The sequence below is a fragment of the Acidovorax sp. LjRoot117 genome, assembly GCF_964252695.1.
In the GTDB taxonomy this organism is placed as follows: Bacteria; Pseudomonadota; Gammaproteobacteria; order Burkholderiales; family Burkholderiaceae_C; genus Acidovorax.
In genome coordinates, this window is sequence record NZ_CAXUPO020000005.1 from 1 (window position 1) to 56,174 (window position 56,174).

Sequence of the window (56,174 nt, forward strand, 5' to 3'; positions counted from 1 at the left end):
ACTCGAGTATGTTATGTAATCACAGCCACCAGTGAAGTAGCAATACCGCGAGGCAAAGCTCCAACTGCGTTATGGATGCTCACCGCATAGCATCCAGCATTGGAGAAAGAGTATGCAGCATGCGACGCTAGAGGGCCATCAGCAGGTATAGATTAGGCGGATTTCTCGACGTCGCAGTACGTTTCATTGACCGTGTGTTGGGTCAACCAGTCGATGATGCGCGCTGCCGCGTCGGCTCTGCATGCGGGGGCGCCATCCGTGAGAAAGGCGTGTCCTTCATTGGGGTAGAGGACCAGTTCGCCTGCGTTGTCCCCAGCAGGGCGAGTGGTCTTTACCGGTGCCATGGGTGATCTGAAAGACTTCGGAGTCTTCCAGTCCATACATCCACAACTTGGACTGGTAGTCATTTTTCTTGCGGTCCACCGACTGAACCGCGCAGACTGCGCGTTGAAGGCGCGCCGTGCAGTGCAGTTCCGTGATCTTCATGTGAAGGTAGAGATCATCCACCTGGAAGGGCGTGCGTGCAGGAGCGGATGCTGGGGAGGTGGTCGCCTGAGTGGCTTGTGTTGCCATGGCATTGCAGTGGAAGTTTGACCCAAAAAGGTAAGCCTGCAGGCTGATCCGGTCTGTAGGACGCTGTCCGAAGGAACACAGATGGGTGCAGAACGTCTGCTTGCCACCGTGGCTGCTGGTTACCCCGCCCCGGCGCGCTCCTACAGCACCCGCACAGAGCGCCTCAACAACACAGCCTGTGGAAGTTTCGACACTTGGTGAACACCGTTCCCCCGCGAATGTTGTTCAACTTTCGCATCCACTAGGAAAAACACATGGCAGGGAAAAACCAGCCACCTAATTACAACCAGTACGGCATGAAGGATGCAGATGCCACGGTGGTGGACGTCTACGCGACCGCCCGGGCGGCGAGCAGCCCTGATCGATCCCATGGACCAAGTCACAGCATCCGGGCACCTAGTAGCCACGATCAAGCAGAGGACGGACCCGAAGCCTGCTTCGAGAACCGGTCAAAAACTGCGGGGCGAGGTAGTGACCAGAACGGGATAGCACAACAGCTGAAGCAGTAGCTTTAACTGTACTTTTTAGAGGCGTGAATTCCTACAAAATTGCCCACCGCAGATCCTGAAAGTTGGGGATTTCCCTACGAAAGGACTCTGCAATGCAACCCACAACCACTGGAGAAAACCGCACCGGCGCTACGGTCGCTGAAGACGGAGTTCGGGCCATGCTCGAGGCCAATGAACGCTGGGCGCCCGCCCAGCCTCTGGACAAGACCCTGAGCGACGCGGACCGAGGCAGTTACATCATCGAGTCCGACTCGTTGGGCTCGATTCCACCGCCCGTCACCATCCACGGGATGCGCAAGACGGGCTTCGACAAGCTGATCGGTGAGCGCCCTGATGTACTAATGGACAAGATCGGCGAGCGCATCGCTTTCGAGCGCACCGGCACGCGGCTGTACGACGCACTCATCCTGAAGTACCAAGTACTGACGCAAGAGGAAGCCGACATGCCCGTACTGACCACGCCGCTCGATCAGGATGGGCAAGACACGGCATCTACCTTGCAGCTCATCCGTAAGCAGGAGCATGAGCATTTTCTGATGCTCAGCGAAGCGATGCGATCGCTGGGGGGAGACCCCACAGCGCAGACTCCGTGCGCCGACGTGGCCGCGACTGCATCAATGGGTCTCATGCAGGTCGTCACGGACCCGAGAACCACGTTCGCGCAGTCGCTCAACGCCATCCTCATTGCAGAGCTAGCCGACAACGCCGGCTGGGAGCTGTTGATCTCCTTGGCGCAAGACGCGGGCGAGAGCGATCTCGTCCAGCAGTTCGAGCGCGCCTTGGAAGAGGAAGAAGAGCACCTCGTTATTGTCAAGAGCTGGGTCGCGGCCTTGACCGCCGTCAGCACGCCCACCGTCGCCGCATAGTTCACAAGGAGATACCGATGACCATCAACCTGCTGCAAGACAAGGGCGTTCCGCTGGATCGCCAGGGAATGGCGTGGAAAGACATGGTGGGCAAACCCATCAGCAAGCTGGATGACGACGCCTTCACCCGAGTGCGTGCCATTCTCATGAATGGGCTGGAGTTGGATTCTCTGCGCACCAAACAGGTGGCTTTGCGAATGAATGCCGACGCTCGCGTGCAGCTCGCCCAGCTGATGCGGGTGGAGCAGCACCAGGCCACCACCATCAACTGGCTGATTGGTGCCGATCACTCTCCCCTGGAGACCACCATCGGCTACGAACAGACTGCGATCGAGGTGACGGCCTCCATTGCCCAGTTGGAGTCTGATCCCTACCTGGCGCAGGGCTACCGCTACGCTCTGTTGGAAGATTTTGACCACCTGTACCGGTACAGCGCGCTGTTGGACCGCCTGGAAGGCAAGGACGCCAACAACATCACCCAGGGCTATACCGACATCGTGCCAGCCCGGCCCACATGGGAGCACCACCGAGCCCCGGAACATGATTTGCTTGAGCCCTACGGCCCCAACGCCGGACTGAGCACCAAGCTGCACGCGCTGACCCTCACAGGAGGCGAGTACCAGACGCACGACTACTACATGAACATCGGCCCGCTCTTCGCCGACCCTCTGGCGCGCCAGCTCTATGCAGAAATCGCGTCTGTAGAGTCGCAACACATCACCCACTATGGCTCAATGCTCAACCCGAACGAGACCCCGCTGGAAAAGCTGGTGATCTCCGAAGCCTGCGAGGTATGGAACTACGCCGGGTGTGCGGCGCAAGAGACCAACCCTCGCATCCGTGCGCTGTGGGAGCGTTTTCTGGAGTACGAGCTGGGCCATCTGCAAGTGGCTTTAAAACTGTTCAAGGACGTAGAGCGGCGAGATCCCGCCGAGATCCTGGGCGACGGACTGCTGCCGCGGTTCATCGATTTCAAGAGTCAGCGCGGGTTTGTCCGCCGTGTGGTCGAGAACGAGACATCGATGCGCAAGCTCGGCACCCAGTTCGTGGATGAGGCCGACGAAGGTGCTTCGTCGCTGCGGTACCGCCTGCAGGTCAATGCCACAGGGTCGCCATCACGCAATGCATCCACCACCTGGACTTGGACACCGGGGACTGAACTCGCGCGCGGGCTGGAGCCTGTCAAGCGGGCTGCTTGAAGGACGGGCCCACCCCGACTGACTGCTAGACCGAAGCAGTGGCAAGAGCTGAACAGTACGCCGTTGCTGCATTTGTTGGGCTGCACTGTCATGCTGAGTGGGTTGGCTTGCATTCAATTTTGCTGATGCGCGCACGTGGGAATCAGGATTCAGTGGGCTCGCCGCTAACATTGATGTTTGCCCGCTGGCCTGATCTTGCCTGAGTTAATGCTCAGGTAGTAACCGGCCATCGCAGAAGCGCTGACGATACCGATGCGAAAGGACGACCAAGTATGGCAACGCAGCACAGCTTCTTTCACCAGGCCAAACAGCCCCATCTTCGGCCCAGCCCGAAGGTTATCTTGCTAGTGGACTTCATTAATCCTATGCAGTTTCCGGGGGCCGAAAAGTTGGTGGCCGCAGCACTGCAGGCCGCGCAAGCCACGGCGCGGTTGAAGAAGCGCTTGGATGCCAAGGGCGTAACCGCAATCTACGCCAACGACAACTACGGCATATGGCGCTCGGAATTCAAGGACCTTCTTAGCGCCTGCAAGGCTTTGCCAGGGGCTCGCGGTGAGATAGCTACGTTGCTTGAGCCCGGGAACAACGATCTCACCATCCTCAAGCCACTGCATTCTGCGTTCCACGCGACCCCGTTGGACCACTTGCTCAAACAGCTCAAGGTGCGTGAATTGATCGTCACAGGGCTAGCTGCCGATATGTGCGTGCACCTAACAGCGATGGATGCGTACATGCGTGGGTACGAGGTTTGGGTGCCGCGCGACTGTACAGCTGCGGAGAATGAGGAGTACAAAGAAGCAGCGCTGCGTCAAATGTCCCAGGTGCTCAAATGTTCTGTGAGGAAATCGCAGTCATAAACGCTGGTGGGAAGTTTCGACCATTGGAGCTTGGCGAACCATCCAATTTTTTGCCGCCTGAACTCAGTGCGCAATGTCGATGTTGTCTGACTTACGAAGGGTCAAGCCGATGGGACCATTCCTTTTTTTCTACCGAAAGGACTTCGTCATGGCCGTCAAAACAGTAGCTGAACTTTTTGTCCACGAACTTTCCGATACCTACAGCGCTGAAAAGCAGATGACTAAATCACTGCCCAGGATGGCCCGCGCGGCCGCCGATCAGCACCTTGCCCAAGCCTTCCTCGATCACTTGGAAGAAACACGCGGGCAGGTCGAGCGGATCGACGAAGTGGTGGAACTGCTCAACCTGAAGCTCAAGCGCATTAAGTGCGCTGCGATGGAAGGCCTCGTAGAAGAGGGTAAGGACCTGATCGACGAAATCGACAAAGGTCCTGTGCTCGATGTAGCCTTGATTGGAGCTGCTCAGAAAGTCGAACACTACGAGATTGCAAGCTACAACACGCTCATTACATTGGCAAAGAAGCTGGGGTATTCCCCAGCAGTACCTCTGCTGGAGGCTTCTCTCGCTGAGGAGAAAGCTACTGACGAGAAACTGAGCCAGCTTGGCCAAGCTGCAGCAATTGAAGATGCTGCCGCGGCGGGCAAAGCGTAAACGCATCACCTTTCGACAATAGGGAGGGGGCAGCACAGCGGTCCCCCCGTTTGCACAGATACCGTGCCAGAAGACACTACTTCTCAACTGGCGAACCTGATTCCTGAAGGATGCTGATTTGTCCGTCGGCTTCAAGAAATGCGAACCTCATATCGGTTAGGTCACAGTCTGCTTCGCGTAGGGCCCTTTCGACGTCACATAAGGGCACGTGGTGACGCTTGATCACATCTTCGAATACCTTACCGTCACGCCCTATCAAGACAGCCCGTCCTTCGACAAGTACCTGCATCCGATGGTTACGCGCTGTGATGAACGCTACAAATAGATTTAGGCCTATCAAAGTTGCAGCAGAGACCAACCCGCCAGTAAGACTCTTCTCTTCGCCATTTAATCCGTTGGAGACGGCCTCACTGAGCAGCATGACGATGAGTAAGTCAAACGGCGTAAACTGACCTACCGTCCGGTGACCAGATACTCGCATCAGAACTAAAAGCACGATATACACAAGTGTCGCACGCACAGGTATTTCCCACCATGTGCCACTCAGTTCAAACATGGATAGCTCCTGAAATGCGAGGCGTGGTCGAGGCCAATCAAGGTGTCAGAACAACCTTACGGCAATGGTCTTCGCGCTTTTCGAAGATTTCGTAGCCACGCGCCGCGTCTTCGAGTTTCATGCGGTGGGAGATGATTACCTCGGGCTTCATCCGACCATTGGCGATGTGTTCTAGCAACTCGGGCATGTGCTTTTGAGCGTGCGTCTGTCCCATTTTGAAAGTCAGACCCTTCTCGAAGGCGTCGCCGAACAAAAAGCCGTGGATGAAGCCTGCGTACACGCCTGGCACGCTGACAACCCCACCACGGCGTGTTGCTGCAATGCACTGGCGCAGTGCCTTGCCGCTGGAGCCTTCGAGCTTGATGGCCGTGAGTGCGGTTTCAAGGGCGCTGCCCTTGGCCTCGAAGCCCACGGCCTCGATGGTTGCGTCCACGCCATGACCTCCAGTAGCGGTGAGAATGATCTCGGCCGGGTCTTCGTCTTTGTCGAAGTTGATGGGAATCACCCCATAGGTCTCGCGCGCAAATTCCAGTCGGTAACTATTATGGTCAACCATGAAGATCTGCTCGGCCCCGAGGAAGCGTGCGGACAGGGCGCTCATCAGTCCTACGGGGCCTGCGCCGAAGATGGCTACCGTCGAGCCAGGCCCGATCTGCGCATTCACGGCGGCCTGGTAGCCCGTGGGCAGAATGTCCGAGAGGAAGAGCACCTGCTCGTCGCTTAAAACATTCGGGATCTTGAGCGGCCCAACATTTGCGCGTGGCACGCGCACATACTCGGCTTGTCCGCCCGAATAGCCGCCATAAAGGTGGCTATAGCCGAACATGCCTGCGCCCGACGTGGCATTTTTCTTATTCAGGATAGCGCCACGCCCGGGATTTGTGGTTTCGCAAGCAGCGAACAATGTCTTGTCGCAGTAGAAACATGAACCGCAGGCGATCACGAAGGGAACCACCACCCGGTCGCCCGGACGCAGGTCGGTCACGCTGTTGCCCACCTCCTCGACGATGCCCATGAATTCGTGACCCAGTATGTCGCCGTCCTTCATGCCCGGAATCTTGCCCCGGTAAATATGCAAATCTGAACCGCAGATCGCGGTTGCAGTCACGCGCAGTAGAAGATCGTCACTGGCGGTCATGACTGGATCAGGGACGCTCTCGACGCGCACGTCCTTGGCGCCTTGGTAGGTGAGGGCTCGCATGGGACTCCTTAGTGGGTTAGCGATGTTCCATGGCCAGCCATGGAGCAAAAACCACTCTGCACCCAAGCGTTAACGTCGTACGTAGGACTTTGCACCATCCGCATTGGGCTTATAGCTGACGGGAAGGTGCAGAACCGAGATTCAACAATATCGCTTTCAGGAGATGTCTATGTCTACTCGCCCTCTTGCAGTGATCACTGGTGCCTCGTCCGGCATTGGCTATCACTTGGCGCGCCAATGCGCTGAAAATGGCTTTGATTTAGTGATTGCAGCCGACCAACCGCTCGACAAAGCAGCCAGCGACCTGCGTATGCTGGGCGCTCAGGTAGCTGTGGTGCAGGCAGAGCTTGCCAGCCGACAGGGGGTTGACGCGCTGGTGGAGGCTATCGCCGGCCGCAACGTCGATGCACTGCTGGCCAATGCCGGACATGGACTGGGCAAGGGGTTCTTGGAACAAGATTTCGCCGATGTGCAGCATGTGATCGATACAAACATCACCGGCACCCTCTATCTACTTCACAGGATCGTGCCCCCCATGCGGCAACGGGGTAGAGGACGCATCCTCATCACCGGATCCATTGCAGGCTTCATGCCAGGCAGCTTCCAGGCCGTTTACAACGCTACCAAAGCTTTCATCGACTCATTTGCCGCGGCACTGCGCAACGAGCTCAAGGACTCGGGCGTCAGTGTGACGTGCCTGATGCCCGGTGCGACAGACACAGAGTTTTTCGCACGTGCCGGCATGCTGGACACCCAGGTAGGCGCCGACGATGGTAAAGCCGACCCGGCGGACGTAGCTAAAGTTGGCTTTACGGCCATGATGGACGGTGAAGCAGATGTCGTGCACGGCTTCAAAAACAAGCTGCAGTCCATTATGGCCAAGGTCACGCCCTCTCAAGTGCTGGCCGAGCAACACCGCAAGATGGCCGAGCCGGGTTCAGCACTAAAGAACTGAGGGGCAGACACTTATGAAGGCGCAAGTTCGGGTCGATGGAGATGGCACCGACGCACTAGGATCAATGCCATCGACCAGCAGCCCCTCATATGCTGATCGGTCGGCACTGCAAACAGCGTTCGACCACTTCGCTTCGCGCGTCACACGCTGGGCTGGGTCGCCAGGGATCTTCTGCGTAGCGCTTATCACCGTGGTGCTGTGGGCAGCTGCCGGTCCCATCTTCCACTTCTCGGAGAATTGGCAGCTCGTGATCAACACCGGGACAACCATCGTCACGTTCTTGATGGTGTTCCTGATCCAGCAGAGCCAGAACAAGGATAGCGTGGCCATCCACTTGAAACTCAACGAGCTCCTGGCCGCCAACCGCGAGGCGAGCAACCGCATGATTGGGATCGAAGAGTTGGATGAGCAGGATCTCCGCGACGTGGCCAGCTTTTATGTGCGCCTGGCTGAGCGGGCCAAGGTCGCAGGCTCCAACAAGGAGGTGCACTCCATCGACGAAGAGGGCATGCCTGCCTCGCAGTCCGACAGGGCGCAGGGAGGATCTCACAAGCTGCTAAAGCACTGACTAGGACATGGCGCGCCATGGCAGAGTCGCGTAGATGCACGTGGCGGTGCGTGCGCTTCGACTATGTTCATCATTCAATAGTAACTGCCAGGCGATGCCTTTTCAGCAAATCAAATCTGCCGGGGCGCTAGCAATTCTTCAATCGCTGCCAGCACCTTTAGCGGCTCAAGTGGCTTCGACAGGTGGCAATGGAAACCTGAAGACAGCGAACGCTCTCGGTCTTCCGCGCGCGCGAATGCCGTCATCGCTATGGCGGGAACCAGTCCGCTGCGCTCTGGTGGCTGATTTCGCAACCAGCGCAAAAGCTCGTACCCGTTCATGCCTGGCATGCCGATGTCTGAGCACACGACGTCTGGGTGGTGCGCTTCGATTAAATCCATCGCTTCGTAGGCGTCATGCGCGGTGTAGACCTGCGCGCCGCATTCTTCGATCACGCGCCTGAGCAGATCTCGGGTGTCAGGATCGTCATCTACCACCAGCACAGATCGCCCGGCCAACCGAGGCGCGGCGTGCTCCGCAGGGCCCCCGCCGGCGGATAGCGAGGGATCCTCGGATGTGCTGGCATACAGGGGTAAGCTTACTCGGAACGAGGCGCCAGTCCCCGCTCCCAGGCTTTGCGCTGCTACGGTGCCTCCATGAAGTTCGACGATGTGCTGCACGATGGACAAACCTAAGCCGAGCCCGCTGTGCGTGCGGGTGATCGATCCATCGGCTTGGCGAAACCGCTTGAAGACATGCGGAAGAAACTCCGCGTTGATACCGATGCCGTTGTCCGACACGGCGATGACCGCTTCGTTGCCTTCGTGGGACAGCCGCAAATGGATTGAACCGCCACGGGGCGTAAATTTGATGGCATTGGACAAAAGGTTCGTGACGACTTGCTGGAGCCGATCAACGTCGCCGAGTACCGTGCCCACCGGGGCCACATCGGCACCAACCGCTAGCCCGGCGGTGTGCGCATTGGGAAGTATCAGCTCGTATGCCGTCCGAACACAAGTTGCCAAGTCCATGGGTTTCATGTCCATGTGAAGCTTTCCAGAACTGATCCGGCTCATGTCCAGCAGGTCTCCGATCAGGCGCGCTTGCGAGCGTGTGCTGCGCTCGATAACATCGATACCTTTTGCGAGGTCAGAATGGGTTGATCCGTACTTGCGACGCAGAATGTGGACCCAGCCGGTGATGGCTGTTAGAGGTGTTCGCAGCTCATGCGAAAGCGTAGCCAGGAAGTTGTCTTTGAACGAATTGGCACGCTCTGCGTCCTGGCGAGCTGCGCGCTCGCTGTCCAGCAGCAGGGCCTTGTCCCGTTCAGCCCGAATGCGCTCAAGTGATTCCCAGCACCGATCCACCACCGTGCGCACCAGCGAAATTTCGTCCGCATTCCAGTTTCTTGGGGTTGTCTGGTGGACCGCCATGGCGGCAACGAATCTGCCGCTTTTGTGTAGCGGCACGCAGATGACGGCACGAATCTGCGTTAAGCGGTAGGCGACGAGGTCAAGATCTCTTGTGATCGAATGGGTCTCCACATCCTCGTTGACGTACGGCTCGTTCGCGATCATCAAGTCGCCGACCTGCTGGCCGAAGTCCGTGAACTTGTAGCGCCCAACAATGCTAGCCACGCCTTCGTTGTAGTCGCCGATGAGATCGAAGGTGTTTTGATCTTCCAGCACGTGGGCGTATGCACATCGGTTCACTCCAAGGTACTTGCCCAGCATGGACGCGGTGACCTGCATTACCTCCGCAGGGTCACTGAGAACTCGCGTGAGCTGAGCGAGCTCGTCTAGGAAGCGAAACCGCCGCTCGCTCAGCACCTTGGCCGTTGTTTCCGCGAAGGTGACGAGCACGCCTCTGGGAATACCGTCGTCGTCCCGCACGGGGCTGTACGAAAAATTGAAATAGCAGTCTTCAGGAAAGCCATACCGCTCGATCGTGAGCTTGTAATCGTCGAATCCAATGGCTTTACCCTGCAGCACAGCATCCCACATCGGACCGATGGTCGGCCAGATTTCACACCAAGTATCGCGCGCCGAGCCTCCCAGGGCGCCCTCATGCTTGTCGCCCAGGATAGGACGATAGGCATCGTTGTAGAACTGAATAAGCCCAGGCCCCCAAGCCAAGTACATCGGGAGCTTGCACTCAAGCAGCAGTGCCACCGCGTGCCGGAGGCTCTGCGGCCACTGGTCTGGCGGACCAAGAGCATGAGCCTGCCACGCATGGTCTGCTATGCGGCGTGCCATGTCACCCTCGAGCCGGGCTGGTAGAAATGGAGAAGAGGTCGGCATGACGACGGATTTGGCGGATGCTACAAGCATAGAGCGGCCCTATGGGCACGGTGGAGCGCGGACAGGCATTTAGCTCTGCATTCACGCCTTATAAGGCGGGATGCCATTCTGATACAGCGGGATGCCCACCCGCAAGTAACGGAAATGTGATCTGGTAAGTCGCGCCAGTGGCGTCCATCTATGCAGCAGCAGCTATTCGATCCGGCTGGCCTGATGCGTCGGCAACTAGATGTTCTTCAACTAGTCAGTAGACGGCGCCGGCGCGACAGCCTGAGCCTCTGTCCCAAGGAACTGCTCACTGTGTTAGAAGGCGAACACATCCTTAGCGGCATCTCTGGCTACGACGCGGCGGAGATGACCGACGAAAACCCGGCGCGCGTGGAAGCAGTGACCAGGCTGACGTTGACTTAGTTACGCCCCCGCTCAATCTGGCAGGCCCGGCGTGGACGGCTGCGAGCGAGGCGCTGCGCGTTGCGCCGAGCCCGCTCGCATTCTCGCTCGCTCGCGTCGAAGTAAAGAGATGCGCGCCTGAATCCGCAAGGCCGATAAGGCGAAGTCTGCGGCGTTGGGAGCGGTACCTGTGGAAAGTGGCAAACAGCAACGCCGCCAAGGTGGGCCACGAAGGTGTCCAGGGTCGGGGCCGAGACCAAGCCACGCCGTGTCCACCGCGAGACCCAATTCAATAGCCATCAGATACGGCCGAACCTTTTAACGCTCCAGCGCAAATCGGCTCACGAGCAGCACCCCGAGGAATCGGTCGCTGCAGGCACGCTGTGCCGAAGGTCGGTGAGGATGTTGCAGCTTGGCGCAGGTCCACCGGCACAGCCCTCGCTGCAAGCCCGCACATAACTCGACAGGCTTCGGTCCAAACGACGCAACTCCGCCATCTTGGCCCGCAGCAGCCAGGTGCGTCTGGGCAATGGCGCGAGCCTCAACACAGTCTCGCTCGCCGTTGGTGGAGAGTGCGACCAACTCACGGGTCTCATCAATTGAAAAGCCTAGGTCACGGCAGTGCCGGATGAGGATCAGCACGCCCAGCGCCGATTCCAGATAGATACGGTGCCCGCTCTCCCGGCGCATGGGCGGGGGGGTATCAAGCCACCTTCCACATAGTACCGAAGGGCAGATGAGGCAAACCCGATGCGCTTGGCCAATGCACCTATGGTGAGCAGCTCGGCCGATGGCCCTGTTGTGGTTGAGAATTTCTTCATGTGATCCGTTGCATCTTAAGAAACTTGAGATCGTACAGTGGGTTCGCGGGAATAGGCCCGCATTATTTCTGAGCTGTTATGGTTCGCCATGGCCGAAGCCAATAAGCAGTTTTTAGTTATCCGGGGTTTTGCCCAAAGCAGGTGGGCATCATGGAGCTCCGCGTGTCGGAATGGCACGATGGGCACCGCAGGGCTTGCAGGCCCGTCTAAAGGCTTGGGCAAATGAAGGCTTGAAGCGCGCATCACCCATCCCTCACCGAGATTTTATTGCCAGTTCTCCTACACCATCGAATAGCGCCAATGACTAACATGGTTTTTTTGTAGGAGCTATCATGTCCGACGACAAAAACGAAACTGCCAATGATCGCAAGTTGATCAGCCTCTCTGAAGAGTATGAAGTTCGAGATTGGTGCAAGTCTTTGAATTGCACTGAAAATGAGTTGCGCAATGCAGTAAAAGCCGTAGGCAACTCCGCTGAGGCCGTTCGTGCCCACTTAACCGGCAAGTAGGGCGAACGGTCATGGCAACACGCGAGGCACAGTCAAAGCCGGTACGCAAAGCCGCCGCAAAACATTTGCCTTCGCAAGCCGGCGACGCGCTTGACGCATACAAGAAAAAACGCGACTTCACCGTGACACCAGAGCCTGCAGAGGGTGGCGTGCCCGGTGTAGAAGCGCTTCAATTCGTCATTCAAAAACATTGGGCCAGCAGGTTGCACTATGACCTTCGGCTCGAGATCGATGGGACGATGAAAAGTTGGGCTGTACCTAAAGGCCCCAGCTACGACCCTTCCGAAAAACGCATGGCAGTTCAGGTCGAAGACCATCCCATTTCGTACAACACGTTCGAAGGGAAAATTCCCGCGAACCAATATGGAGCTGGCCGCGTGATCATCTGGGACCGTGGATTCTGGATTCCGGTTGGTGACCCTGCGGAAGGTCATCGCAAGGGCAAGCTTAAATTCGAAATTCATGGGCACAAAATGCGAGGTCATTGGACTCTCGTTCGCATACATGGGCGAGGGAGTGACAAGCAGCCGCCTTGGCTACTTATCAAAGAGCACGACGGGAACGAGCGCTCAGCGTCTGATTTCAACTTGGTCGAAGAGATGCCTGATAGCGTTGTAGGGCTCGATCCTGTGCAAGTTCCTCGCCCTCCGGCCGTCGCACTGGCAAGTGCTGAGGTTGTGGCCAAGAGCTTAGACGCAGCGCCCAAAAGCACTTCGCCCTCAATATTGCCGCCGCAGCTGGCAACTTTGGTAGACGGCCCTCCAGCGGACACCAGTGACTGGCTCTGGGAGCTGAAATTTGATGGATACCGCATTCTTGCCAGAATTGAAAAAGGCAAAGCACAACTTTTCACACGCAATGGACATAACTGGACCTTGAAAATGCCCGATCTGGCTAAGGCAATTGGTCAGTTGCCTGTGAAGTCTGCTTGGATCGATGGCGAAGTCATCATCACTGATGCCAACGGAATTCCCGACTTTCAAGCCCTGCAAAACGCTTTCGATGGCAAAGCCACCAAAGACCTGGTTTTTTGGGCATTTGACTTACCATTCTGCAATGGGCGCGACCTCCGCGGTCTTCCGAACATTGAGCGGCGCGAAGTTCTTGAAAGCGTGATCGGCAATGCTGGAAACGATCGTGTACGGTATAGCGAAGCATTTGAAGCTTGTCCTTCCGAGCTAGTTTCCTCAGCGTGCAAACTGGGCTTCGAAGGCGTTATAGGTAAGCGCAAAAGTGGGGTCTACGTTTCCCGGCGAAGCGCAGACTGGATAAAGCTGAAGTGCACTCACCGTCAAGAGTTTGTCATAGGCGGGTTCTCTGATCCGCGAGGCTCCCGCAAAGGCATTGGATCCCTCCTACTAGGGGTGCACACAGGCGATGGTGCCCTTCAGTATGCCGGAAGTGTAGGAACGGGTTTCAGCGAGCGTGTCCTCGCTGATCTGTTTGAGAAACTGAGCGCACTGCAGATCACCAAGTGCCCTTTCGCAAATCCAAAGGCTATCGAAAAGAAGGCCCACTGGGTCGAACCGACATTGCTAGCAGAGGTGGTTTTTGCTGAATGGACGAAGGAGGGCAAAATCCGCCACTCAGTCTTCCACGGCTTGCGCGCCGACAAGCCAGCGAGCAAGATCATTCGGGAAGAGCCTGCGCACTTATCGGGGTCCACACCGATTACGAGTAAAAACAAACTGGCTGCCAATCTGCGTGTCTCAAATCCAGAGCGCGTCATAGATCCAGCTACCGGTACCACGAAAATCGATTTGGTGCGGTATTACGCGACCGTGGCTCCGCTCATTGTTCCCCACCTGCAGGGCCGGCCCGTTTCACTGGTTCGTGCCCCCCAGGGTATCGACGGACAACAATTTTTTCAGAAACACTTGGACAAGGGCGAAATGAAAGGCATCGGTCAGTTGCCATCACGACTGCACGATGGACACCCTCCTCTGCTGGAAGTACAAAAGCCTGAGGGACTACTCACTGCTTCGCAAATGAACGTAATTGAGTTCCATACTTGGAACGCTCGCAAGGATCTCATCCTGAAGCCCGATCGAATGACTTTTGATCTTGATCCAGGAGATGGCGTGACGTGGCCTGAAATGCAAGAGGCTGCGAGTTTGGTACAGGTAATTATCAAGGAATTGGGGTTACACCCATTCCTTAAAACCAGTGGTGGCAAGGGCCTTCATGTCGTTGTACCGATCAAACGTATGCATGACTGGGACACTGTGAAAGGCTTCTCGGAAGCTGTCGTTGCGCATCTTGCCAAGACCATACCGCAGCGCTTTGTGGCAAAGATGGGGCCTCGCAATCGTGTTGGGAGAATCTTTGTCGACTATCTGCGAAATGGCTTTGGTGCGACCACCGCCAGTGCGTGGACTGCAAGAGCAAGGCCAGGCATGGGAATATCAGTACCAATCAAGTGGGATGAGCTCGAAAAGATCACTAGCGGATCTCACTGGAGCGTTAAAACTGTTGGCCAACGGTTGAGGCAAGGGAACGCGCCTTGGAGCGGCTATGACAAGTCATCGGTAACTCTCAACCGGGCAATGAAAGCCCTAGGCTACGAACGGTCAGACCGCTGAGTTTCGCAGGCGCTGAAGAACTTGCATACCTTCCCAATCGCTCAATGTCGGCCCATTGAAAACTCACACGATATCCAGTTTGCTTGTTTCTGCGAATGCCAGTTTGATCAAGATGCGCCGGAAATCAGTGAGCAAGTCACGCCACAAGATTGTGAAGTGTTGAGTTCCATCCAGAAGCACCCCCACGGTGGGTCAGGTTTGCTTGGAAATCGACACACTCAGCTTTGGCGCCTTTGAATCCCCGCATAAGTGCTTGCTTTGGAACGTATTGGCTGCACCAGCCCTCAGGGGCTGAAAAGCAGCGTTTGCTGTCCTCCGAACTTCCTGTCGAATGAGTAATATCAGCCATAAGCAGCCGTTGACGCTTGGGCGCGCGCTTCCGATATTTCGATCCTTGCGATCAAAGTTCACTACGTGTTTCTAAATGGACCTAGTCACCGAAGTACGGTAGAAACTGTCAGAGAGGTTATTGAAGCCAGTCGAGAATTTGACACAAGGCAGCATACAAGACCACAGGCAGAGTTACAGTAGGTGATACTGAAATGTGAAAAGCCCAACTGCCGGTTATCGGGCAACGGATTTGCACAGAACCCCTGGGGTCTCGCGCTGAAATGGCAGGACATCAACTTCGTATTGCCACTCGCAAGTAGACTAATGGCCCTATCCGCAGCGGGTGTTAAAGAATCGAGTCGGCAAGATCGCGTCCCCAAGGAGCTTTGACATAGATGTACACCGCAGGAGTCCTGAGAATCCCATCGTGTAGGTGTGACGTGCCTCACGAAGGCTGACGATTGAACTGCGGCTACTGGCCGATAGTACGCATTCGTAAAGACTGAGCGAGAGCCCGTAACCAGCCTTTCGCTGTCGTTCAACTGCCACCGTGAATCGCGCCACTGACCGGCAGGATTCATTGCAGCAATCATTTCTGGTCGTCAAGTTGGCCTATCGATGTGTGTCAGATAACCCAAATTTTGGAGAATTCTCCTATTCTTACCCCGTGGCTAACAACCTGAGAAAATCTAACAAACTCACTGCAATAGTGAGGTGCTGGTGATCGCTCTCCGTTGTCTTGAGTTCGCAACTTCCGACTTTTTCGCCAAACCTCAGGGTTGTGCAAGCCATCCGCCCAGCATCCAAACAGTCGAGGAATTTTTTCTCGAATATCAGGTAGTGAGAAGACACAGTTATCGACTGCCAGATGACCACCAAAACGGCCCCATTCGCGGGCCGTTTTTTATTGTTTTTCCAACCCGTCCATAGGACTCACCATGAAGAAAATTCGCACTCCGCAGGAGGGCGCTGGCGCAGCTTTGTCTGCTCGCAGCACCAACACATCCAACCGCAAGCAGCCAACGCCGTTAGAGGGCGTTTTGAGCGGTTTTTCGGCCGCGACCGAGCAGTTCATAGCGGCAAGCCAGTCGGCGGCTACCAAGCGCGCGTATGGCTCTGATCTGAAGCATTTTTTCGCCAACGGCGGGAGTGTTCCAGCCAGCCCAGCCGTTCTGGCCGAATACCTGGCCCGGTGCGCAGAAAAATTGTCGGTGGCGACCTTGGAGCGACGGGTGACCGCCATCCATAAGGCTCACCTCGAAAAAAATCTGGAATCCCCGGCCCGAAGCGAGACGGTGAAGCGCGTGATGCAAGGCATCCGCCGGACACTGGGCACCAAGCAGCGGCAAGTGCAGCCCATGGTCAAAGATGATCTGCTTGCGGCATTGGTGATGATTGACCGGCAGAAAATGCCCATCAAGGCCGCGCGTGATCGAGCCTTGTTGTTGGTGGGCTTTGCCAGTGCCATGCGCCGTTCCGAGTTGGTAGCGGTGAGAGTTGAGCACCTGACCTACCTGGCCAATGGAGTGGAGATTTTTCTCCCCTCCAGCAAGACCGACCAAGACAAGAACGGGCGCACGGCGTTCATCCCCCATGCCAACGGCGAGCGTTGCCCGGTGCGTGCCTTGGCGCATTGGCTAGAAGTTTCGGGAATCAATGAGGGGTTTGTGTTTCGTGCCGTCAGCCGTCATGACCGCGTTGCACGGCATGGTTTGTCAGCGCAATCGGTGGCGCTGGTTGTGAAGGCTTCGGTAGAGCGCGTAGGCGGTGACTCGAAGAAAGTCAGTGGCCATAGCTTGAGAGCTGGGTACTGTACAAGCGCAGCGGAAAAGGGATTGCAGCCGTGGCAGATACGTGAGCAGACAGGACACAAGTCAGACGTGACACTCGCCAAATACATCCGTCCTGTGGCTCGCAGAAAAATTCCGAGCTTGCTATGAGAGTTGGATTCTGACGCGTGCCCCTTTGATAGTCGATAGGCAAAGCCAGCCCTGACGCTGGCCTTGCAACGATTCAGTGTTGCAGTGAGATTCTTGGCAAGAATTCGACCCCCGTGCGCTTGACCAGCTCCTGGTAGCTAATCGGCCGACCCACCGTCTCTCCCTCCCGGTTTTCTTGCCAATGCGCCCAGGCTTTCTGGGTGGTGGCGTCATAGACCAGCTTGTACAGATACGTGGGCACCTTCACTCCGTTGGTTCCGATGCGAGGCCCAGCGTCCGTGAACACCGGCCCCGTGATCACGAAAACATTTCCCTTGGCCCGCTGCACATAGTGCCGCGTGTCCTGCTCGATCTTGTTCCATGCACCCCCGTTGTGCCGCGCATTCTGCGGAACCATGTTCGCGAGGCTGAAGCTTTGGGCCATGGCTGTAGGCGTGGACATATCCCCCGCAGGCGCCATATGTCCTCGGCTGTACCCAGAGTTCTTGTAGTCCTCTAGTTCCGCACGCTCACCCCGTGGAAGTCGCGCATCCGCAAACAAGCGCTTCGCTCGCTTCTCGTTGGCATCTTTCAGTATCTGCCGATTCAGACGCTGCGCCACATAGACCGGCGTCCGGGTAGCGCCGCTGTGCAGCACCGCAAAGGCCTCGTAGCAAAGCTCCCGAAGCTGAGGGCGCGGCGTGATGGTTGGAGGTGTGCTATTGGCAAAGAACTGCGGGCACTGCGCAAAGCTCGCCGGCTCGGGCGTGAGCAGCGCTGCACTGTCGAGTTGGGGAAATCGTGCCCAGGAAGGATTTGGAAGAGCGGCACCGGCCAGAGACAAGAGCAGCGCAGCGGCTAGGCGCAAGCGGCCTGGCCCAGAAAACATGTGATTCACAGAGAGTGGCGAGAGCAAGAAACGGGTGCTGATTGGAGCACCCTTCAGCACCTGCAATTTGGGCCGAATGCGTAGAACTGGCAGAGGTTTACCGCTGCTTGCAGATGCGACTACGAAACCGAATCGGCTTCAGCCTGCTCGAAGCTACTCAATCCAGTCAAGGTCGGCTCCGCAGCGGATGCGGTCTTTCTATCCGCGCAGCTCGACGCCCGGAAGCAGTCTTTCAGATTGACCTGCCCCTAGAACCCGTTCCAGCCGTTGTGACGAATCGGCGTGGCCGCTATGCCGGCCTACCCGCGCTTCAAACCATGTACCCTCCAGCAAAGACCTAGGGAGGGTAAGAAAGATGGAGCTGATCAAGGGGCCGCTAATTGGAATGGTTCCACCACCGCTTGATGACGACTTGCTTTTCAAGTTGTTGTTCTCAGCCGAAGCGCTTGAAGCAGTCTTCCGTGAGAGGTTTGCTACGACGACCGGCAAGGGGATAGACCGCTTAAATGGGTTCCAGTTTTCTGCGCGCTCAAAGGCGGAGTTCGCCGTGGTCTCGGAGAAGATTATTTCCGGGCGCTTTCGATTCAGCCCATACCTTGAGGTACTTCGGCCGAAGTCCCGAGACAAAAAGCCGCGCTTGATCGGCATCCCGACGGTCCGTGATCGTGTGGTACTGCATCAACTCAACAAGTTTTTGGCGGCCAAGTTCCCGGAGCGGGTTCCGAAGAACGTAGCGAGTACCTACGTGCGGGAACTCTCGCAAGGGCTTCAGTCGCTACCCAAGGACACGACATGGATCTGTAGCACCGACATTCAGACCTTTTACGACGACATCCGACAGCCCCGACTGTTATGGCTGCTTAGAAAGCGCGTCTCATGTGAGGCAGTGAACAAGTTGGTGGGCCACGCAATTGCCACACCTACGGTCCCGAAAAACACCGGCCGAGCACGTCACAAGGACTATGTATCGAAGGGCGTGCCCCAAGGCTTGGCAATATCGAACATCTTGGCGTCGATCTTCATGCAGGACGTGGATGACGCCATGAAGAATGCCGGCGTGACTTACTACCGCTACGTTGATGACGTGCTCATGTACGGAAGTGAGGAACCTGTCCGAAAGGCCTTCGCGTCGCTCAAGAAGCGCTTGGCGCATCGAGGATTGAAGCTTCATTCGGTAGCCTCTGGAAAGACGCACATCGAACCGCTGGCCAAGCCTTTTGGGTACCTCGGCTACACGTTCTGTATACCGACCATCTCCGTTCGATCTTCGACTGTCGAGAAGTTCCTCCAGACCATCGCTGCGAAGTTCAGCGACTACGCCCACAACAAGGCGAAGCGGCTTGAGAAGTTCAAGTACTTGAACGAGGAACGGTTGAACTCGATCTTCTTGCTGGAGTTGAATGAGCGCATTTCCGGCGCGATTTCCGAGAAGCGGCGATATGGCTGGATTGCGTACTTCAGCCAGATCAACGATCTCACCTTGCTTCACAAGCTCGATGGCGCGATCGCAGGCATGTTCTCCCGGCTGCCGGAATTTGGTGGAAAGCCGCCTGCAGATCTCAAGCAACTCAAGCGGGCCTTCCACGAGATCAAGTACAAGCCGTTAGGCGGGTACATCAACAACTACGACCTTATCGAGTCGCCAGCGGAAATGCTGACGTTCCTGGTTGCACGTGGGCGCGTTTCGGACGACGAGCTGTTGACGGACGCGCAGATCGTTGAGCGCTTCGAGAAATACCGGAAGAAAGCGCTGGCAACGATGCACGCGGACGAAGGTGTGCTGTATGGCTAGGTGCGCTAGTATTCGATCGGGCGGAAGACGTCTATCGCGGAAGCGATACCCCGTGGAGGAAATCTCCGCGGGCGGCCGTGCTCTCATCGGCGCAAGCAGGACGCAATCTTCAGGGGTTGTGGAACCTTCTCGAGAACGACGCAACACGCCGTTGCCCGGGAAGTGGATCTGACTGATTTCCCAGCGCCTTCCGCCCACCCAATCTCATTGATTCATCCCTATGAAGAGTTTCTTGTATGACCTTCGCACCAAGGCCTGGCGAACCGCGGGCGCGCGCTACAACGCTTCGCGACGCCTGAAGCGCAGAGAGTGGGTTTCTACGAGCAGCCTTGCATTGCTCTCAGCGCTCAGTATTGCCGTTGCCTTTAGCCAGAAGGTCTACGCGAAGGGGGGCACGTCCTTGGACGACTACTTGTCCGTGGTCGCAATGGGTATCGGGGTGCTACTCCTTGTGATTAGCCTGCTTGAGTGGGGGGCAGGGTACGGAGTCCGAGCTGCGGAACTATTCAAGAATGCAGAGTTGCTCACTAACTACCAGCTTAAGGTCGCACAGACGTTGAAGGTGATGGAGTCGGGTGGCGCGGTGACTTTGCAGGAGGTGGACTCCCTGCGGCTGGAATACGAGGCTGTGAAGGACCGGTGCACTACGAATCATCAACCCATCGACGACGCACTCTTTCGAGCACAGAAGAGAGCGGACCCAGCGTTCAGGGTAGGACAGAAGACCGACGGCGCGCTCCAGATGAACTGGCTCGTCGCGCAGGCTGTCAAAGTCGCTTGGCTCGTTTCCGAGCTCTGGTTCTTTGGATTTATCTGGGCACTAGTGCTCTGCTCTATCGCATATGCGTTTTGCTTGGCGAGTGCGTGTGGAGGCACGCCACCGGCTGCTTGTTAGCCTTGCGCCTCATGTGGCAGCAGCAACTTGGGTCAGGCGGGCGCCTACAGCGCTTCGACGGTAGCCCAATTCGGGGTGCACTCCTTGTACGCCTTGACCAGCGCTGGAGCACCGCATAGCTGTCATTGGTGAATTTCCACCTTCAGCCTGTACCTGTCGGCAAATCCGCCCCTCCCGTTGCGCGATCTCAGGCAAGCGAGGCGCTCACTTTGCCGCCGCGACTACGTCTCCGCTGGCTGGGGCAGGCTCGGGATCAAAGACGCCTTCCAAGTATTTGGCGTAGTGCTCCTGCAAGTGCTTGAGGGAGGCGCCTTTGTCAGCTTGGTATTCAAGCCGCTCTTGGAAGAACTTCATGCGGCTTCTGTTCTCCGCCAACACCTGGCCCCAGGTCTTCACGAAGATGCAGACGTTGTCCTTCTTGTGGATCAAGCCCGACTCGTCGGTCATGCGGAACCTCGCGTGCGGGCCGACATCGTCGCTGATTACCCAAAACACCCACGACACATTGACGTTGCGAAACCTCTGGTCATCCATGACCGAGGCGGCATAGCCCTCGATCTGCGAAATCTCTTCGGTGTTAACTTTGACCTTCGGAGCCTTCAACTCGACCACCAAGTGGGTGATCGAATCGGAGTTGTGCCGCCTGGTGGAGCGGGACAGCATCAAGTCCACGATTCCGCGCTCCTGCGAGACATGCTTGACCGGGGCGTCGATGACGATGTCCTCCCCGAGAATTTTCTTGTGCGAGCGCAGAACCTCGGTCAGCGATTGATCATCGACCGACAGCATGAAGTCCTCGCCGAACATCCAGCAGTTCTGGGCGACGATGCGATGCAACTGGCTGCGCTCTTTGAGCCGCTTCTTGGGCTCGGGATCGAACAGCACCGCCTCAATGCCGGTCAGGAACTTCAAGCGATCCGCCACGATCTTGGCGGAGCTGATGATCGACGACAGCGACACGTCGCGCAGTAGCCCTGCGAGCTCCTCTTGCTGGCGCTTAGGCAGCCGCAGCACCTCGTTCAAGATGACCTGCAGCTCCTCGGGGCTCTTCTCAATCGCCTGCCGCAGCATCCGAAGCTGGAAGGACTTGTTCTGCGGGGCGGAGCTGCCGAACTCGGGCAGATTCTTGGCGACACTGACCGCGACGATCTCGAACACTTGCCGCTCGACTTCTTCGACGCGCGTGGCCGGATCGCCGTCGAAGGGATACACCTTCTCCGTCTTCCACTCCTCGACGTAGCTGCGCGCCTCCATGGCTGAGCGCTGCCGGAAGTAGTCCTTGATCGTCTTCTGGGCCTCGTCGATGGCCGCCACGACGGGCGTCTGCATCTCCGCCAGGTCAACCGTCCCCTCCTTCTGCGCGACCGTCAGATAGGAGGATTCGAGATAGGCCGTGAACTGGAAGTCGCCGATGTGAAATCGACGATCAACCTGCACCAGCGGGAAGCGCTTCTCGTTGCAGAGAAACAGAGCTCGGTTGGACAGCCCTTTCCACTCAACGATCTCGAGCCGGACGGGATGTGTCTTTCCACCGGCTTCGATGTCGGCCAAGTTGATGGCCTTCCGGCTGGCGATCATTTGGGCCGGATCAATGCGCTTGCCACCAATGGTCACATTGACATCGGGATAGTCGGCCAAATAAAGGGCGAAGACTTCGGCCAATACGTGAATGCCGGCGTCGCTCACAAACGAGCGAAAATCTTTGTGGGGATCGGAAATCGTCAGGGTGACACCAGTATCAGTAGGCTTTGAGACTTCAACCTCATCGGAGATATTCACATGGCGAATGTCGTTGGCTGACATCGTGATCGAATACTTCCAAAGCTTCTCGTCACGCTTGTATGTGACAGCCCATTCAGCGCGGGTTCCAATGGCGAACGCCTTGAACCGCCCGCGCCCCTCTTGGCCGTGTAAGAACCTTCCGGTTTCGGTGGAGCCTCCCGGCTTCTTCCATGACCCGCCGAGGCGCCGAAAAAACTCTGGCGCCCTTGCCCTGGGAATTCCGTTGCCATCGTCTCGAATGATGACTTCCGAGAGGGTTTCCATCTCGTTGTGCCCAAACGAGATAGAAACTCGGGCGGCATCCGCGTCCAGGCCATTCCAAATAAGTTCAGCCAAGGCCTGCACTGGCTTCGCGCGAGTGATCTTTTCCAAGAAGTCCGATTGGACCTCGACCGGATACTGTTGCTGGGCCATGGCGAATCTCCCTTTTTGCGCATATTCTCGCACTCGGATACGGTCTGCCAGGGGGCTGGCGATAGCTGAGAGGCTGCTTGCAGGCAACCTCAGTCGACCCTGCGAAAGACGATTCAGGGGCGGAAGTTCAAATTCACCCGGGCCGCGACCGGTCATTCTCAGCCCGGCGGCACGCGCCGGCCGGCGAGTCCCCGGTCTCGGGTCTCGGGTCTCGGGTCTCGAGGCTCAAGCGGTCGCAGCCGGCCTGCATCGAATGACAGGTGACCGCTGCAGCTAACGTTCAGGTGGCCATGGGCGAATGACTCTGACCAGCCTGTTGGCGGCATACGATTACCCCTTCGATTGCTGCACAAGGTTGCGAGCCAGCTCGAATTCATTAATCAGGCCATCTACATCCACCGCATGCGTAACAAGCAGCCGGTCTAGGTTGTTTGCGACGCGCCGAAGTTCGACCACATCGGCCTGAGATGGAGGCTGCACGGCGGCAAGCACTCCGTTCACTCGGACGCGAGCGCCCATTTTTACTGGATCGGCCATAACTGAGACAGGTTTGGACACATCAGCCCTCAAGCATGAGCAAGCATCAGATGCCCGACTTCCGACTTGGCAGGCCGAACCTTGATCTCAATGTCATAGCCAAGCCGGGTGAGGCAGTCCATCAACTTCCGCTCGGACAGATTATTGAAGTCGCCGCGCATCATGTTGGAGACCTTGGGCTGCGTGATGCCCATCAGCTTCGCTGCCTCTTGCTGTGTCAGACCCCGGCTGCGCATGGCCTTTCTGATCTCGATGATAAGCCCAGTTTTGATCTTCAGCTTTTCGGCGTCAGCCAGGCCGAGGTCGGCAAACACATTGCCAGAACCACGATGCACTTCAACGCCATCAACAAGTCGAGTTTTCATTTGCGCAACTCCTTTGGGCGCGATTCAAGGTGTCCGTCTTGCGCTCGGTTAACGTAGCAGCCCATCCATCACCTCCCCAGGAAAAGCGCGATCCGGTCTGTAGTCCAGGTTGCTACGCCAGTGCCGAAGAAATCTGCATCTTCAGTCCAAACAGGGCAGTCAAGCACCATCGCGCACGCAAGCACCGGCCAGTCGTCAGCATCCCGCATCTCAATCCTGCGCAGTGCTTGCTGTTGGAGCCCACCGTAAACTTCCATGTCCATGGGGTGGACGATGCGCTCAAGTGCATCGAGCACCAGCATGGCGGGGATGGGATCAACCCCTCGTTTTGTGAGCAGCGCAGGCAAGTATTTCCGTGCATCTGCATACGCCACATCGGGGGCGAAGAACTTAACGGTGGCAGCGTGCGCCTGAATCAGTTCTCGGACTCGTTTGCCCAGCACCGCGCGAATCAGGATGTTGGCATCCAGAACGATGGCCGCGCTGCTCATTTGGCCTTGGCACTGGTGGCAGGAGCGCTCTTCTTGCGGGCTTTCTTGAAGTCGGCAACTATGTCCTCTACATCCACACCCTGCGCAGACAAGAGCTTATCGAGTGACTGACTGGCTTTCTTCAGAGCCACCAAGTCCGCCTCGGCTTGACCGTGTACGGGAATGAAGTAGCCGACTGTCTGACCGTGGCGAGTCACAGCAACAGGGCTGCTGGCCGCGATGTACTCGGCTAAGTCTGCTCGGAACTCGCGGATTCCTACCTTTGTGGCTTCCATGGCCGAACTCCTTATTTGTGAATCAGTGTGTACACATTTTAAGCTATGCGATGAAGGCTGTCAAAGTGCACAGGGGTGCCGCTGCGAGATGGGCGACGCCAAAGAGGTTTTATCCACTGGTAACAGACGCCATGTAACCGAAGCATGCGTTCCGCCGCACTGGACGCTGCTGGACTTTGGCCAAAAGAACTGCTGCTGGCGAACCAAATTCTGATATTCGGCATGCCGTTTGCAACCACCAGAACGGCCAGCAAGCGCACTTTTCTGGTTGGCTGGCACTGGTGGACGGAAAGCGCTCAAAACGCGATCCAGCCGATTGGCGGCTCAACGCAAACGGCAGCGCTTTTGCTGCGGCTGCTCCGAGTGACTGTCCGGCGGCTCGAACGCTTCTGGCGGGAACATCCGGGTGTCGCGCAGCGCATCGCATGCTTGCTGCCACAGCTCTTCCGGTTTCCACCAAGCGGCCTGGTGGCTGCGCCAGAAGGCGTGGACCTTGCGCGCGTGCTCGGTGTGCTTGAATGCCTCCAACGCGGCTTTGACGCCGTCCTGGCGGGACATAGCAAGAAACGATTTCTCTGTCAGGGGATCAAGTTCGGTCCCACTGGCGGACAGATCGGCAAAGTGGAAACGGGCAAAGCGGTTGGTCTGATGCGAGAGCTTCCACAGCGGCAGGCCGCGCATCTTCTTACCGCGCACTTCAACGCGGGCGATCTCAGGACCGCCGAGAACTCGTTTTAGCTGTTTGATCTTGTTGGCTTTCAGTGGGTCATCATTGAAGCCCGACGAACCAGACTGCGCAATCGCCAAGATCGCGGCATGAACAAGCTCTTGCTGCTTGTTGTAGGCAGTTGTCTCGTAGTCACTTCTGACGCTGCCAAAGTTGTAGCCCTCAATGACGCCGCCTTTGCCAACGCGCTTTGCCATCATGCTCATGCGCTGGGCGTTGTCGTAGCGAACCAGCATGCGGGTTAGGGCAGCATGGTAAATGTCCACTGCAAAGTGAACGACGTTCAACAGCGGGCGACGCATCAACTCGTTGTACTCGTGACGACCGATCAGGCCGCGCATGACGTGATGGATTTGCCGGGCGTCACTATCGGCAAACTTGGCGGGGTTGCACTCAACGCGAATGCCGCCCTTCTGGCGCACGGAGTCAACTGCACCGATCTGAACCAGTGCTTTGCTGCCGCCGCCAAGCAGGATGTTGAAGTTCTCACGATACCGGGACTTGCCCAGGTAGGCACGCTCGCACGTCCCAGATTCGATCAGCTTGTTGATGCTGCTGCGCAGCTTTTTGAGAACGGTATCTTGATCGAGGCGATCCAAGTGCCAGGCCAGGATAAAGGCCAGACCATCGACGACGGGCGGTTGGGGAGTAGGTTGCAGAGCAACGGGACGGATTTTCATATCACTGCTTTCAACACTTGATGGATGGAGCTGATAGCTCTCGGGCATATCGACTGCATCTGCCGCATGGGGTTGGCGCTATACGAGCACGGTCATGAACTCGCCGCCGTAGGCATGCTGCTTCGTGTGAGTGCAATCAGGCGCTGTGCACCATGCGGCTGATGCACAAGTTATTTACAGTTTTGTTTTTTGGCTCTGAGTGCAGATGGCTGGTGAAGCCAGTGGTTGCAGTCAGTGGCCGGTGCAGCAAGAAGCCGTCTGCTGATGCGCGAAACCGGGCTGCGCGCTCCGCGTGTTGTGGTGGCGCTGATGTGGAGTGGCTAGCTGCTGGTGGCGAGTGGTGCTGGTACTGCTATTCGTCGGTATAGCTGGTACTGGTCACATTCATCACACACATCACATAGCTCAATCACACTCTTGTTAGAGTCACCGGAACCAACACCAATACAGCATCTGCACGGGAGCTCATTTGCACTCAGAGACCCCGTGCGTGGTCATCACGGCTACCGCTGTTTGCGCGGAATCACAATGTCGTTGTTGCGCGTGTTGCGCTCGTTGCGGCTGGCTGGCGCAACGGGTTTTGCGTGGTCAAGATCATCCAGATCATCGCCCGCGTCGTCGTCCGCCTCCCAGTCGTCCGGTTGATGCTCATCGTCGTCGCCATCCTCGTCATCTGAATCGCCCGCGCTAGAGTCTTCTTCGTCGATGGGATCGAGATCACAGGCCTCCAGCCATTCGGCCAGCATCGCACCATCCCATCCGTCCGGCACAGCCCCAAACACCATGCGGAGCTTGCGACTCACATTGGACTTATTGAGCCCAACAAGCTTGCCGATCTCTTCCAAGCTCCATTCGTCAGCCTTGAGGATCGCCATCAAGCGCGTCTTCAGGTCATCAGCGACGTAGGGGGTGATCTCGGTTTCGAGACCGTCATCAGTCAGCCGCACACAGCAGAGCACCTTGCCGCTCGCCTGATTTAAAGGGCTTGCCAGCTCAGGGCAAGAGAAAACAAAAGCTTCATCGAAACCTGGATTGGGTGGGCACGGTGCGACCACGAAAAGCTCATTTGGAATACTTGAGCTATTGGCGTCATAGATCAGATCAGGGCACAACAGAATTAGGTATGCGCCAATAGCTTCTGCTGCCCGCCGCAAGTGAAGCAGACCCTCAATGTCAGGGGCTGCGCCTGCGGGTTGCTGCAGCACGATGCAGCTAGCCTCGCGCTCCTCACGCCCCAGAGAAAGTGTTGCGATGGCGGCAGGACTTGTCCAGTCCAACTCCCTCGATGCCTCACGGTACGCAAGCTTGAAGTTGTCGGTGGCCAGTGCTGAAATACCCAGCATATTGTGGATGCCACGTAGTTGTTCCAGCTTGCGCGGAGTGTTCCTAAAGAAGCAGATCACTGACTCGCAATCCGGCATGGGAATTGGAAGGTCGGCGGATTGTTTTGCAAGGGCCTGGACCATGACGGCGTGAACGTAGAGCGTCACAGCACTGTACTGCCCGACAACCATCGTGAGACCAGGACTGAGTGCTGAGATCGCAATCAGGGATTGCGCAAGCTTGCTCAGCTCTTTTTTCTTGTTTGGACGGTGAGAATCGCGGCTCATGCTACATCCCCTACCAATGCCCCTGCAGCATATGCTTTCACAACGGAAAAAGGCAACATGCTGCTACGCCCAACTTTCATCGGAGCCGGCAAGACACGCTTTTGAATATCGCGGTAAACAGTCGCATGAGAGCGCTTGCTGATAAAACAAGTAGCCGCAATGCTGATCGAAGGCTCCATCCCTGCATCGCACTGCGCCTTGATGACCGCGAGCTCACGAACGAAGGCCGCCAGCTTGCGGTCTTCGCGCATTTGCTTTTTGTCTGCAGTAGCGATGACTGGTTCTTTGCCACCCAAGGGCAGCGAGGTTGCAAGCAGTTCGCTGGCACAGCGAGTTGCCTCAGCTCGCACAACTTCGTGCGGGGAGAAAAGCTGTTGCAAGTGCGTCGTTCTGATCTTCATGATTTGTCCTGAGTAGTTGCGAGATGCCAGTGGCCACCGACAGGACGAAGTTTCTTGAAAGAACGACCAGAAATAAGTGACGCGAAACGGTACCTTCGAGCGTCACATTGGGGAAGCGGGCGTTCCTCCCTGCGATGCGAGATGATGCCAAAGAGGCCGGGCGCTTCCGAACGCTCTGCCCGCAATAGCAGTTGTTGCGGTTGTGTACGCAGCTACACGTTGAATGCGAGTCCGCGATAGCCGTGGTCCCGTAGGCTGATCGCACGCTCAATTTTTTTGCGCACTGCTTGTGTCAACTCATTGATAGGCGCGGCTCGCTTCGATCGCCCCACCACCCGTTCGACTTTGACAAGTTTGTTGGCCTTGGAGTCACGGCGCCAGTCACTTACCGTAGACACCCCATCCACTTTTCTTGCAATTTCTAGATGGGTCAAGCCTGCATCCAGCAGGTCGAGAATTTCCAAGTACTCGGCGAAAGCACCAAACCTATCGACGTGCTTTGGTGGGCTTTGGACGAAGCCGCTATCCACAAGTGTTCGTTGATGGTTCTCTAGTACCGCTCTGAGACTTTCGAGCTGAAAGTCGATAGGTAATGTCAAGTCAATAACGGCGCTGACCTGGGCGGCCGTGAGAGTGTCTGGCGTAGTACGGTCACGCACAAACGACCGACTGTCCGCACCACGGAAAACTTCGGTCATTCCTACCGTCGTCTCCACAGGCGATTTCCGCAGCCGCTTGTCAATTCTCTTAAAAGAGTGGGTACGCGCGGGCAAAGGTGGATAGCCAAGCCACCCGATTTCCTCACCCAGCTCGTCAATTGACTGAAACCGATCAGTTGCAGGCACATGGAAAAGACCAAATTGCATGGGAATATCATGTTTCCACATCCCGGCCATGTCGCTACCTGCGACCTCTATGCCCGGGTCGTACCACTTGGACAGCGAGTACGTTTCCAACCTGAATTTCTTTGCAACAGTTAGCGAGAGGTCGTCTTCACCCATCTCTTCACGCAGTCTCTGCGATTGGTCCATGTAGTCACCAACCGACTGCTGCTCGGCGTGAAAGCCTAGCCTTCTCGACAGATCGAAAAATTGAACGTCAAGCTGACGGACGATGGCTTCGACTACGGGCTGCTCTTCACTGGCTCCTCCCGTGCACATCGAAATGTGTAACCTATGTTCGGGAGGAAGCGCAGACAGCTTCTGATAGGCGTCACGGTATATGGGATTGCGCCGCAAAAATTCCCACGCCCACTGCTGCGAGGTCCTCGCGTCACATCTGCCAGAAGTAGCCATCACGCGTCAAAGGTTCCAAGTCAAATTCATGATCGAATTCTGACTCACTTCGTCTCACCAAAGCGCAGCATCAATTGTGGTTAGAAACATGGCTCAGAAACAAAAAAGCCACCTTGCGGTGGCTTTTTGCTTTGCAAATCATAGACTTACAAAAAACTGCTGGCGGAAACGGAGGGATTCGAACCCTCGATGAGGCTCTACACCCCATACTCCCTTAGCAGGGGAGCACCTTCGGCCACTCGGTCACGTTTCCAATCCCACTATTATGCCTCATTTTGGAGGCGGTTCCGGCGGATCAGGCGGCGTGCTGAGGCTGCGCGAATGCCTCGTGCAGGCTGCGCACTGCCAGCTCCACGTATTTCTCGTCGATCACGACCGAGGCCTCGTGATGTTGGAGGGGGAGATCATCTGGATAATGATGCGTGCTGCCCTCAGCACGCCGAACATCTCGGCGGCAACGCCCACGTGGTTGCGCAGCAGAGCCCATCGAGGTGCGGCCGTGTGGTGAACGATCAAATGCCGTTGGTTTGGACAGATCAGCGGACCAACACCTGGGGACTGCACCAATCGAGGTGGGCACCGTTTCGCACCACGAAGCCTCGCCCTACCTTGATGTGGATGCGGTGGCCCCGTGTGGTGCAGGCCGCGACCTGGCCCAGCAGCTCGTGGAGCTGCGCCGCGGCGGGCGTGGTCTGGTGGACGGTGCGCAACCAGTGCCGCAGCACGTTGGCCTGGCGCGCCCGACCCAGGCCCTGCAACAGCTGGATCGAGGGCGGCGTGCCCACCCGTTGCGCATCTTCGAGTGCCAGCTCGTCCAGCAGCTCTGCGGCCTGCGCTGCGTTCGATGCAGACCGCGCGAAGGTGTCGCGAAACGCGGGGAAGGCGGCCTCGAGTGCGGGAAGAAGCTGGGCGCGGATGCGGTTGCGGGTAAAGCGCTCGTCGGTGTTGGTGGGGTCTTCCACCCAAGTGCGGCCCTGGGCGCGCAGCCAGCGGCGGACATCGGCCGCGGACACCTGCAGCAGCGGGCGGTGCCACTGCAGGCCCGACCGCTCCCATTGCGCAGGCATGGCCGCCAGCCCTGCCACACCGGCGCCGCGCGACAGGGCCAGCAGGACGGTCTCGACTTGGTCGTCCGCATGCTGCGCCAGTGCTATTGATTTAATAGCTGCTGGCGCTTGTGTATCCAGCGCTACCGCATCCAAAGCCTTGTACCTGGCCTGCCGGGCAGCGTCTTCGGGGCTTTGGCCGGGCGCGGGCCGCGCATCCAGGCGGCGGATGGCCAGCGGCACGTTCAGGTCCTGGCACAGGGCCACGCAGTGGTGCTCGAAACCGTCGGCCGCTGCCTGCAGCCCGTGGTGGACATGGACGGCGCGGACCTGGCCCGGCCAGCGCCGCGCGCACGCCAGCAGCAAGGCCGTGGAATCGGCACCGCCGCTCAGGCCCACGGCCACGGGGAGCGCAGGCGCGAAGGCCTGCATCGCAGCGTCGAAGGTCAAGGTCACGCCCAGCCCCTGGCCGGTGCAGCCGCCGTACACCCGCGGCGACCAGCACAGCCCACGACACCACGATTCACACGACAGCCATCCATGGTCGAATTATCACGGTGCCCAGTGCACCGCAGCACGAACGCAGCAAAACGCCGACGGCGCGGTCCGCAGCCAGCCGTGGACTGCAGCAGCCCTCAGCAGCCGTCAGCCGCCCGGAGGCGCCAGGCGCGGCGCTGCGTGCGCCGAATCGGTGGACAGCCGGAAGGTGCCCACCACTTCGGACAGCCGCACCGACTGGTCCTTGAGGCTTTGCGCGGCGGCGGCGCTCTGCTCCACCAGGGCGGCGTTCTGCTGCGTCATCTGGTCCAGGTGCGCCACGGCCTGGCCGACCTCGCCGATGCTGGTGCTCTGCTCGTTGGTCGACGCAGTGATCTCGGCCATGATGTCCGTGACGCGCTGCACCGAGGTCACGATGTCGGTCATGGTGGTGCCGGCGTCGTGCACCAGCCGCGAGCCATTTTCGACCTGCTCGACCGACGTGTTGATCAGCGTCTTGATCTCGCGTGCGGCCTCCGCACTGCGCTGCGCCAGGCTTCGCACCTCGCCCGCCACCACGGCAAAGCCCCGGCCCTGCTCGCCCGCACGCGCGGCCTCCACGGCCGCATTCAGCGCGAGGATGTTGGTCTGGAAGGCGATGCCGTCGATCACGCCGATGATGTCGTTGATCTTGCGCGAGGCCGCGTTGATCTTGTCCATGGTGGTCACCACGTTGCCCACCACCGCACCGCCATGCTGGGCCACGCTGGATGCCTGGGCGACGAGCTGGTTGGCCTGGCGGGCGGCATCGGCGTTCTGCCGTACGGTCTCGGTGAGCTGCTGCATCGACGCCGAGGTCTCCTGCAGGCTGGACGCGGTGAGTTCGGTGCGCCCGCTCAGGTCCTGGTTGCCGGTGGCGATCTCTTCGGCCGCCACGCGCACCGACCCGCTGGCCTCGCGGATCTGGCCCAGCACGCCCGAGAGCTTGCCGGCAAAGTTGTTGTAGCTCGACGCAATCTGCGCCAGCTCGTCCTCGCCGTGGGTGTCGATGCGGCGCGACAGGTCACCGTCGCCCTCGCCCACCTCGTGCATGGCATCGCGCACCTGCGTCAGGCGGCGCAGGCGCTGCGTCAGCACCGCTGCCAGCAGCGCGACCGCAATGGCCAACACCACGATGCTCGACACGACGGACGTGGTCAGCATGGCGCGGATGGGGGCCATGGCTTCGCTTTCATCGAGCGCCACCACCAGCATCCAGCTCGTGCCCGCAATGGGCACCACGGTGAGCAGCCGCTGGCGCCCGCCGATGTCGATGCCCAGCAGCTCCCGGCTTTTGGCGGCGGCCTGCAGCTTGTCGGACGTGAGGGCGGGCGCCAGGTCGCTCAGGGGCTTGAGTGTGAGCGCTGCATCAGGGTGGGCAATGATCTTGCCGTCGCTCGACGCCATGAAGCCGAAGCTCTGGGGCGTGGGCCGCACCGATGCCACGGTGGCCACGACGGACTCCATGGACACATCGCCCGCAGCCACCCCCTTGAGGGCCGACCCCGCCCCCACGGGCGACGCGAAGGTGACGACCAGCTTGCCGTCGGATGCGGAGATGTACGGCGGCGTGATGACCGGGCCGCCAGCCGCAGCGGCCTGCTTGTACCAGGGCCGGGCGGTCGGGTCATAGTCGGCCGGGAGGTTGCGCGTTTCCGAAAAGACGTATTTCTTGTCGGCAAAGCCGAAGTAGAAGGTGGAGAACTTGCCCGCGTCGCGCAGCAAGGCCAGTGTCTTGACCGGTTCGGGCTCGTCGAAGGCAGTGACGGAGGCCGCGACGATCAATGCCTTGCCACGCCCCCACTCCTCGATGGTTTCCACGTGGCTCTTGGCGGTAGCCAGGCTCTCTTCGATAAGGCTGTCCCGCGCCTGGCTGCGCGCCACCAGGAAATTGGCCACGGTCAGCACCAGCAGCGCCAGCACCAGGCAGGCCGACGACAGTGCAAGAATCTGGCCTTTGAGCGACTTGAGCAGCGACATGGACACTCCTGCATCCCCCGATGGTGGGGGGCACGACCATGCTACATCCGGTTGCAACCTCCGCGCCAGAGGTTACACGCGCACCTACAGACCGCGTTGGCCCCAAACGACAGACGGCCCCGAAGGGCCGTCTTTGCGGGGCGCCGCCGCGCGGCGCTGCACCGGGGGATCAGCGGCTGTCCGCCTTGGTGTCGCTGAAGCGGCCGTAGCTTTGCAGGCGCTCGTAGCGGCGGTCCAGCAGGTCCTTGACCTTGAGGTCGGCCACCTGGCGGTAGGCATCGCCCAAAGCACGCTTGAGGAAGGCCGACATCTGCTTGTGGTCGCGGTGGGCGCCGCCCACCGGCTCGCTCACGATCTTGTCCACCAGGCCCAGGGCCTTCAGGCGGTGGGCGGTGATGCCCAGCGCGTCGGCCGCTTCCTGGGCCTTGTCGCTGGTCTTCCAGAGGATGGACGCGCAGCCTTCGGGGCTGATGACGGAGTAGATCGCGTACTGCAGCATCACGACCTGATCGCCCACGCTGATGGCCAGCGCGCCGCCGGAGCCGCCTTCGCCGATGATGGTGGTGATGATGGGCACTTCCAGTTGCGCCATCTCGAAGATGTTGCGGCCGATCGCCTCGGACTGGCCGCGCTCTTCGGCATCGATGCCCGGATAGGCGCCGGGCGTGTCCACGAAGGTGAACACGGGCAGCTTGAACTTCTCGGCCGTCTTCATCAGGCGCAGGGCCTTGCGGTAGCCCTCGGGCTTGCTCATGCCGAAGTTGCGCGCGGCGCGCTCCTTGGTGTCGCGCCCCTTCTGGTGGCCCAGCACCATGCAGGCGTGGCCGTTGAAGCGCGCGAGGCCGCCCACGATGGACAGGTCGTCCGCATAGTGGCGGTCGCCGTGCAGCTCGACGAAGTCGGTGAAGATGTCGCGCACGTAGTCGAGTGTGTACGGACGCTCGGGGTGGCGGGCGATCTTGGTGATCTGCCAGGGCGACAGCTCGCTGTAGATGTCCTTGGTGAGCTGCTGGCTCTTCTTGCTGAGCTGGTCGATCTCTTCCGAGATGTCGACGGCACTTTCGGTCTGCACGTAGCGCAGTTCTTCAATTTTGGACTCGAGTTCCGCGATGGGCTGTTCGAAATCCAGAAAGGTCTTTTTCGCCAACGTTGTTCTCCTAAGGGCTCACGCCGGTGAGCGGCGGCCACGAATGGCCCGCACTGTAACCGACATGTAACGAGTTTGCATAAGCGCGTCAGGCGGCGTCAGCCGTTCAATAAGCCACCGGCAGGGGGTCGAGCGACCGCCAAATATACCAAGTTGCCACGCTGCTCCAGGGCTTCCAGGCTTCGGCCACTTCCCGCGCATCGCTGCGGCTGACCGGATCGCCCGAGAAATAGTTGTGGCTGATGCCGGCGATCAACCCCGGGTCGTCCAGGGGCAATACGTTGGGCCGCATCAGATAGAAGATGAGGAACATCTCGGCGGTCCACCGCCCGATGCCGCGGATGGCGACCAGCTCGGCAATGATGGCCTCGTCGTCCATGGCCGCCCAGTCCTTCACGTGGAGCTTGCCGCTCTCGAAGTGGATGGCCAGGTCCACGAGGTAGTCGACCTTGCGCGCCGACAGGCCCGCGGCGCGCATGTCGTCGATCTTGAGCTTGAGCACGCTGGCGGGCTTCATGCCCCGCGGCAGCAGCGCCACAAAACGCTCCCAGACGGCTTGCGCCGCGGTCACGGACACCTGCTGGCCCACGATGGAGCGCGCCAGCGTGACGAACGCGTCGCCCCGCGTGCGCAGCGCGGCGTCGCCGAACTGCGGGATAAGGCGCTTCATCACCCGGTCCTTCTTCACCAGGTGCTTGCAGGCCTCGGCCCAGTAATCCGGCGTGGCCAGCACCAACGGCGGCGCCGCGGCATCCGCCGCTATCTTTTTAGTAGCTGCCACCGCTTACCCCACGTGCGACAGGCGCATATTTCGCATCAGACACGGGCTCACTGCGCTGCTTCCCACGTGGTGCCGGCGGCGGAGTCCTTGAGGACAATGCCTTGCGCCAGCAGCGCCTGGCGGATGCGGTCCGCCTCGGCAAAGTTCTTGGCAGCCTTGGCGGCGGCGCGGGCGGCGATCTGCGCTTCGATGTCGGCACCGCTGGCACCGGCACCCGCCTGCAGGAAGGCCTTGGGGTCGCCCTGCAGAATCCCCAGGCAAGCGCCCAGGGCCTGGAGCAGACCGGCCAGTTCGGCCGACCGGGTCTTGTTGACCTCGCTGGCCAGGTCGAACAGAACGGCCACTGCCTCGGGCGTACCGAAGTCTTCGTCCATCGCTGCCTTGAAGCGGGCCGCGTAGGGGTTCGTCCAGTCGATAGCGGGGATTTGCGCAGGTGCTATCAGGCTCAGTGCGGTGTACAGGCGCTTCAGGGCCTGGCGGGCGTCGTCCAGGTGCGCGTCGCTGTAGTTCAGCGCGCTGCGGTAGTGGGCGCGCACGATGAAAAAGCGCACCGTCTCCGCGTCGTAGGTCTTGAGCACGTCGCGGATGGTGAAGAAGTTGCCCAGGCTCTTGGACATTTTCTCGTTGTCCACCCGCACAAAGCCGTTGTGCACCCAGAATTTGGCCAGCGGCTTGCCGGTGGCGCCCTCGCTCTGGGCGATCTCGTTTTCGTGGTGCGGGAATTGCAGGTCGGCGCCGCCGCCGTGGATGTCGAAGGTCTCGCCCAGCGTGGCGCCGCACATGGCCGAGCACTCGATGTGCCAGCCGGGGCGGCCGGAGCCGAATTCGCTGTCCCACTTGGCCTCGGGCGGCTCCTCGGGCTTGGAGGACTTCCACAGCACGAAGTCGAGCGGGTCTTCCTTGCCGTCCAGCACGGCCACGCGTTCGCCGGCGCGCAGTTCATCGAGCGACTTGCCCGACAGCTTGCCGTAGCCGTCGAACTTGCGCACGGAGTAGTTCACGTCGCCATTGCTCGCGCGGTAGGCCAGGCCCTTGCCTTCCAGCTGGCCGATGAGCGAGAGCATCTGGGGCACGTACTCGGTGGCGCGGGGCTCGATCGAGGGCGGCTCGATGCCCAAGAGGCCGATGTCCTGGTGCATGGCCGCAATCATCTCGTCGGTGAGCTGGCGGATGGTGATGCCCCGCTCCAGCGCGCGCTTGATGATCTTGTCGTCGATGTCGGTGATGTTGCGCACGTAGGTCACGCGCAGGCCGCTGGCCTTGAGCCAGCGCTGCACCACGTCGAACGCCATCATCATGCGGGCGTGGCCGATGTGGCACAGGTCGTAGATGGTCATGCCGCACACATACATGCGCACATGGCCGGTTTCGAGCGGGGAAAAGTCCTCCAATGCACGCGACAGCGTGTTGTAGATGCGCAAACTCATGGGATTTCAGTAACGGGGGATGGGTGGTGGGTGAAGCGAAATTCACCCGGCAGCAGGGGGCAAGGGCCCCCGGCGGGGGGGTTGGCCCGGTGGGGGCCTACAGCGAAATCACCCGCGGCAACAGCGTTCCGTCATGACAAACCCCCTCAGCTACAATCCGCCGCAGTATAAGCCCCCGCTCCTGCGGGCCGCTGCCCAACTCCCGGAATTCCCCATGAAGCCAGTCCTCCGCACACTTCCACGACTCTTGCGCCTGGCGGCGCTGACCGCGCTGCTGGGCGCGGGTGTGGCGCATGCCGACGACTACGCAGACATCGCGCAGTTGCTCAAGACCGGCAAGTCCGCCGAAGCGCTGGCCAAGGCCGACCAGCGCCTGGCCGCCAACCCGCGCGACCCGCAACTGCGCTTTTTGCGCGGTGTGGCACAGGCCGACAGCGGCAAGCCCGCCGACGCGATCACCACCTTCACCAAGCTGACCGAAGAGTACCCGGAGCTGCCCGAGCCCTACAACAACCTGGCGGTGCTCTATGCCAACCAGAACCAGCTCGACAAGGCCCGCACGGCGCTGGAGATGGCGATCCGCACCAATCCGAGCTACGCCACCGCGCACGAGAACCTGGGCGACATCTACGCCAAGCTGGCCAGCCAGGCCTACAACAAGGCCCTGCAGCTCGACGCCACCAACGCCAACTCCGTCAAGCCCAAGCTGGCGCTGATCCGGGAGCTGTTCTCCGCCGATGCGGCCAGCAAGACGGGCCGCCCGGCAGCCGCTGCCGCGCCGTCCCCCGTGGCGGCTGCAGCGCCCCGCCCTGCCCCGGCCCCATCGCCAGCTCCCACAGCTGCACCTGCCCCTGCGCCAGTGGCTGCAGCCACGCCAGCGCCTGCGCCCAAGGCCGCGCCAGCCCCTGCGCCCGTGGCCCCCCCCGCAGCTGCTCCGGCTGCCGCTGCGGCATCGCCCGCACCGGCACCGGCGCCTGCGGCGGCCGAGGCCGGTGCGTCCGACGCCTCCGTGCAATCCGTCACCGCTGCCGTGCAGGCCTGGGCCGCTGCCTGGGCCGCCAAGGACATGAGCGCCTACCTGGGCGCCTACGACAAGTCTTTCGACCCACCGGGCCGCCAGACCCGTGCCGCGTGGGAGAAAGAGCGCGAAGCGCGCATCGTGGGCAAGTCCAAGATCAGCGTGCGGGTGTCGGACCTCAGCGTCGCGGTCAGCGGCGACAAGGCCACGGCACGCTTTCGCCAGGCCTACAGCGCCGACTCGCTCAACGTCACCAGCCGCAAGACGCTGGACCTGGTGAACCACAACGGCCGCTGGGCCATCGTGCGCGAAGCCACGGGCGGCTGATCGTGGCACCGCGCACAGCGCCTGCGCCTGCCGCGCAGGCGTTTTTTCATTTCTGCCACCCCTGAACCAAAGACACGCATGCTGGTGGAGCTGACCGCACGACGCCGCCGGGCCGCGGCCGCAACCTTGCTGGCCGTTGCCATGGTGCAGGCCGGCCCGGGTTCGGCCCTGGCCCAAAGCCACAAGCCGCGTCGGGCCGCCACCGAGCCCGCACCGGCGGCCAAGCCGGTCGAGCTGCGCGACGGCCAGGCCGAGTCGCGCCTGCTGGCGGTGTACAGGCTCATCGGCGAAGGCCGCCAGCGCGAGGCCCTGGCACAGGCCGAAAGCCTGGCACGTGACTACCCCAACTTCCAGCTGGCGCAACTGGCCGTGGGCGACCTGATGATGTCGCGCACCCGGCCCATCCGCCGCATGGGCGATGTGCCCGAGCCGGACTCCACCCGCAGCATCCAGGCCGCCAGCGTGCTCGAAGAGCTGCGCAACGAGTCGCGCCAGCGTGTGGACGCGCAGCGCAGCCGCCCGCCCGCGAACACCATCCCGGCGCAGTTCCTGGAGCTGTCGCCGCGCTCGCGCCATGCCATCGCCGTGGACGCATCCCGCTCGCGCCTGTACCTGTTCGAGAACACGGGCAAGGGCCTGCAGCTGGTGGCCGACTACTATGCGTCCGTCGGCAAGCTGGGCACCGAAAAGGCCACCGAAGGCGACCAGCGCACGCCGCTCGGGGTGTACTTCATCACCAGCCGCCTGGACCCCGCCACCCTCAAGGACTTCTACGGCGCCGGCGCCCTGCCCATCAACTACCCCAACCCGCTGGACCAGAGCCGCGGCAAGACCGGCAGCGGCATCTGGCTGCACGGCACGCCGCCCGACCAGTTCGCGCGCGCCCCGCTGGCCACCGACGGCTGCCTGGTGCTGGCCAACCCCGATCTCGAACGCATCCTGCGCACGGTGGAGCCCCGCTCCACGCCCGTCGTCATCGCCCGCCAGCTGCAGTGGGTGGCGCCGCACAGCGTGAGCGCCGAACGCAAGTCGTTCGAGGCCGTGCTCAACGCCTGGCGCAGTGCCAAGACCCAGGGCGACATGACGCGCCTGCTGGGCTTTTACGCACCCGACTTCCAGACCTACCGCAAAAAGCCGCTCCAAGAGTGGACCGAGGTCCTCAAGGCCGAGACCCGCGCGCTGCGGGGCCGGGAACTCCATCTCAAAGACAAGTCTTACCTCCGGTGGACAGATTCCGCCGACACCATGGTGGTAACGTTCGGCGAAGTCGCCGAAGGCGCCCGCACGGGCCCGGTCAAGCGCCAGTACTGGGCGCGACGGGGCCAACAATGGCAGATATTTTTCGAAGGAGTGATTGGATGATTTCCAGAAGAAATTCGACCCTGGCGCTTGCCAGCATTGCGCTAGCAGCTACTTTTTCAGTAGCAAATGTGCAGGCGCAAGAGGCCCCCAAGGTCAAGCTGGCCACCTCGATGGGCGACATCGTCGTGCAACTCGACCCTGCCAAGGCACCCAAGACGGTCGAGAACTTCCTGGCCTACGTGAACGACAAGCACTACGACGGCACGGTGTTCCACCGCGTGATGAACGGCTTCATGATCCAGGGCGGCGGCTTCACCGCCGACATGCAGCAAAAGCCCACCAAGCCCCCGATCGCGCTCGAAGCCAACAACGGCCTCAAGAACGACACCTACACCATCGCCATGGCGCGCACGGCCAACCCCAACTCGGCCACCTCGCAGTTCTTCATCAACGTGAAGGACAACGCCATGCTCAACGCCCCCAGCCCTGACGGCCACGGCTACGCCGTGTTCGGCAAGGTGGTGAGCGGCACCGACGTGGTCGACAAGATCAAGGCCGTGGCCGTGGGCAACAAGGGCCCGCACCAGAACGTGCCCAACACGCCCGTCACCATCAACTCCGCCACGCTGGTGAAGTGAGCCTTTTTGTTGATCCATTGATTCATTGATCGAAAGAACCTTGCCATGAGCAACCCCCAAGTCGAACTGCACATTGCCGGCTACGGCGTCATCACCCTCGAACTCGACGAAGCCAAGGCACCCAAGTCGGTGGCCAACTTCCTGTCGTACGTGAACAAGGGCCACTACAACAACACCGTGTTTCACCGCGTGATCCCCGGCTTCATGGTGCAAGGCGGCGGCTTTGAACCCGGCATGACGCAGAAGGGCACCGACGCGCCCATCGAGAACGAAGCCAACAACGGCCTGAAGAACGCCAACTACACCGTGGCCATGGCCCGCACCAGCGACCCGCACTCGGCCACCGCCCAGTTCTTCATCAACGTGGCGGACAACGGCTTCCTGAACCACACCGCACCGTCGGCCCAGGGCTGGGGCTATGCCGTGTTCGGCAAGGTGGTCGGCGGCGCCGACGTGGTCGACAAGATCAAGGCCGTCAAGACGGGCCGCAAGGGCTTCCACGACGACGTGCCGAAGGAAGACGTGATCATCGAAAAGGCCGTCGCGCTCTGAGCACGACATTCCCCTTGAGCGCTGCGGCGACCCCGGTTGCGGGGCCCGCGTACATCACGCAGCGGAGGGGATGACTGACACAAGCCCAAGCATTTTTGTGACCACGACCGTGCCCCGGTTCGAGGAGCTCATCGCTCCCTCGCACTGGCGCACGGTCGAATTCATTTCGGACCTGCATTTGCAGGCCAGCGAACCCGCCACCGTAGCGGCCTTCGAGCACTACCTGCGCACCACAGAGGCCGACGCGCTGTTCATCCTGGGTGACCTGTTCGAGGTGTGGGTGGGCGACGACACCATCGACGAGCCCGGCAGCTTCGAAGCCCGGGGCTGCGCCGCCCTTGGCGCAGCATCGCAGTGCAGGCCGCTGTACTTCATGCACGGCAACCGCGACTTCCTGGCGGGACCCGCATTCCTGCGGCGCACCGGCATGACCGGCCTCGCAGACCCCACGGTCCTTGTGTTCGGCCACCAGCGCATCGTGCTCAGCCACGGCGACCTGCTGTGCCTGGACGATGTGGACTACCAGCGCTTTCGCATCCAGGCGCGCAGCAGCGCCTGGCAAGACGCTTTCCTCGCCCAGCCCCTGGCCACGCGCCGCACCCAAGCCCGCGGCATCCGCCAGGAGAGCGAAGCCAAGAAGCAGTCCGGCGTCACCTACGCCGACGTGGACGGCCCTGCCGCCATCGGCTGGCTGCAGGCCGCCGGGGCCAGCACGATGGTGCATGGGCATACGCACCGCCCCGCAGAGCACACCCTCGCACCCGGGCTCGCTCGCGTGGTGCTCAGCGACTGGGATGCGGCCGCATTGCCCCCCCGGCTGGAAACACTGCGTTTGTCGGCCCAGGGCTTGGAACGCATCGCACTCGACCCCAGGTAGGCTGTGTATTGACTTCCGGGGCCTGCCTTTGTCGGCATGCCCTGACACCATGCCCCCCATCCTCAACCGGCTCTGGCGCCACGTGCGCACCACCGTCGCCCCCGTGCCCGACATCTCGGCCGCACTGTGGTTGCAGACGCTGCATCGCTACCCCTTCCTGTCTGCGCTGTCACTGCACGACCAGTCCAAGCTGCGGGCGCTGAGCGCCCTGTTCCTGCACGAGAAGCGGTTCCACGGCGCGCACGACCTCGAGGTCACCGACGCCATGGCCATCGACATCGCCGCCCAGGCCTGCCTGCCGCTGCTGCACTGGGGCGACCCGGCCAAGGCCCTCAAGTGGTACGACGATTTCGTGACCATCGTGCTGCACCCGGGCGAGGCCGTGGCGCGCCGCCAGGTCGTGGATGAAGCCGGCGTGGTGCACGAACAGGCGCAGGTGCTGCTGGGCGAGGCGATGGACCGCGGCCCCATCATGCTCAGTTGGCAACACGTCGCCAACGCGGCCGAGAACACCGAGCGCGGGCACAACGTGGTGGTGCACGAGTTCGTGCACAAGCTCGACATGCGCAGCGGCGAACCCAACGGCTGCCCGCCATTGCCATCCGGCTTCATGGGCACGCGCACCGGCCGCGCCGCCTACGAGGCCTGGTGGTCCGCCTGGGAGCCGGCGTACGAGCAGTTCCGCGAGCGCGTGATCATGTCCGAACGGTTCGGCGCCGAGCGGCCCTGGCTGGATGCGTACGGCGCGACCTCGCCCTCCGAATTCTTTGCTGTGGCGTGCGAGGCGTACTTCGTCAACAGGCCCCGCTTTGCGCAAGAGTTTCCGTCGCTGATGCCGGTGCTGGACGCGTTCTTTCAGCGCCCTGTCCACACGGACTGACACGCGCTCTGCCGCAGCGGCGTGCCGCTTTGCACGTTGACCTGCGCAGCGTTGCATTGCGGTGGATACGACGGAGCGCTGTCGTTGGCGCATGTCCTCATTCCTGCGCACAGAGACCCGATGACTCGCCTTCGCGACTGGGCCTGGATTCCAGATTTTGACAATTTGTCCATTTTTGGATAAATTGTCGACATGACCCGCCCAACGTCCTCCACAGCCTCGACGCCTTCCACGCCACCAACACCCCGTCAACGGACTGCACGGCCAGCGCGCCCCCGCACCGCCGAGCACACGGTGCTGCTGTCGCAGATCGAGCAGGTCGCGCAGGGCCTGGCCGCCACCTTTGCGCCGTTCTGCGAGGTGGTCGTGCACGACCTGCTGGACCCGGGGCAATCCATCCTCGCAATCCACAACAACCTCTCGGGCCGGGCCGTGGGCGAGCCGACGACCGAGCTGGGCCTGGCGCGCATCGCCGACCCCGACTACCCCCAGGTGATCGCCAACTACGCCAACCAGTTTGCCGACGGGCGACAGGCCAAGAGCACGTCGGTGGGCATCAAGGATTCATCGGGCGAGTACATCGCCGCGCTGTGCCTGAATGTGGACCTCACGCTGTTTCGCAGCCTGCAGAGCGTGGTGGGGCAGTTCACCGCGATCGACGGCGACACGGGGCTCACCGAGTCGCTCGACCCTGCGGGCGCCGATGCCATCCGCCTGCGCATCGACCAGTTCGCGGCACGCCTGTCCACCGCGCCGCGGGCGCTCAAGGCCAGCGAGCGCCGCGCGCTGCTGCGCGAACTGCGCGAGTCGGGCAGCCTGGAGGTGCGCCGCGCCATGGAGGTGGTGGCGCAGCACCTGGGCGTATCGCGCGCCACGGTGTATGGCGACGTGGCCAAGTGAGGTGAAGGCATGAGCGCCCACCCCACCACCATCGACCGCGCACAGGCCGGCCTGCGGCTGCTCGACACCCACCAGGTCAACACGCTGCTGCAGCCGCACGATGTACTGACTGCCGTGCGCGAGGCCTTCACCCTGCACAGCCAGCGCGCGGGCCGCGTGTTCCCCGTGGTGCGCGAGGCGCTGGCCACGGGCGGGGTGTTCGGCATCAAGTCGGGCGATGTGCCCGCCCAGGGGCTGCTGGGCTTCAAGGCCGCGGGCTTCTGGCCCGCCAACCGCGCGCAGGGCGGCGAGCCGCACCAGGCCACCGTGATGCTGATCGACCCTGCCACCGGCCGCCCGCTGTGCGTGCTGGACGGGAATGCCATCACCACCGAGCGCACGGGCGCGGCCGGCGCACTGGGGCTGCAGCAACTGGCGCGGGCGGACAGCGAGCAGCTGTGCCTCTTCGGCACCGGCGTACAGGCGCGCGTGCAGCTGCGCTTTGCGCTGCAGGTGCTGCCCGCGCTGCGCCGGGTGCGCTATGTGGCGCATGGCGGGCAGCGCAACCAAGGCTTCGAGGCGGCGTTGGCCCACCGCTGCGACATCGCCCTGGCCACCGACGCGAATGCCGCCGTGGCCGCGAGCGACGTGGTGATCACCGCCACGCCCGGCGGCGGCGCGCTGTTCGACGCAGCGGCCGTGCAGCCGGGCACCCACATCAACGCCGTGGGCACCGACACCCAGGGCAAGCGCGAGCTGCCCGAAGTCCTGCTGGAGCGCGCCCGCGTGTTCGTGGACGACGCCGCGCAAGCCCGCCAATTGGGCGAGCTGCAATGGGCGCCGCCCGGCCTGCCCTGCACCGAACTGGGCGATGTGATCACGGGCCAGGTGCAGGTGGCGCGCGGCGCGCAGGACATCACCGTGTTCGACATGACGGGCCTGGCCCTGCAGGACCTCACCGTCGCCCGCATGCTGCACACGCACGCCGTGGCGCAGGGCGTGGGCACTGCGATGGCCTGGCCGTGGTGACAGGTACCGGCCCCCCGCCCCCTCCCCTCTCTTCATTTCCGCTTCCATCCCGCTTTCAACCACCAACACCCATCGTTGCCATGACCACTACCACCCCCATTGCAGACCGCCTTCCCACCTACGATGACGTCGTGGCCGCTGCCGGCCGCATCGCGGGCGTTGCGCACCGCACGCCCGTGCTCACCTCGCGCATCCTCGACGAGGAGATGGGCGCCCAGGTGTTCTTCAAGTGCGAGAACCTGCAGCGCATGGGTGCGTTCAAGTTCCGCGGTGCCTACAACGCGCTCGCCCAGTTCGATGCCGCGCAGCGCAAGGCCGGGGTGATCGCGTTCTCGTCGGGCAACCATGCACAGGGCATTGCCTTGGCCGCGCGCGAGCTGGGCATGCCCGCCACCATCGTCATGCCGCAGGACGCCCCCGCCGCCAAGGTCGCGGCCACGCAGGGCTACGGCGCCCAGGTGGTGTTCTACGACCGCTACACGCAAGACCGCGAGCAGATCACCCGCGACCTGGCCGAGCGCGATGGACTGACCATGATCCCGCCGTATGACCACGCCGACGTGCTGGCCGGCCAGGGCACCGCTGCCAAGGAGCTGTTCGAAGAGGTGGGCGAACTGGACGCCTTCTTCGTCTGCCTGGGCGGTGGCGGCCTGCTGTCGGGCTCGGCCCTGGCCACCCGTGCACTGTCGCCAAACTGCAAGCTCTACGGCGTGGAGCCCGAGGCGGGCAACGACGGGCAGCAGTCGTTTCGCAGCGGCTCCATCGTGCACATCGACACGCCCCAGACCATTGCCGATGGCGCGCAGACGCAGCACCTGGGCAACATCACCTTCCCCATCATCCGCCGCGACGTGGACGACATCCTCACCGTGAGCGATGCCCAGCTGGTGGACGCCATGCGCTTTTTCGCGACCCGCATGAAGCTGGTGGTGGAGCCTACGGGCTGCCTGGGCTTTGCGGCGGCGCGTGCACGGGCTGCAGAGCTCAAGGGCAAGAAAGTGGGCGTGCTGATCAGCGGCGGCAACGTGGACATGGAACGTTTTTGCAGCCTGCTCGCAGGGTGAGCCAGCCACACAACGAGGACCCTTTGCCATGCAAGAAGCACCCACCACCTCCCCTGCGATCCCCCTGTCCCAGGTCGACACGCCCGCTGCGCTGATCGAGCTGCCGCGCATGCAGCGCAACATCGCGCGCATGCAGGAGCGCATGAACGCACTGGGCGTGCGCTTTCGCCCGCACGCCAAGACCGCCAAGTGCCCGGCCGTGACCCAGGCGCAGATCGCAGCCGGCGCGCAGGGCATCACGGTGTCCACCCTCAAGGAAGCCGCGCAGTTCTTTGCCCACGGCATCACCGACATTCTGTACGCGGTGGGCACCGTGCCACACAAGCTGCCCCAGGTGCTGGCGCTGCGCCGCCAAGGCTGCAGCCTGAAGATCGTCACCGACAACGTCGCCGCAGCCCAGGCCATCGTGGACTTCGGCCGTGAGCACGGCGAGGTGTTCGAGGTGCTGATCGAGGTGGACACCGACGGCCACCGCTCGGGCATCCGCCCCGACGAAGCCGCGCTGATCGACGTGGGCCGGGTACTGCACGCGGGCGGCATGCGCCTGGCCGGCGTCATGACGCACGCGGGCGGCAGCTACGACCTGAACACCCCCGAGGCCCTCACCGCCCTGGCCGAGCAGGAGCGCGCCGGCTGTGTGCACGCGGCCGAACGCCTGCGCGCAGCGGGCCTGCCCTGCGCCGTGGTGAGCGTGGGCTCCACGCCCACGGCCCTGTCGGCCCGCGACCTCACGGGCGTGACGGAGGTGCGTGCGGGCGTGTACGTGTTCTTCGACCTGGTGATGCACAACGTGGGGGTGTGCAGCACCGACGACATCGCGCTGAGCGTGCTGACCACCGTGATCGGCCACCAGGTGGACAAGGGTTGGGCCATCGTCGACGCCGGCTGGATGGCCATGAGCCGCGACCGGGGGACGCACAAGCAGTCGCGCGACTATGGGTATGGGCAGGTGTGCGATGTGGATGGGGCTGTGCTGGACGGGTATGTGCTGAGTGGTGCGAACCAGGAGCACGGGATTCTGTCGCTGGTCGGTGGTTCTGATGCGCTGGTCGTGGGGGATATTGCGCGGCGGTTTCCGGTGGGGATGCAGTTGCGGATCTTGCCGAACCATGCGTGTGCGACGGGGGCGCAGCATGGGGAGTATCGGGCGGTGGACGGTGGGGTGGTGGTGGGGGAATGGGGGCGGTTTGGGGGGTGGTGAGTTGGGCTAAGTTGGGCTTGTGTTCGACTAGTGCGTGGCTGTGTTTGGCTGCGTTGGCATGGTTACCGTGTGGCTTTGCGAGGGGCGGGGGCCGGGGTGTGCGCCCGGCGGCGCAGTAACTTTCTTTTGCGTCGCCAAAAGAAAGTCACCAAAGAAAAGGCGACCCCCAGTCTGCGTCCCCCATCGCCCGGTGGGCGATGGGGGCAACCTGCGATGCTCGGAACTGGGGTGGTGCCGCAGAACTCGCTGCGTTCTTCGAACTCCGCTCAAACAGCTGCGGCAAGTCAGATCACGAAGCGTGTGTGTCCTGCGGCACACACGCCCACCCCAGCTCCTGCGCTTCTCGGCGCAGCCAGCAGGGGTGGGGAGCGGGCTCCACACGGGCCATTGCTTCGCTCGGCCCAGTTTGCCTCGCTGCGCTTCGGCCTGAGCAGGACGGCCGCGCCAGTGTTGTGGGCAGCGCGCGATGCGGCACGGTCGCTTCGCGATCTGGCGTGTCACAAATGCTGGAGAAGCGGCGGGCAGTTGTCTACAGACGAAGTACGGATTTATGGAGCCTTGGTCAACTCGCAGCCCATCGGCTCGGGCAGTGCGACCGCACCCACCCTGTGGGCAGCGCGCAGCGCGTCCCCCACCCCCGGCGCCGCTGCCCAGGCAGCAGCCGGGTGGTGTTCACCCCCTGCTGGCTGCGCCGAGAAGCGCAGGGCCGGGGGTGGGCGTGTGTGCCGCAGGACACACACGCTTCGTGATCTAGCTCGTCGCAGATGTTTGAGCGGAGCGGGGCCACAGGCCCCGCGCAGCGAGTTCTGCGACGCCACCCCCGGCCCGAGCATCGCAGGTTGCCCCCATCGCCCACCGGGCGATGGGGGACGCAGACTGGGGGTCGCCTTTTCTTTGCCTTCTTTCTTTTGGCGACGCAAAAGAAAGAAGGTGCGCCGCCGGGCGCACACCCCGGCCTCCGCCCTCAGCCCAAGCACAGCCCCTGCAAACGCAGGTGATGCAGCTGATCGGAAAGCAAGAAACCTCGCCCAATCGGCAACGCAGACAGCACCCAACCCGTCACCGGTTCGTTGCAGCCCCCATCGCAAACTTAGCAGCCCGCACCACCGCCTCCGCATCCACCCCAAAGAACGCACGCAACGCCGCCCGCGTATCGCTGCGCCCAAACCCATCTGTCCCCAACGTCAGGTACTTGCGCCCCTGCGGCACAAAAGCGCGCACCGTCTCGGACACGGCACGCACATAGTCGGTCGCAGCGATCACCGGTCCGCTCGTGGCGGCCAGTTGCGCTGCAAGCCAGGGGGTCCCCGGCTCATCTTCTCCCGCGATGGCACGCTGCTCGCACGCCACGCCGTCGCGTGCCAGCTCGCTCCAGCTGGTCACGCTGATCACCGTCACCTCCACGCCCTCGGCGGCCAGCAACTCTGCCGCCTTGACCACTTCGGTGAGGATCGCGCCCGAGCCCAGAAGGGTCACGGTTTGAGGTGAAAAAGCCCCCTGCCGCTCGTCCAGCAAGCGCGGGTAGCTCCTGAAAACATAGCAACCACGCAGCACACCTTCTGCCGCACCGGCGGGCAGATCCGGCTGCGCGTAGTTCTCGTTCATCAGCGTTACGTAGTAAAAAACGTCGCGCTGCTCGGTCACCATCTCGCGCATGCCGGCGTCGATGATGACGGCCATCTCGCCCGCGTAGGCCGGGTCGTAGGCCTTGCAGTTGGGGATGGTGGCGGCCACCAGGTGGCTGCTGCCGTCCTGGTGCTGCAGGCCCTCGCCGCCCAGCGTGGTGCGGCCCGACGTGGCGCCCAGCAAAAAGCCGCGCGCACGCTGGTCGGCGGCGGCCCAGATGGCGTCGCCCACGCGCTGGAAGCCGAACATCGAGTAGTAGATGTAGAACGGCAGCATCGCCAGGCCGTGCACGCTGTAGCTGGTGGCCGCGGCCGTCCAGCTGGCGATGGCGCCGGCCTCGCTGATGCCTTCTTCCAGGATCTGGCCGTCCAGCGCCTCGCGGTAGCTCAGCACCGAGCCGATGTCCTCGGGCGCATAGCGCTGGCCCACGCTGCTGTAGATGCCGACCTGCTTGAACAAATTGGCCATGCCGAAGGTGCGCGCCTCGTCGGCCACGATGGGCACGATGCGAGGGCCCAGCGTGGCGTCCTTGAGCAAGCTGCCCAGCATGCGCACGAAGGCCATGGTGGTGCTCATCTCCTTGGCCTGCGGCTGTAGCGCGAACTGTGCATAGCCCTCGATGGCCGGCACGGGCAGCACCTCGCAGGCCGTCTCGCGGCGCGGCAGGTAGCCGCCCAGGTTCTGGCGGTGGGTGCGCAGGTAGCGCATCTCGGGGCTGTCTTCCGCGGGCTTGAAGAACGCGAGGCTGGTGGCCTGCTCGTCGGTGAGCGGCAGGTTGAAGCGGTTGCGGAACTCGATGAGGTCGGTCTCGTCGAGCTTCTTCTGGCTGTGCGTGGTCATCTTGCCCTGGCCGGCCGTGCCCATGCCGTAGCCCTTCTTGGTGTGCGCCAGGATCACGGTGGGCTGGCCTTGGTGGCGCGCGGCCGCGGCATACGCGGCGTGGATCTTCACCAGGTCGTGCCCGCCGCGCTTCAAGCGGTCGATCTGCTCGTCCGTCATGCCCTGGGCCAGGGCCGCGAGCTCGGGGTTCTGGCCGAAGAAGTTGTCGCGGTTGAAGCGCCCGTCCTTGGCGGCAAAGGTCTGCATCTGGCCGTCCACCGTGCCTTCAAGCGTGCGCACCAGCGCACCAGTCAGGTCGCGGGCGAACAGGCCGTCCCAGTCGCTGCCCCAGACCAGCTTGACCACGTTCCAGCCCGCGCCGGCGAACAGCCGCTCCAGCTCGTCGATGATGCGGCCGTTGCCGCGCACCGGGCCGTCCAGGCGCTGCAGGTTGCAGTTGACCACCCAGACCAGGTTGTCGAGGCCCTCGCGCGCGGCCAGGGTCAGCGCGCTCATGCTCTCGGGCTCGTCCATCTCGCCGTCGCCGAACACGCCCCAGACCTTGCGCTGGCTGCAGTCGAGCAGGTTGCGGTGCGTGAGGTAGCGCATGAAGCGCGCGTGGTAAATGCTGCTGATGGGGCCGATGCCCATCGACCCGGTGGGGAACTGCCAGAAGTCCGGCATCAGCCAGGGGTGCGGGTAGCTCGACAGGCCCTGCGCACCCGCGCCCGGCGCGGTGAGCTCCTGGCGGTAGTGCATCAGGTCCTGCTCGGACAGGCGGCCTTCGAGGAACGCCCGCGCATACACGCCCGGCGCGCTGTGCGGCTGGAAGAACACCAGGTCGCCCCGGTGCTGCCCCTCGCCCACGCCTTCGCGGGCGCGGAAGAAGTGGTTGAAGCCGCTCTCGAACAGGTCGGCCGCGCTGGCGTAGCTGGCGATGTGGCCACCCAGTTCGCCATACGCCTGGTTGGCGCGCACCACCATGGCCAGCGCGTTCCAGCGCACGATGGAGGCCACGCGCTCTTCAACAGCCAGGTCACCGGGGAAGGCGGGCTGGTCCTGTGCGGCCACAGTGTTCACATACGGCGTGTTCAGGTCCGGCTGCCAGCCGATGCGCTGCGTGCGCGCCAGCCGCACCAGCTCTTGCAGGATGTGCCGCGCGCGCTCCGGGCCTTCGGTGGCCACCAGGGCCAGGAAGGCGTCGCGCCACTCGGCGGTTTCCTCAGGGTCGATGTCGGGGACGGCGCCGGGCGCCAGCAGCAGGTTGTGGGGTGTGAGCGCGTTCATGCAGAGCACTGTAGCCATGCCCACCCCGAATGAGTTGCCGTTTTTCAGCCGATGCGGCGCAATACCGGCAGCTTATGCCGCAAAAACAATAAACTGCAGCATATGAAACTCGATACCCTGGACCTGCGCATTCTGGCCGAGCTGCAGGCCGATGGCTCCCTCTCCAACGTGGAACTGGCGCGGCGTGTGCACCTGTCGCCCTCGCCGTGCCTTGCGCGGGTGAAGGCACTGGAGGCCGCAGGCGTCATCAGCCGCTACGTGGCGCTGGCCAACGCGGCGGCGCTGGGGCTGGGGCTCAATGTGTTCATCAGCATCAGCCTGAAGGCGCAGAGCAAGGAAGCGCTGGCCGATTTCGAGCACCGCATCGCGGAGCACGACGAGGTGATGGAGTGCTACCTGATGAGCGGCGACAGCGACTACCTGATCCGCGTCGCCGTGGCCGACATCTCTGCGCTGGAGCGCTTCATCGTGGAGCAGCTTGCCCCGATGCCCGGCGTGGAAAAGATCCGCTCGAGCTTTGCGCTCAAGCAGGTGCGCTACAAGACGGCGCTGCCGCTGCCCCGGGCATAGCGGTCACGCTCCAGCGCCCTACTGCTCGTTCATCACCCATCACTCCGCACGCGCCGTGCTGGGCGGCTGGCCGATGATCCTTTTGTAGGCGCGGCTGAACGAGGCTTCGGACTCGTAGCCCAGCCGGTGGGCCGCCACGGCCACGCGCATGCCGTCGCGTGCGATCCAGCGGCGCGCCTGCGACATCTTCACCTTGGCCACGTAGCGCGCCGGGCTCTCCCCCATGGTGCGCGTGAACGATTCCGAAAAACTCGAGCGCGAGGCGCCCATCAGGTCGGCCAGCAGCGGCACGTTCCAGTCGCGCTCGGGCTCGGCGTGGATGGCGGCGATCACCTTGCCGATGCGCGGGCAGCGCACGGCGGCGATCCAGCCCGTGGGGCTGTTGCAGCTGCATTCCACCCAGGCGCGGATGATGCTGGCCGCCAGGGCGTCGGCCAGGCGCGCCAGGATGGCGCAGGCGCCCATGCGGTCCTGCGCCACCTCGCGCTCCATGGCGTCGAGCAGCACGGGCACGGTGGTGTCGCGCCGCGCCAGGTCGCCGGCCATCATCACGGCGGGCATCATGGCCATCAGCGGGTGCAGCGGGTCGAGGTTGAAGCGCAGCGCGCCGCTGAACAGCACGTCGGGCGCCAGCGGCGGGGGCGGCGCGACCGGGGCCCCCCGGGGTGCGCGGCCCGCCTCGCGGCCATCCACCAGGTAAATGTTTTCAGACACGGCCTTGCGCGCCAGCGAGTCGATGTCCACCGGCGGCACGTCGGGCGAGCTGGCCAGCACATGAAATGTGCCGTGGGGCAGCAGCACCGCATCGCCCATGGTCAGGCGCTGCCATTCGCTGCCTGGCGTGCGCAGCCAGGCGCCACCGTGGCCCACGAAGTGAAACCGCGCCGAGCGCTGCGCCGGAAAAGCGATGGCCCAGGGCGGGTGCAGCACGCAGCGGCCATACTCCACGCCGTCCAGGCGCAGGCCGAGCAGGATCTGGGTCAGCAGGTCCGGCGGCTCCACCCACGGCGGCTGCGGCACTTGGTCAAACGGTCTGGATGAAAAGTCAAGCATTTCGGCTTTTACGGCATGGAAACGCCGACATCTTATCCCTAGCATGGACGTCCGTTCCAACCCAAGGCTTTGCCCGTGTCCTCCTCTTCTTCCTGCTCCACCTGCCTGGATGCGCCCATGGGCGCCGTGGCCGATGCCACCCCCGCCCCGCATTCCACCCCCGAGCCCACCGAGGCCCGCTGGGCCGCCGTGGCGTCCATGGCGCTGGGCGTGTTCGGCCTGGTCACGGCCGAATTTCTGCCCGCCAGCCTGCTGACCGCCATGGCCAGCGACCTGCGCGTGAGCGATGGGGCCGCGGGCCAGGCCGTGACCGTCACCGCGCTGGTGGCCGCAGTGGCTGCGCCGTCGCTGCCGCTGCTCACGCGCCGCATCGACCGGCGGCTGGTGATGATCGCCTTCACGCTGCTGCTGGTGCTGTCCAACGTGATGTCCGCCCTGGCCGGGAGCCTGGCCACGCTGCTGGTGGCGCGGGTGATGCTGGGCGTGGCGCTGGGCGGCTTCTGGTCCATGTCGGCCGCGCTGGCCATGCGGCTGGTGCCGGCCTCGCTGTTCGCGCGGGCCATGTCGTTCATCTTGACCGGGGTGTCGGTGGCCACCGTGTGCGCGGCGCCCATCGGCGCGTGGATGGGCGATATGTGGGGCTGGCGCAGCGCCTTCGTCGCGGCGGGCGGCATCAGCCTCGTCACGCTGGCCGTGCAACTGGTGGCCCTGCCCGCCCTGCCCCCGCGCGACAACCCCAACCTCAAGGTGCTGGGCGAGCTGCTGCGCCGCCCACCGGTGCGCGTGGCGCTGCTGGCGGTGCTGCTGGTGATCTCAGGCCACTTCGCAGGCTTTACCTACATTCGCCCGCTGATGGAGCAGGTCACGCACCTGTCGGTGGCCACCATCACGGCCGTGCTGCTGGGCTACGGCGTGGGCGGCTTCTTCGGCAACTTCGTGGGGGGATGGATCGCGGGGCGCAGCGAGCGCCAGGCCATCGTGGCCGGTGGGGCCGTCATCGCCGTGCTGGCCGCCGTGCTGCTGGTGGCTGGGCAGTCGGCGGCCATCACGGCGGTGGCGGTCACGCTGTGGGGGTTTGCGTTCGGCGCGTTTCCGGTGGGCTTTCAGACCTGGATCGTGCGGGCCGCGCCCGACCAGGCGGAGGGCGCGGGCGGGCTGCTGGTGGCGGCGTTTCAGATCGCGATTGCCAGCGGCGCCATCTTTGGCGGGCTGATGGTGGACCACGTGGGCGCCCTGGGCGGGCCGGCGTTTGCCCTGGCAGCGCTGACGCTGGGCACCTTGCTGACCCTGCGCCACGGCCCACGGCCGGCGCAGGCCTGACCCGCCGCAGGGGTTGGAGCCCCCAAGCCCATCCCCACCGCACAGCCTGCCGCCACGCCCCCGCGCAGTGCGGGACTACGGCACGGGCTTGCGGGCCACCGCGCCCGTGGCGACGCGCTGGCGCACTTCGCGGATCAGCGCTTTGGCCCGCGCCGCGTTGGCGGGCCCCATGCGCACCAGGATCTTCTGGCCGCTCGACAGGGCCTGCAGCGCCGGGTCGGCAAATTCGTAGCGCACCCAGGGCCGCAGGTCGGGCACGTCGGTGTTCACCGGCAGCAGCTTCACGCGCATCGGCCCCTTGGGCTCGGGCGCGAGCAGCAGGTGGTCCAGCACGGCCACCAGGCGGTCGTTGAAGTAGCGCCGGGGATAGCCCACTTCTTCATACGCCTGCTGGAACAGCGGGTACAGCCGTGCATACAGCGCCACCGCGGCGTCCAGCGGCACGGCCTCGGCAAAGGCCAGCACCGCGCTGTAGCGCGCTGCGTTGGCGGGGGCGATGGTCTGCGCGCCCTCGACACCCTCCACCGTGAAGCGCTCGGGCGTGGGCTGCACCGGCCACATGCGCGACGGCGCCTGGGCGCGGCCCAGGTTGTCCACCGTGGCGACCACGCGGCGCACGAAGCCTTCGGTCCACAGAAACCTGGTCACCTTGTCGCTGCCCAGCAGTTCGCCGAGCAAGGCCGTCACGCGGGTGTCCGATTCCGCCAGGGGCGGCAAAGCGGTGTCGGCGGGTGCGAGGCCATCGACCAGGTTCTGCGGGCCCGAGGCTTCGGGCATGGGGGGTGCAGCCGCCGGGGCTGCGGGCGCGCTGGCCACCGGGGGCGGTGGTGGCGCGGGCTGAGGCTCCGCGGGGCGCAGCCAGAACCACCACGCAGCGCCCGCGATGGCCGCGCAGCCCAGGGCTGCGAGGGCGGCTTTGGGCAGGGGCGATGCACCCTCGGGTGCGGGGCGAAACTCGGCGGTGTCGTGATCGGGCATCGGGTCTCCTGTGGCGGTGCATGGCGCACGCCCTGGGTACGACGGCGTGGGCCGCCATGCGTTCCCGTGCGGGGTGCAATGCACCATTGGAAACCGCGCCTGCGCCCGGTGCGTAACGCCATGTACCCGCTGGGCGATGCCGGTGCCTTCCCAGACCTCGCCACGCCACCGCTGCGCGAGCGGCACGGCACGGCACGGGCAGCCCTGCGGTGCGCAGGAGGATGTGGGTGTGCTGGCCTATCCCCCCGCCCGCCGGGTCAGAAAGCCGCCGACGGGCCGGCCAGCGAGTCCAGCCAGGTCACCGTAGCGGACAGCTCCGCCGGGCGGATCTCGTGCGCGCCTGGAAACTCCCGGTACGTGACCGCCACGGGCAGCGGGCCCATGTGCTGCGCGATGGCCTGCGCGTGGGCCAGGGGGATCACGTTGTCGTGCGTGCCGTGGCTCAGCCACAGCTGCTTGCCCCGCAGCGCATCGGGCGGCGCGGCCAGGGGCAGCACCTGCGACAGCAGGCGGCTGTGCCACACCATGGCCGCCTGCATCAGCGCGGGCTGGGTCAGCAGCAGCGACAGCGCCATGATGCCGCCCTGGCTGAAGCCGCCCACCACGACGCGCTCGGGCGGAATGCCCAGTTGCTCTGCGGCGGACGCGATGGCCTGGGCCACCAGCGCGCGGCTCTGCGCTTCTTGCGCCTCGTTGATGGTGCGCTCGCCGTTGGGCTCGATGGAAAAGTCGAACCACGCGTGCGAGCCCGGCCCCATGCGAAACGGTGCCCGCAGGCTCAGCACATGAAAACGCTCCGGAATGTGCGGCGCCAGGCCGAACAGGTCCTGCTCGTTGCTGCCCACGCCGTGCATGAGCACCAGCAGCCAGGGCCGGGGCGTGGTGGCAGCGGCCGGGCGCTGCAAAAAGGTGAGCGGTAGATCAAGCATGGATGAGCGGCAGGGCCGGATTTGAAGATAGATAGGTGGGCGGACGTGCCGTCTCAATGCACGGGCTGCAAGGCGAAAGCATCCATCGACAGCATGCTGTACATCACCTCGCGGCTCAGGTAGTGGGCCTGCAGATCGTCGCCCGCTGCGCCCAGCGCAAAGAAGATGGGCAAAAAGTGGTCCTCGGTGGGGTGTGCACGGCGTGCATGCGGGGCCTCGCTGCGGTAGTTGAGCAGTGCCTTCATGTCGCCCCGCGCCAGGGCCGCTTCGATCCAGCGGCTGAACTCCAGCACGTAGGGCGCGGGCTCGCGCTCGCCGCCAAAGAACTCGGCCAGGTTGTGCGTCATGCTGCCTGAGCCGATGACCAGCACGTTCTGGTCGCGCAGGCTGCGCAGTGCCGCGCCCAGCGCGTACACCTCGGCCGGCCCAGCGCCCACGGGCAGGGCCACCTGCACCACCGGCACATCGGCCTGCGGGAACAGATGCATCAGCGGCACCCAGGCACCATGGTCGAACGGGCGGGCTGCATCACCCTGCGCCGCCACGCCGGCGGCTTGCAGCAAGCCCAGCACCTCCTGCGCCAGCGCGGGCGAGCCCGGGGCCGGGTATTTCAGCTGGTACAGCGCGGGCGGAAACCCGCCAAAGTCGTGCCAGGTCTCCGGCTGCGGGCCGGTCATGACCTGCGGCGAGCGTGCCATCCAGTGGGGCGACATGATGACCACGCCACGCAGCCCGGGGTACTGTGCCTTCAGGCTGTCACCCCACTGCGTGAGCGCGGGGCCGGTGGTGCCGGCGTCCAGCGCAAACAGCGGCGCGCCGTGCGAGACGAACAGTGCAGGAACAACAGGGAAAGCGTGGGCGGTGGCAGACATGGCGATGTCCTTTGGATTCATTGCGTGGGGGGATGCATTGAATGTAGGACCGACAGCCCGCGATACCAAGCCCTGTGCATCAGACAGATCGTTCCACGGGTGGTGCTAATGAGCCGGTAAAAACTGCCAATGCGCCGGGCAACAAAACATCGCCACCCAACAACGTCCACCTGTCCGGGGTCCGTCAACAGCCCCTCAGGACCCATCCTTCACCCGGCCGCGCAGCGCCTTGGTTTCGCTGCGCTGGCTCTTGCCCGCCAGCCGCCGCTGCTGCGAGCCATAGGTCGGCCGCGTGGCACGCCGCACGCGGGGCGGCACGGCGACCGTGTTGACCAGCGCGTTCAGGCGCTGCAGCGCGTCCGTCCGGTTCTGGTCCTGGCTGCGGTACTGCTGCGCCTTGATCACCACCACGCCGTCCTGCGTGATGCGGCTGTCGCGCAGTGCCAAAAGGCGCTCCTTGACCCCGTCGGGCAATGACGACGCCGCCACGTCGAAGCGCAGGTGCACCGCGCTCGATACCTTGTTGACGTTCTGCCCACCCGCACCCTGCGCCCGCATGGCGGTGATCTCCACCTCGTCTTCGGGCACCTCCAGCGTCGGGGTGGGTGCGGTGGTCATGCGTGTGCCCGTCTGCCGTGCGAAAGTGCGCCCGAGGGTACTGCGGCGCTCAGGCGGCCGCCTGGGGCTGCAGCTGCGCCAGCCCGTCGATGGCCAGGCCATAGCCCAGCACGCCAAACCCGCACATCACCGCCTTGGCGGCCGCGGCCATGTACGAATGGTGCCGGAAGGATTCGCGGGCGTGCACATTGCTGATGTGCAGCTCGATCAGCGTGATGCCCGTGCCCTTGGTGGCATCGTGCAGCGCCACGCTCGTGTGGGTGTAGGCCCCGGCATTGATCACCACGCCGGCCAACGCGCCCGCCGCATGCAGGCGGCCCGCTTCATGGATCCAGTCGATCAGCGCACCCTCGTGGTTGCTTTGGTGAAACCGCAGCGCAAAACCGTGACGCGCGCAGGCGTCGGCACACAGTTTTTCGACATCGGCCAGGGTGTGTGCGCCGTACACGGCAGGTTCACGCGTGCCCAGCAGGTTCAGATTGGGGCCATTGAGGACAAAAACGGTTTTCACAGGGCATG

Annotated in this window: 51 protein-coding genes, 1 tRNA gene and 1 pseudogene (1 of these 53 running past the window's edge); 23 read left to right on the forward strand and 30 right to left on the reverse strand. The window is 62.4% G+C overall.

The window, feature by feature from the left end; genetic code table 11:
* Positions 1-276 precede the first annotated feature (276 nt).
* Positions 277-573 carry a hypothetical protein gene (locus tag ACSQ3D_RS15130; RefSeq protein WP_436127457.1) on the reverse strand — a complete coding sequence of 99 codons (297 nt, stop codon included), beginning with the start codon at positions 571-573 and terminating at the stop codon, positions 277-279.
* Between the two features lie 601 nt (positions 574-1,174).
* Here ACSQ3D_RS15130 and ACSQ3D_RS15135 point away from each other — a divergent pair.
* The 4 genes from ACSQ3D_RS15135 to ACSQ3D_RS15150 all read left to right on the forward strand — a co-directional run bounded on the left by ACSQ3D_RS15135 (position 1,175) and on the right by ACSQ3D_RS15150 (position 4,656).
* Positions 1,175-1,948: a ferritin-like domain-containing protein gene (locus tag ACSQ3D_RS15135; RefSeq protein WP_436127458.1), complete on the forward strand. Its 774-nt coding sequence runs from the start codon at positions 1,175-1,177 to the stop codon at positions 1,946-1,948.
* 17 nt (positions 1,949-1,965) lie between these two features.
* A complete protein-coding gene (locus ACSQ3D_RS15140) occupies positions 1,966-3,147 on the forward strand; it encodes a hypothetical protein (RefSeq protein WP_436127459.1) in 1,182 nt (393 codons plus the stop codon).
* Positions 3,148-3,419: 272 nt separating this feature from the next.
* Complete coding sequence (locus tag ACSQ3D_RS15145) at positions 3,420-4,004, forward strand: cysteine hydrolase family protein (protein ID WP_436127460.1); 585 nt, start codon at positions 3,420-3,422, stop codon at positions 4,002-4,004.
* A 148-nt stretch (positions 4,005-4,152) separates the two neighbouring features.
* Complete coding sequence (locus ACSQ3D_RS15150; RefSeq protein WP_436127461.1) at positions 4,153-4,656, forward strand: ferritin-like domain-containing protein; 504 nt, start codon at positions 4,153-4,155, stop codon at positions 4,654-4,656.
* 76 nt (positions 4,657-4,732) lie between these two features.
* Here the strand turns inward: ACSQ3D_RS15150 and ACSQ3D_RS15155 are convergent, their stop codons facing one another.
* Both ACSQ3D_RS15155 and ACSQ3D_RS15160 read right to left on the reverse strand, forming a co-directional pair.
* Positions 4,733-5,212, reverse strand: a complete 480-nt coding sequence (locus ACSQ3D_RS15155; RefSeq protein WP_436127462.1) for a DUF421 domain-containing protein — start codon at positions 5,210-5,212, stop codon at positions 4,733-4,735.
* A 37-nt stretch (positions 5,213-5,249) separates the two neighbouring features.
* Positions 5,250-6,413, reverse strand: a complete 1,164-nt coding sequence (locus tag ACSQ3D_RS15160; protein ID WP_436127463.1) for a zinc-dependent alcohol dehydrogenase — start codon at positions 6,411-6,413, stop codon at positions 5,250-5,252.
* Between the two features lie 163 nt (positions 6,414-6,576).
* On the opposite strand from ACSQ3D_RS15160, the gene ACSQ3D_RS15165 reads away from it, so the two are divergent.
* Both ACSQ3D_RS15165 and ACSQ3D_RS15170 read left to right on the forward strand, forming a co-directional pair.
* Positions 6,577-7,368, forward strand: coding sequence for an SDR family NAD(P)-dependent oxidoreductase (locus ACSQ3D_RS15165; RefSeq protein WP_436127464.1), 792 nt, complete (start codon positions 6,577-6,579; stop codon positions 7,366-7,368).
* Between the two features lie 13 nt (positions 7,369-7,381).
* The gene (locus ACSQ3D_RS15170; protein ID WP_436127465.1) at positions 7,382-7,936 is read left to right on the forward strand and encodes a low affinity iron permease family protein; all 555 of its coding nucleotides are present in this window, start codon (positions 7,382-7,384) and stop codon (positions 7,934-7,936) included.
* Positions 7,937-8,046: 110 nt separating this feature from the next.
* Here ACSQ3D_RS15170 and ACSQ3D_RS15175 read toward each other — a convergent pair whose 3' ends face one another.
* The 3 genes from ACSQ3D_RS15175 to ACSQ3D_RS15185 form a co-directional block, all read right to left on the reverse strand.
* Positions 8,047-10,215 carry an ATP-binding protein gene (locus ACSQ3D_RS15175; RefSeq protein ID WP_436127466.1) on the reverse strand — a complete coding sequence of 723 codons (2,169 nt, stop codon included), beginning with the start codon at positions 10,213-10,215 and terminating at the stop codon, positions 8,047-8,049.
* Between the two features lie 708 nt (positions 10,216-10,923).
* A complete protein-coding gene (locus ACSQ3D_RS15180; protein ID WP_436127467.1) occupies positions 10,924-11,295 on the reverse strand; it encodes a MerR family DNA-binding protein in 372 nt (123 codons plus the stop codon).
* Positions 11,241-11,426, reverse strand: a complete 186-nt coding sequence (locus ACSQ3D_RS15185; protein WP_436127468.1) for a MerR family transcriptional regulator — start codon at positions 11,424-11,426, stop codon at positions 11,241-11,243. The genes ACSQ3D_RS15180 and ACSQ3D_RS15185 overlap by 55 nt, the downstream gene beginning before the upstream one ends.
* Before the next feature lie 332 nt (positions 11,427-11,758).
* Between ACSQ3D_RS15185 and ACSQ3D_RS15190 the strand changes: the two genes are divergently transcribed.
* The 3 genes from ACSQ3D_RS15190 to ACSQ3D_RS15200 all read left to right on the forward strand — a co-directional run bounded on the left by ACSQ3D_RS15190 (position 11,759) and on the right by ACSQ3D_RS15200 (position 16,787).
* Entirely contained in the window at positions 11,759-11,935 is a 177-nt protein-coding gene (locus tag ACSQ3D_RS15190) for a DUF3606 domain-containing protein (protein ID WP_436127469.1), read from the forward strand.
* Positions 11,936-11,946: 11 nt separating this feature from the next.
* Positions 11,947-14,517, forward strand: coding sequence for a DNA ligase D (gene ligD, locus ACSQ3D_RS15195; RefSeq protein WP_436127470.1), 2,571 nt, complete (start codon positions 11,947-11,949; stop codon positions 14,515-14,517).
* 1,268 nt (positions 14,518-15,785) lie between these two features.
* On the forward strand, positions 15,786-16,787 hold the full coding sequence (locus ACSQ3D_RS15200) for a site-specific integrase (protein WP_436127471.1): 1,002 nt from the start codon (positions 15,786-15,788) through the stop codon (positions 16,785-16,787).
* A gap of 73 nt (positions 16,788-16,860) precedes the next feature.
* On the opposite strand, the gene ACSQ3D_RS15205 is transcribed toward ACSQ3D_RS15200, so the two are convergent.
* Positions 16,861-17,655: a DNA/RNA non-specific endonuclease gene (locus tag ACSQ3D_RS15205; protein WP_436127626.1), complete on the reverse strand. Its 795-nt coding sequence runs from the start codon at positions 17,653-17,655 to the stop codon at positions 16,861-16,863.
* Between the two features lie 355 nt (positions 17,656-18,010).
* On the opposite strand from ACSQ3D_RS15205, the gene ACSQ3D_RS15210 reads away from it, so the two are divergent.
* A complete protein-coding gene (locus ACSQ3D_RS15210) occupies positions 18,011-19,447 on the forward strand; it encodes a reverse transcriptase domain-containing protein (RefSeq protein WP_436127472.1) in 1,437 nt (478 codons plus the stop codon).
* A 220-nt stretch (positions 19,448-19,667) separates the two neighbouring features.
* Positions 19,668-20,342, forward strand: a complete 675-nt coding sequence (locus ACSQ3D_RS15215; RefSeq protein ID WP_436127473.1) for an SLATT domain-containing protein — start codon at positions 19,668-19,670, stop codon at positions 20,340-20,342.
* Between the two features lie 204 nt (positions 20,343-20,546).
* Here ACSQ3D_RS15215 and ACSQ3D_RS15220 read toward each other — a convergent pair whose 3' ends face one another.
* From ACSQ3D_RS15220 to cysS, 16 genes and pseudogenes are all read right to left on the reverse strand, one after another.
* Positions 20,547-22,538 carry an ATP-binding protein gene (locus ACSQ3D_RS15220; protein WP_436127474.1) on the reverse strand — a complete coding sequence of 664 codons (1,992 nt, stop codon included), beginning with the start codon at positions 22,536-22,538 and terminating at the stop codon, positions 20,547-20,549.
* 330 nt (positions 22,539-22,868) lie between these two features.
* A complete protein-coding gene (locus ACSQ3D_RS15225; RefSeq protein WP_436127475.1) occupies positions 22,869-23,096 on the reverse strand; it encodes a hypothetical protein in 228 nt (75 codons plus the stop codon).
* A gap of 8 nt (positions 23,097-23,104) precedes the next feature.
* Positions 23,105-23,440, reverse strand: coding sequence for a helix-turn-helix domain-containing protein (locus ACSQ3D_RS15230; RefSeq protein ID WP_436127476.1), 336 nt, complete (start codon positions 23,438-23,440; stop codon positions 23,105-23,107).
* 68 nt (positions 23,441-23,508) lie between these two features.
* Complete coding sequence (locus ACSQ3D_RS15235; RefSeq protein WP_436127477.1) at positions 23,509-23,931, reverse strand: PIN domain-containing protein; 423 nt, start codon at positions 23,929-23,931, stop codon at positions 23,509-23,511.
* Positions 23,928-24,206 (reverse strand): type II toxin-antitoxin system Phd/YefM family antitoxin, encoded by a 279-nt coding sequence (locus ACSQ3D_RS15240; RefSeq protein ID WP_436127478.1) that lies wholly within the window; start codon positions 24,204-24,206, stop codon positions 23,928-23,930. The genes ACSQ3D_RS15235 and ACSQ3D_RS15240 overlap by 4 nt, the downstream gene beginning before the upstream one ends.
* A gap of 324 nt (positions 24,207-24,530) precedes the next feature.
* Positions 24,531-25,613: a hypothetical protein gene (locus ACSQ3D_RS15245; RefSeq protein WP_436127479.1), complete on the reverse strand. Its 1,083-nt coding sequence runs from the start codon at positions 25,611-25,613 to the stop codon at positions 24,531-24,533.
* A 503-nt stretch (positions 25,614-26,116) separates the two neighbouring features.
* Positions 26,117-27,223 carry a hypothetical protein gene (locus tag ACSQ3D_RS15250; RefSeq protein WP_436127480.1) on the reverse strand — a complete coding sequence of 369 codons (1,107 nt, stop codon included), beginning with the start codon at positions 27,221-27,223 and terminating at the stop codon, positions 26,117-26,119.
* Positions 27,220-27,624: a hypothetical protein gene (locus ACSQ3D_RS15255; protein ID WP_436127481.1), complete on the reverse strand. Its 405-nt coding sequence runs from the start codon at positions 27,622-27,624 to the stop codon at positions 27,220-27,222. Before ACSQ3D_RS15255 ends, ACSQ3D_RS15250 begins: the two co-directional genes overlap by 4 nt.
* Before the next feature lie 212 nt (positions 27,625-27,836).
* Positions 27,837-28,919, reverse strand: coding sequence for a transcriptional regulator domain-containing protein (locus ACSQ3D_RS15260; RefSeq protein ID WP_436127627.1), 1,083 nt, complete (start codon positions 28,917-28,919; stop codon positions 27,837-27,839).
* 160 nt (positions 28,920-29,079) lie between these two features.
* A tRNA-Ser gene (locus ACSQ3D_RS15265) sits at positions 29,080-29,172 on the reverse strand.
* Positions 29,173-29,214: 42 nt separating this feature from the next.
* Positions 29,215-29,396 (reverse strand): annotated as a pseudogene (locus tag ACSQ3D_RS15270) (ACT domain-containing protein); the annotation flags it as partial.
* A gap of 59 nt (positions 29,397-29,455) precedes the next feature.
* Positions 29,456-30,421, reverse strand: a complete 966-nt coding sequence (gene tilS, locus ACSQ3D_RS15275) for a tRNA lysidine(34) synthetase TilS (protein WP_436127482.1) — start codon at positions 30,419-30,421, stop codon at positions 29,456-29,458.
* Between the two features lie 189 nt (positions 30,422-30,610).
* A complete protein-coding gene (locus tag ACSQ3D_RS15280; RefSeq protein WP_056418801.1) occupies positions 30,611-32,461 on the reverse strand; it encodes a methyl-accepting chemotaxis protein in 1,851 nt (616 codons plus the stop codon).
* A gap of 169 nt (positions 32,462-32,630) precedes the next feature.
* Positions 32,631-33,608, reverse strand: coding sequence for an acetyl-CoA carboxylase carboxyltransferase subunit alpha (locus ACSQ3D_RS15285; RefSeq protein WP_056418804.1), 978 nt, complete (start codon positions 33,606-33,608; stop codon positions 32,631-32,633).
* 106 nt (positions 33,609-33,714) lie between these two features.
* A complete protein-coding gene (locus tag ACSQ3D_RS15290) occupies positions 33,715-34,389 on the reverse strand; it encodes a DNA-3-methyladenine glycosylase family protein (RefSeq protein ID WP_396504046.1) in 675 nt (224 codons plus the stop codon).
* Between the two features lie 47 nt (positions 34,390-34,436).
* A complete protein-coding gene (gene cysS, locus ACSQ3D_RS15295; RefSeq protein ID WP_436127483.1) occupies positions 34,437-35,816 on the reverse strand; it encodes a cysteine--tRNA ligase in 1,380 nt (459 codons plus the stop codon).
* Between the two features lie 214 nt (positions 35,817-36,030).
* Between cysS and ACSQ3D_RS15300 the strand changes: the two genes are divergently transcribed.
* The 10 genes from ACSQ3D_RS15300 (at position 36,031) to ACSQ3D_RS15345 (ending at position 45,583) form a co-directional block, all read left to right on the forward strand.
* Entirely contained in the window at positions 36,031-37,161 is a 1,131-nt protein-coding gene (locus ACSQ3D_RS15300) for a L,D-transpeptidase Cds6 family protein (RefSeq protein ID WP_396504044.1), read from the forward strand.
* Between the two features lie 78 nt (positions 37,162-37,239).
* A complete protein-coding gene (locus ACSQ3D_RS15305) occupies positions 37,240-38,523 on the forward strand; it encodes a L,D-transpeptidase family protein (RefSeq protein WP_436127484.1) in 1,284 nt (427 codons plus the stop codon).
* A complete protein-coding gene (locus ACSQ3D_RS15310) occupies positions 38,520-39,101 on the forward strand; it encodes a peptidylprolyl isomerase (protein WP_056423139.1) in 582 nt (193 codons plus the stop codon). Before ACSQ3D_RS15305 ends, ACSQ3D_RS15310 begins: the two co-directional genes overlap by 4 nt.
* A 45-nt stretch (positions 39,102-39,146) precedes the next feature.
* Positions 39,147-39,653, forward strand: a complete 507-nt coding sequence (locus ACSQ3D_RS15315) for a peptidylprolyl isomerase (RefSeq protein WP_056418821.1) — start codon at positions 39,147-39,149, stop codon at positions 39,651-39,653.
* A gap of 97 nt (positions 39,654-39,750) precedes the next feature.
* Positions 39,751-40,530 carry a UDP-2,3-diacylglucosamine diphosphatase gene (locus ACSQ3D_RS15320; protein WP_436127485.1) on the forward strand — a complete coding sequence of 260 codons (780 nt, stop codon included), beginning with the start codon at positions 39,751-39,753 and terminating at the stop codon, positions 40,528-40,530.
* A gap of 49 nt (positions 40,531-40,579) precedes the next feature.
* On the forward strand, positions 40,580-41,410 hold the full coding sequence (locus tag ACSQ3D_RS15325; RefSeq protein WP_436127486.1) for a zinc-dependent peptidase: 831 nt from the start codon (positions 40,580-40,582) through the stop codon (positions 41,408-41,410).
* 192 nt (positions 41,411-41,602) lie between these two features.
* Complete coding sequence (locus ACSQ3D_RS15330; RefSeq protein WP_396504040.1) at positions 41,603-42,310, forward strand: transcriptional regulator; 708 nt, start codon at positions 41,603-41,605, stop codon at positions 42,308-42,310.
* A gap of 9 nt (positions 42,311-42,319) precedes the next feature.
* On the forward strand, positions 42,320-43,318 hold the full coding sequence (locus tag ACSQ3D_RS15335; RefSeq protein ID WP_436127487.1) for an ornithine cyclodeaminase family protein: 999 nt from the start codon (positions 42,320-42,322) through the stop codon (positions 43,316-43,318).
* An 80-nt stretch (positions 43,319-43,398) separates the two neighbouring features.
* Positions 43,399-44,382, forward strand: coding sequence for a threo-3-hydroxy-L-aspartate ammonia-lyase (locus ACSQ3D_RS15340; protein WP_436127488.1), 984 nt, complete (start codon positions 43,399-43,401; stop codon positions 44,380-44,382).
* A gap of 28 nt (positions 44,383-44,410) precedes the next feature.
* Positions 44,411-45,583: a DSD1 family PLP-dependent enzyme gene (locus ACSQ3D_RS15345; RefSeq protein WP_436127489.1), complete on the forward strand. Its 1,173-nt coding sequence runs from the start codon at positions 44,411-44,413 to the stop codon at positions 45,581-45,583.
* Between the two features lie 1,059 nt (positions 45,584-46,642).
* Here the strand turns inward: ACSQ3D_RS15345 and mdeB are convergent.
* Positions 46,643-49,315 (reverse strand): alpha-ketoglutarate dehydrogenase, encoded by a 2,673-nt coding sequence (gene mdeB / locus ACSQ3D_RS15350; protein ID WP_436127490.1) that lies wholly within the window; start codon positions 49,313-49,315, stop codon positions 46,643-46,645.
* 102 nt (positions 49,316-49,417) lie between these two features.
* On the opposite strand from mdeB, the gene ACSQ3D_RS15355 reads away from it, so the two are divergent.
* Positions 49,418-49,885, forward strand: a complete 468-nt coding sequence (locus ACSQ3D_RS15355; protein ID WP_436127491.1) for an Lrp/AsnC family transcriptional regulator — start codon at positions 49,418-49,420, stop codon at positions 49,883-49,885.
* A 39-nt stretch (positions 49,886-49,924) separates the two neighbouring features.
* Here the strand turns inward: ACSQ3D_RS15355 and ACSQ3D_RS15360 are convergent, their stop codons facing one another.
* Positions 49,925-50,938: an AraC family transcriptional regulator gene (locus ACSQ3D_RS15360; protein ID WP_436127492.1), complete on the reverse strand. Its 1,014-nt coding sequence runs from the start codon at positions 50,936-50,938 to the stop codon at positions 49,925-49,927.
* Positions 50,939-51,055: 117 nt separating this feature from the next.
* Here ACSQ3D_RS15360 and ACSQ3D_RS15365 point away from each other — a divergent pair, with 117 nt between their 5' ends.
* Complete coding sequence (locus tag ACSQ3D_RS15365) at positions 51,056-52,258, forward strand: MFS transporter (protein WP_436127628.1); 1,203 nt, start codon at positions 51,056-51,058, stop codon at positions 52,256-52,258.
* Between the two features lie 75 nt (positions 52,259-52,333).
* Here ACSQ3D_RS15365 and ACSQ3D_RS15370 read toward each other — a convergent pair whose 3' ends face one another.
* The 5 genes from ACSQ3D_RS15370 to aroQ form a co-directional block, all read right to left on the reverse strand.
* Positions 52,334-53,236: a DUF3014 domain-containing protein gene (locus ACSQ3D_RS15370; RefSeq protein WP_436127493.1), complete on the reverse strand. Its 903-nt coding sequence runs from the start codon at positions 53,234-53,236 to the stop codon at positions 52,334-52,336.
* A gap of 257 nt (positions 53,237-53,493) precedes the next feature.
* Positions 53,494-54,165: an alpha/beta hydrolase gene (locus tag ACSQ3D_RS15375; protein WP_436127494.1), complete on the reverse strand. Its 672-nt coding sequence runs from the start codon at positions 54,163-54,165 to the stop codon at positions 53,494-53,496.
* Positions 54,166-54,218: 53 nt separating this feature from the next.
* Positions 54,219-55,037, reverse strand: coding sequence for a DODA-type extradiol aromatic ring-opening family dioxygenase (locus tag ACSQ3D_RS15380; RefSeq protein WP_436127495.1), 819 nt, complete (start codon positions 55,035-55,037; stop codon positions 54,219-54,221).
* 195 nt (positions 55,038-55,232) lie between these two features.
* Positions 55,233-55,655: an alternative ribosome rescue aminoacyl-tRNA hydrolase ArfB gene (gene arfB / locus ACSQ3D_RS15385; RefSeq protein WP_396504030.1), complete on the reverse strand. Its 423-nt coding sequence runs from the start codon at positions 55,653-55,655 to the stop codon at positions 55,233-55,235.
* Positions 55,656-55,704: 49 nt separating this feature from the next.
* Positions 55,705-56,174 carry the 3' portion of a type II 3-dehydroquinate dehydratase gene (gene aroQ / locus ACSQ3D_RS15390; RefSeq protein ID WP_436127496.1) on the reverse strand. The gene runs 25 nt beyond the window's last position, so 470 of the gene's 495 nt are visible here — the last part of the coding sequence; its start codon lies beyond the right edge, outside the window — the gene reads right to left on this strand; its stop codon occupies positions 55,705-55,707.

Excerpts from the sequence above, each read along its gene's own strand:
- ACSQ3D_RS15130 (WP_436127457.1), bottom strand. The coding sequence starts at position 573 with ATGGCAACACAAGCCACTCAGGCGACCACCTCCCCAGCATCCGCTCCT.
- ACSQ3D_RS15135 (WP_436127458.1), top strand. The coding sequence starts at position 1,175 with ATGCAACCCACAACCACTGGAGAAAACCGCACCGGCGCTACGGTCGCT.
- ACSQ3D_RS15140 (WP_436127459.1), top strand. The coding sequence starts at position 1,966 with ATGACCATCAACCTGCTGCAAGACAAGGGCGTTCCGCTGGATCGCCAG.
- ACSQ3D_RS15145 (WP_436127460.1), top strand. The coding sequence starts at position 3,420 with ATGGCAACGCAGCACAGCTTCTTTCACCAGGCCAAACAGCCCCATCTT.
- ACSQ3D_RS15150 (WP_436127461.1), top strand. The coding sequence starts at position 4,153 with ATGGCCGTCAAAACAGTAGCTGAACTTTTTGTCCACGAACTTTCCGAT.
- ACSQ3D_RS15155 (WP_436127462.1), bottom strand. The coding sequence starts at position 5,212 with ATGTTTGAACTGAGTGGCACATGGTGGGAAATACCTGTGCGTGCGACA.
- ACSQ3D_RS15160 (WP_436127463.1), bottom strand. The coding sequence starts at position 6,413 with ATGCGAGCCCTCACCTACCAAGGCGCCAAGGACGTGCGCGTCGAGAGC.
- ACSQ3D_RS15165 (WP_436127464.1), top strand. The coding sequence starts at position 6,577 with ATGTCTATGTCTACTCGCCCTCTTGCAGTGATCACTGGTGCCTCGTCC.
- ACSQ3D_RS15170 (WP_436127465.1), top strand. The coding sequence starts at position 7,382 with ATGAAGGCGCAAGTTCGGGTCGATGGAGATGGCACCGACGCACTAGGA.
- ACSQ3D_RS15175 (WP_436127466.1), bottom strand. The coding sequence starts at position 10,215 with ATGCCGACCTCTTCTCCATTTCTACCAGCCCGGCTCGAGGGTGACATG.
- ACSQ3D_RS15180 (WP_436127467.1), bottom strand. The coding sequence starts at position 11,295 with ATGCGCCGGGAGAGCGGGCACCGTATCTATCTGGAATCGGCGCTGGGC.
- ACSQ3D_RS15185 (WP_436127468.1), bottom strand. The coding sequence starts at position 11,426 with ATGAAGAAATTCTCAACCACAACAGGGCCATCGGCCGAGCTGCTCACC.
- ACSQ3D_RS15190 (WP_436127469.1), top strand. The coding sequence starts at position 11,759 with ATGTCCGACGACAAAAACGAAACTGCCAATGATCGCAAGTTGATCAGC.
- ligD (WP_436127470.1), top strand. The coding sequence starts at position 11,947 with ATGGCAACACGCGAGGCACAGTCAAAGCCGGTACGCAAAGCCGCCGCA.
- ACSQ3D_RS15200 (WP_436127471.1), top strand. The coding sequence starts at position 15,786 with ATGAAGAAAATTCGCACTCCGCAGGAGGGCGCTGGCGCAGCTTTGTCT.
- ACSQ3D_RS15205 (WP_436127626.1), bottom strand. The coding sequence starts at position 17,655 with ATGTTTTCTGGGCCAGGCCGCTTGCGCCTAGCCGCTGCGCTGCTCTTG.
- ACSQ3D_RS15210 (WP_436127472.1), top strand. The coding sequence starts at position 18,011 with ATGGAGCTGATCAAGGGGCCGCTAATTGGAATGGTTCCACCACCGCTT.
- ACSQ3D_RS15215 (WP_436127473.1), top strand. The coding sequence starts at position 19,668 with ATGAAGAGTTTCTTGTATGACCTTCGCACCAAGGCCTGGCGAACCGCG.
- ACSQ3D_RS15220 (WP_436127474.1), bottom strand. The coding sequence starts at position 22,538 with ATGGCCCAGCAACAGTATCCGGTCGAGGTCCAATCGGACTTCTTGGAA.
- ACSQ3D_RS15230 (WP_436127476.1), bottom strand. The coding sequence starts at position 23,440 with ATGAAAACTCGACTTGTTGATGGCGTTGAAGTGCATCGTGGTTCTGGC.
- ACSQ3D_RS15235 (WP_436127477.1), bottom strand. The coding sequence starts at position 23,931 with ATGAGCAGCGCGGCCATCGTTCTGGATGCCAACATCCTGATTCGCGCG.
- ACSQ3D_RS15240 (WP_436127478.1), bottom strand. The coding sequence starts at position 24,206 with ATGGAAGCCACAAAGGTAGGAATCCGCGAGTTCCGAGCAGACTTAGCC.
- ACSQ3D_RS15245 (WP_436127479.1), bottom strand. The coding sequence starts at position 25,613 with ATGAAAATCCGTCCCGTTGCTCTGCAACCTACTCCCCAACCGCCCGTC.
- ACSQ3D_RS15250 (WP_436127480.1), bottom strand. The coding sequence starts at position 27,223 with ATGAGCCGCGATTCTCACCGTCCAAACAAGAAAAAAGAGCTGAGCAAG.
- ACSQ3D_RS15255 (WP_436127481.1), bottom strand. The coding sequence starts at position 27,624 with ATGAAGATCAGAACGACGCACTTGCAACAGCTTTTCTCCCCGCACGAA.
- ACSQ3D_RS15260 (WP_436127627.1), bottom strand. The coding sequence starts at position 28,919 with ATGGCTACTTCTGGCAGATGTGACGCGAGGACCTCGCAGCAGTGGGCG.
- ACSQ3D_RS15280 (WP_056418801.1), bottom strand. The coding sequence starts at position 32,461 with ATGTCGCTGCTCAAGTCGCTCAAAGGCCAGATTCTTGCACTGTCGTCG.
- cysS (WP_436127483.1), bottom strand. The coding sequence starts at position 35,816 with ATGAGTTTGCGCATCTACAACACGCTGTCGCGTGCATTGGAGGACTTT.
- ACSQ3D_RS15300 (WP_396504044.1), top strand. The coding sequence starts at position 36,031 with ATGAAGCCAGTCCTCCGCACACTTCCACGACTCTTGCGCCTGGCGGCG.
- ACSQ3D_RS15305 (WP_436127484.1), top strand. The coding sequence starts at position 37,240 with ATGCTGGTGGAGCTGACCGCACGACGCCGCCGGGCCGCGGCCGCAACC.
- ACSQ3D_RS15310 (WP_056423139.1), top strand. The coding sequence starts at position 38,520 with ATGATTTCCAGAAGAAATTCGACCCTGGCGCTTGCCAGCATTGCGCTA.
- ACSQ3D_RS15315 (WP_056418821.1), top strand. The coding sequence starts at position 39,147 with ATGAGCAACCCCCAAGTCGAACTGCACATTGCCGGCTACGGCGTCATC.
- ACSQ3D_RS15325 (WP_436127486.1), top strand. The coding sequence starts at position 40,580 with ATGCCCCCCATCCTCAACCGGCTCTGGCGCCACGTGCGCACCACCGTC.
- ACSQ3D_RS15330 (WP_396504040.1), top strand. The coding sequence starts at position 41,603 with ATGACCCGCCCAACGTCCTCCACAGCCTCGACGCCTTCCACGCCACCA.
- ACSQ3D_RS15335 (WP_436127487.1), top strand. The coding sequence starts at position 42,320 with ATGAGCGCCCACCCCACCACCATCGACCGCGCACAGGCCGGCCTGCGG.
- ACSQ3D_RS15340 (WP_436127488.1), top strand. The coding sequence starts at position 43,399 with ATGACCACTACCACCCCCATTGCAGACCGCCTTCCCACCTACGATGAC.
- ACSQ3D_RS15345 (WP_436127489.1), top strand. The coding sequence starts at position 44,411 with ATGCAAGAAGCACCCACCACCTCCCCTGCGATCCCCCTGTCCCAGGTC.
- mdeB (WP_436127490.1), bottom strand. The coding sequence starts at position 49,315 with ATGAACGCGCTCACACCCCACAACCTGCTGCTGGCGCCCGGCGCCGTC.
- ACSQ3D_RS15355 (WP_436127491.1), top strand. The coding sequence starts at position 49,418 with ATGAAACTCGATACCCTGGACCTGCGCATTCTGGCCGAGCTGCAGGCC.
- ACSQ3D_RS15360 (WP_436127492.1), bottom strand. The coding sequence starts at position 50,938 with ATGCTTGACTTTTCATCCAGACCGTTTGACCAAGTGCCGCAGCCGCCG.
- ACSQ3D_RS15365 (WP_436127628.1), top strand. The coding sequence starts at position 51,056 with ATGGGCGCCGTGGCCGATGCCACCCCCGCCCCGCATTCCACCCCCGAG.
- ACSQ3D_RS15370 (WP_436127493.1), bottom strand. The coding sequence starts at position 53,236 with ATGCCCGATCACGACACCGCCGAGTTTCGCCCCGCACCCGAGGGTGCA.
- ACSQ3D_RS15375 (WP_436127494.1), bottom strand. The coding sequence starts at position 54,165 with ATGCTTGATCTACCGCTCACCTTTTTGCAGCGCCCGGCCGCTGCCACC.
- ACSQ3D_RS15380 (WP_436127495.1), bottom strand. The coding sequence starts at position 55,037 with ATGTCTGCCACCGCCCACGCTTTCCCTGTTGTTCCTGCACTGTTCGTC.
- arfB (WP_396504030.1), bottom strand. The coding sequence starts at position 55,655 with ATGACCACCGCACCCACCCCGACGCTGGAGGTGCCCGAAGACGAGGTG.